The 50967-nt window shown below is 55.1% G+C and carries 41 protein-coding genes and 1 tRNA gene (1 of these 42 cut by a window edge); 16 read left to right on the top strand and 26 right to left on the bottom strand.

Annotation, left to right across the window (positions count from 1 at the left end):
• Positions 1–700 carry the 5' end (the start) of a CoA-acylating methylmalonate-semialdehyde dehydrogenase gene (locus EHO01S_RS00250; RefSeq protein WP_024522067.1) on the bottom strand. Its footprint begins 806 nt before the window's first position, so the window shows 700 of its 1506 coding nt (coding positions 1–700); it begins with the start codon at positions 698–700; the stop codon falls past the left edge of the window.
• Between the two features lie 285 nt (positions 701–985).
• Here EHO01S_RS00250 and EHO01S_RS00255 point away from each other — a divergent pair, with 285 nt between their 5' ends.
• Entirely contained in the window at positions 986–1828 is an 843-nt protein-coding gene (locus tag EHO01S_RS00255) for a MurR/RpiR family transcriptional regulator (protein WP_024522068.1), read from the top strand.
• Positions 1829–2046: 218 nt separating this feature from the next.
• Here EHO01S_RS00255 and prc read toward each other — a convergent pair whose 3' ends face one another.
• The 3 genes from prc to EHO01S_RS00275 all read right to left on the bottom strand — a co-directional run bounded on the left by prc (position 2047) and on the right by EHO01S_RS00275 (position 5406).
• Positions 2047–4089, bottom strand: a complete 2043-nt coding sequence (gene prc, locus EHO01S_RS00265; RefSeq protein ID WP_024522069.1) for a carboxy terminal-processing peptidase — start codon at positions 4087–4089, stop codon at positions 2047–2049.
• Between the two features lie 19 nt (positions 4090–4108).
• A complete protein-coding gene (gene proQ, locus EHO01S_RS00270) occupies positions 4109–4813 on the bottom strand; it encodes an RNA chaperone ProQ (RefSeq protein WP_024522070.1) in 705 nt (234 codons plus the stop codon).
• Between the two features lie 101 nt (positions 4814–4914).
• Complete coding sequence (locus EHO01S_RS00275; protein WP_024522071.1) at positions 4915–5406, bottom strand: free L-methionine (R)-S-oxide reductase MsrC; 492 nt, start codon at positions 5404–5406, stop codon at positions 4915–4917.
• Between the two features lie 237 nt (positions 5407–5643).
• Between EHO01S_RS00275 and yebS the strand changes: the two genes are divergently transcribed.
• Complete coding sequence (gene yebS / locus EHO01S_RS00280) at positions 5644–6900, top strand: membrane integrity lipid transport subunit YebS (RefSeq protein ID WP_024522072.1); 1257 nt, start codon at positions 5644–5646, stop codon at positions 6898–6900.
• Positions 6860–9499 (top strand): PqiB family protein, encoded by a 2640-nt coding sequence (locus EHO01S_RS00285; RefSeq protein WP_024522073.1) that lies wholly within the window; start codon positions 6860–6862, stop codon positions 9497–9499. Before yebS ends, EHO01S_RS00285 begins: the two co-directional genes overlap by 41 nt.
• 32 nt (positions 9500–9531) lie before the next feature.
• On the opposite strand, the gene EHO01S_RS00290 is transcribed toward EHO01S_RS00285, so the two are convergent.
• From EHO01S_RS00290 to dsrO, 3 genes are read right to left on the bottom strand one after another with little or no spacing between them, the layout of a single operon-like run.
• Positions 9532–12618, bottom strand: a complete 3087-nt coding sequence (locus tag EHO01S_RS00290) for a tetrathionate reductase subunit A (RefSeq protein ID WP_024522074.1) — start codon at positions 12616–12618, stop codon at positions 9532–9534.
• Position 12619: 1 nt separating this feature from the next.
• Complete coding sequence (nrfD, locus tag EHO01S_RS00295) at positions 12620–13663, bottom strand: NrfD/PsrC family molybdoenzyme membrane anchor subunit (protein ID WP_024522075.1); 1044 nt, start codon at positions 13661–13663, stop codon at positions 12620–12622.
• Positions 13660–14427: a sulfate reduction electron transfer complex DsrMKJOP subunit DsrO gene (gene dsrO, locus EHO01S_RS00300; RefSeq protein ID WP_024522076.1), complete on the bottom strand. Its 768-nt coding sequence runs from the start codon at positions 14425–14427 to the stop codon at positions 13660–13662. Before dsrO ends, nrfD begins: the two co-directional genes overlap by 4 nt.
• Before the next feature lie 191 nt (positions 14428–14618).
• Between dsrO and EHO01S_RS00305 the strand changes: the two genes are divergently transcribed.
• The 5 genes from EHO01S_RS00305 to EHO01S_RS00325 all read left to right on the top strand — a co-directional run bounded on the left by EHO01S_RS00305 (position 14619) and on the right by EHO01S_RS00325 (position 18739).
• Positions 14619–16385 (top strand): sensor histidine kinase, encoded by a 1767-nt coding sequence (locus EHO01S_RS00305; protein ID WP_024522077.1) that lies wholly within the window; start codon positions 14619–14621, stop codon positions 16383–16385.
• Positions 16382–17008, top strand: a complete 627-nt coding sequence (locus tag EHO01S_RS00310) for a response regulator transcription factor (protein ID WP_024522078.1) — start codon at positions 16382–16384, stop codon at positions 17006–17008. The genes EHO01S_RS00305 and EHO01S_RS00310 overlap by 4 nt, the downstream gene beginning before the upstream one ends.
• A 68-nt stretch (positions 17009–17076) precedes the next feature.
• Entirely contained in the window at positions 17077–17355 is a 279-nt protein-coding gene (locus tag EHO01S_RS00315) for a DUF134 domain-containing protein (protein WP_024522079.1), read from the top strand.
• Between the two features lie 12 nt (positions 17356–17367).
• Positions 17368–17832, top strand: a complete 465-nt coding sequence (locus tag EHO01S_RS00320; RefSeq protein WP_024522080.1) for a NifB/NifX family molybdenum-iron cluster-binding protein — start codon at positions 17368–17370, stop codon at positions 17830–17832.
• 181 nt (positions 17833–18013) lie between these two features.
• Positions 18014–18739: a hypothetical protein gene (locus EHO01S_RS00325; protein WP_024522081.1), complete on the top strand. Its 726-nt coding sequence runs from the start codon at positions 18014–18016 to the stop codon at positions 18737–18739.
• 86 nt (positions 18740–18825) lie between these two features.
• Here the strand turns inward: EHO01S_RS00325 and EHO01S_RS17285 are convergent, their stop codons facing one another.
• From EHO01S_RS17285 to EHO01S_RS19445, 3 genes are all read right to left on the bottom strand, one after another.
• A complete protein-coding gene (locus EHO01S_RS17285; protein WP_369400379.1) occupies positions 18826–19272 on the bottom strand; it encodes a YcgJ family protein in 447 nt (148 codons plus the stop codon).
• 44 nt (positions 19273–19316) lie between these two features.
• The gene (locus tag EHO01S_RS00335; RefSeq protein WP_024522083.1) at positions 19317–20831 is read right to left on the bottom strand and encodes an EAL domain-containing protein; all 1515 of its coding nucleotides are present in this window, start codon (positions 20829–20831) and stop codon (positions 19317–19319) included.
• A 1427-nt stretch (positions 20832–22258) separates the two neighbouring features.
• Positions 22259–22489 (bottom strand): Abi family protein, encoded by a 231-nt coding sequence (locus EHO01S_RS19445; protein WP_115314490.1) that lies wholly within the window; start codon positions 22487–22489, stop codon positions 22259–22261.
• Between the two features lie 73 nt (positions 22490–22562).
• On the opposite strand from EHO01S_RS19445, the gene EHO01S_RS00345 reads away from it, so the two are divergent.
• Both EHO01S_RS00345 and EHO01S_RS17910 read left to right on the top strand, forming a co-directional pair.
• Positions 22563–23306: an HNH endonuclease gene (locus EHO01S_RS00345; RefSeq protein ID WP_024522085.1), complete on the top strand. Its 744-nt coding sequence runs from the start codon at positions 22563–22565 to the stop codon at positions 23304–23306.
• A gap of 902 nt (positions 23307–24208) precedes the next feature.
• Positions 24209–25471 carry a YadA C-terminal domain-containing protein gene (locus EHO01S_RS17910; protein WP_024522086.1) on the top strand — a complete coding sequence of 421 codons (1263 nt, stop codon included), beginning with the start codon at positions 24209–24211 and terminating at the stop codon, positions 25469–25471.
• A gap of 78 nt (positions 25472–25549) precedes the next feature.
• Here EHO01S_RS17910 and EHO01S_RS00355 read toward each other — a convergent pair whose 3' ends face one another.
• The 4 genes from EHO01S_RS00355 to EHO01S_RS00380 all read right to left on the bottom strand — a co-directional run bounded on the left by EHO01S_RS00355 (position 25550) and on the right by EHO01S_RS00380 (position 35279).
• Complete coding sequence (locus EHO01S_RS00355) at positions 25550–28894, bottom strand: autotransporter outer membrane beta-barrel domain-containing protein (RefSeq protein ID WP_024522087.1); 3345 nt, start codon at positions 28892–28894, stop codon at positions 25550–25552.
• Between the two features lie 1486 nt (positions 28895–30380).
• Entirely contained in the window at positions 30381–32642 is a 2262-nt protein-coding gene (locus EHO01S_RS00370; RefSeq protein WP_024522089.1) for a hydratase, read from the bottom strand.
• Positions 32643–32715: 73 nt separating this feature from the next.
• A complete protein-coding gene (locus EHO01S_RS00375; RefSeq protein ID WP_024522090.1) occupies positions 32716–34149 on the bottom strand; it encodes an anion permease in 1434 nt (477 codons plus the stop codon).
• A gap of 77 nt (positions 34150–34226) precedes the next feature.
• Positions 34227–35279 (bottom strand): 4-oxalomesaconate tautomerase, encoded by a 1053-nt coding sequence (locus EHO01S_RS00380; protein ID WP_024522091.1) that lies wholly within the window; start codon positions 35277–35279, stop codon positions 34227–34229.
• A gap of 186 nt (positions 35280–35465) precedes the next feature.
• On the opposite strand from EHO01S_RS00380, the gene EHO01S_RS00385 reads away from it, so the two are divergent.
• Positions 35466–36392, top strand: a complete 927-nt coding sequence (locus EHO01S_RS00385) for a LysR family transcriptional regulator (protein WP_024522092.1) — start codon at positions 35466–35468, stop codon at positions 36390–36392.
• Between the two features lie 97 nt (positions 36393–36489).
• On the opposite strand, the gene EHO01S_RS00390 is transcribed toward EHO01S_RS00385, so the two are convergent.
• Complete coding sequence (locus EHO01S_RS00390; protein WP_232238226.1) at positions 36490–36972, bottom strand: anti-virulence regulator CigR family protein; 483 nt, start codon at positions 36970–36972, stop codon at positions 36490–36492.
• A gap of 207 nt (positions 36973–37179) precedes the next feature.
• Here EHO01S_RS00390 and EHO01S_RS17295 point away from each other — a divergent pair, with 207 nt between their 5' ends.
• The 3 genes from EHO01S_RS17295 (at position 37180) to EHO01S_RS00400 (ending at position 38420) form a co-directional block, all read left to right on the top strand.
• On the top strand, positions 37180–37461 hold the full coding sequence (locus EHO01S_RS17295) for a ribbon-helix-helix domain-containing protein (protein ID WP_035370128.1): 282 nt from the start codon (positions 37180–37182) through the stop codon (positions 37459–37461).
• 219 nt (positions 37462–37680) lie between these two features.
• Positions 37681–38076 carry a VOC family protein gene (locus EHO01S_RS00395; RefSeq protein WP_024522094.1) on the top strand — a complete coding sequence of 132 codons (396 nt, stop codon included), beginning with the start codon at positions 37681–37683 and terminating at the stop codon, positions 38074–38076.
• 41 nt (positions 38077–38117) lie between these two features.
• Positions 38118–38420: a putative quinol monooxygenase gene (locus EHO01S_RS00400; protein ID WP_024522095.1), complete on the top strand. Its 303-nt coding sequence runs from the start codon at positions 38118–38120 to the stop codon at positions 38418–38420.
• A 608-nt stretch (positions 38421–39028) separates the two neighbouring features.
• On the opposite strand, the gene EHO01S_RS00405 is transcribed toward EHO01S_RS00400, so the two are convergent.
• The 10 genes from EHO01S_RS00405 to yfiR all read right to left on the bottom strand — a co-directional run bounded on the left by EHO01S_RS00405 (position 39029) and on the right by yfiR (position 48573).
• The gene (locus tag EHO01S_RS00405; protein ID WP_035370129.1) at positions 39029–40039 is read right to left on the bottom strand and encodes a LacI family DNA-binding transcriptional regulator; all 1011 of its coding nucleotides are present in this window, start codon (positions 40037–40039) and stop codon (positions 39029–39031) included.
• Positions 40040–40068: 29 nt separating this feature from the next.
• Complete coding sequence (locus tag EHO01S_RS00410) at positions 40069–41478, bottom strand: sucrose-6-phosphate hydrolase (protein WP_024522097.1); 1410 nt, start codon at positions 41476–41478, stop codon at positions 40069–40071.
• Positions 41478–42848 carry a sucrose-specific PTS transporter subunit IIBC gene (locus tag EHO01S_RS00415; protein ID WP_024522098.1) on the bottom strand — a complete coding sequence of 457 codons (1371 nt, stop codon included), beginning with the start codon at positions 42846–42848 and terminating at the stop codon, positions 41478–41480. Before EHO01S_RS00415 ends, EHO01S_RS00410 begins: the two co-directional genes overlap by 1 nt.
• A gap of 57 nt (positions 42849–42905) precedes the next feature.
• Positions 42906–44429: a carbohydrate porin gene (locus EHO01S_RS00420; protein ID WP_024522099.1), complete on the bottom strand. Its 1524-nt coding sequence runs from the start codon at positions 44427–44429 to the stop codon at positions 42906–42908.
• Between the two features lie 164 nt (positions 44430–44593).
• On the bottom strand, positions 44594–45520 hold the full coding sequence (gene cscK / locus EHO01S_RS00425; protein ID WP_024522100.1) for a fructokinase: 927 nt from the start codon (positions 45518–45520) through the stop codon (positions 44594–44596).
• Positions 45521–45788: 268 nt separating this feature from the next.
• Positions 45789–45876, bottom strand: a tRNA-Ser gene (locus tag EHO01S_RS00430).
• A gap of 108 nt (positions 45877–45984) precedes the next feature.
• On the bottom strand, positions 45985–46122 hold the full coding sequence (locus tag EHO01S_RS19125; RefSeq protein ID WP_167352256.1) for a hypothetical protein: 138 nt from the start codon (positions 46120–46122) through the stop codon (positions 45985–45987).
• Between the two features lie 154 nt (positions 46123–46276).
• A complete protein-coding gene (yfiB, locus tag EHO01S_RS00440) occupies positions 46277–46765 on the bottom strand; it encodes an outer membrane lipoprotein YfiB (protein WP_024522102.1) in 489 nt (162 codons plus the stop codon).
• A 25-nt stretch (positions 46766–46790) separates the two neighbouring features.
• The gene (gene dgcN / locus EHO01S_RS00445; protein ID WP_500778239.1) at positions 46791–48053 is read right to left on the bottom strand and encodes a diguanylate cyclase DgcN/YfiN; all 1263 of its coding nucleotides are present in this window, start codon (positions 48051–48053) and stop codon (positions 46791–46793) included.
• The gene (yfiR, locus tag EHO01S_RS00450) at positions 48022–48573 is read right to left on the bottom strand and encodes a regulatory sequestration protein YfiR (protein ID WP_071990980.1); all 552 of its coding nucleotides are present in this window, start codon (positions 48571–48573) and stop codon (positions 48022–48024) included. Before yfiR ends, dgcN begins: the two co-directional genes overlap by 32 nt.
• 474 nt (positions 48574–49047) lie before the next feature.
• On the opposite strand from yfiR, the gene EHO01S_RS00455 reads away from it, so the two are divergent.
• A complete protein-coding gene (locus tag EHO01S_RS00455) occupies positions 49048–49392 on the top strand; it encodes a nitrous oxide-stimulated promoter family protein (protein WP_162147373.1) in 345 nt (114 codons plus the stop codon).
• A 32-nt stretch (positions 49393–49424) separates the two neighbouring features.
• Here the strand turns inward: EHO01S_RS00455 and EHO01S_RS00460 are convergent, their stop codons facing one another.
• A complete protein-coding gene (locus tag EHO01S_RS00460) occupies positions 49425–49856 on the bottom strand; it encodes a universal stress protein (protein ID WP_024522106.1) in 432 nt (143 codons plus the stop codon).
• Between the two features lie 413 nt (positions 49857–50269).
• Here EHO01S_RS00460 and EHO01S_RS19220 point away from each other — a divergent pair, with 413 nt between their 5' ends.
• On the top strand, positions 50270–50482 hold the full coding sequence (locus EHO01S_RS19220; protein ID WP_071990981.1) for a hypothetical protein: 213 nt from the start codon (positions 50270–50272) through the stop codon (positions 50480–50482).
• The last annotated feature ends 485 nt before the right edge of the window (positions 50483–50967 follow it).

The raw sequence follows: 50967 nt of genomic DNA on the forward strand, positions 1-50967 counted from the left end.
AAACGTATTGCGCCACGGGCGTCGAGCCGACAAAGCTCACCGCCTGAATGCGTGGATCTGACAGTAGAACGTCCACGGCTTCTTTATCGCCCTGCACAACATTAAACACGCCGTCCGGTAACCCGGCCTCTTGCAGCAGTTTCGCCAGCGCCAACGCGAGCGAAGGATCTTTTTCTGACGGCTTCAGCACAAAGGTGTTACCGGTCGCCAACGCGACAGGGAACATCCACATCGGCACCATTGCCGGAAAGTTAAACGGCGTGATCCCCGCGCACACCCCCAACGGCTGCATCAGCGAATAACTGTCAACGCCGCTGCCCACATTGGCAGAGTGTTCTCCCTTTTGCAGATGTGCGATCCCACAAGCGAATTCGACCACCTCTAAACCTCGGGTCAGCTCCCCCAGGGCATCAGAATACACCTTGCCATGCTCTTCACTGATCAGCCGCGCCAGGGCCTGCCTGTGCTGTTCAAGCAGCGCGCAAAAACGGAACATCACCCGCGCGCGTTTTAGCGGTGACTGCTGGGCCCAGGCGGGAAATGCGCGAGCGGCGGCGGCAATGGCCTGCTCCGTTTCCTGCGCCGTACTCATCACCACCTGGCGGATGGGTTCGCCGCTGGCCGGGTTAACGATGGTCTGTATGCGCTGGCCTGCTCCGGTGATACATTCGCCGTGAATAAAATTCGCTACCGTCTCCATCCTGCACCTCTCGCTGTTGGTCTGTGACTGTGACCCGGACACTGTACATGAAACAAATATTCCACTTTAAGACAAAATAAAATAAATGGCGATTATTGTGATCGAAGGTGTGTTTTTATGTTAATAACGCGTATCGCCATAGCCAGTTGCGCTAGGCCGCGAGTGCCGCGAGTGCCGCGGAATCACGTATGAAGTCGCGCTTTCATTTTGAGGCGTACGGAATGAGCGAGGTTTTAAAAAGGCGGTGTAGCGTTTAGAATCAGAGAACTATGTTATGGGGGGACTATGACGACAGCATCCAGCCTGAATGAGTTACAGCAACAAATCCGTAGCCGCTACGATAGCCTAAGCAAAAGGTTGCAACAGGTATCCCGCTACGTGCTGGATAATACCAACAGCGTGGCCTTCGATACGGTGGCCGTGATCGCTGAACGCGCCGGGGTGCCACCATCAACGCTGATCCGCTTTGCTAATGCCTTTGATTTCACTGGTTTTAACGAAATGAAACAGCTGTTTCGTATGAACCTGATGGAGGAAACCGCCAGCTACAGCGAGCGTGCACGCATGTTCCGCGAAATGGAAGGCCAAACCATACCGGAAACCCCGCTGGATATCCTGCAAGAATTCGCCCGCTCCAATGCGCAAGCGCTACAGCAATTAGCCGCCCGCGCCGAGCCGGAGAAGCTGCAACGCGCGGTAGAACTGTTGGCGGAGGCCGACACCATTTACATCGCCGGGTTGCGTCGTTCATTTAGTGTAGCCGCCTATCTAACCTACGCATTGAGCCATCTCGACTGCCGCCCGCTTCTCCTTGACGGCATGGGTGGGATGCTATGCGAGCAGATAAACCGCATCGGCACGCGCGATATCGTGGTATCCATCAGCTTCTCCCCCTACGCGGAGGAAACCGTGCTGATCAGCGAAACCGCCGCGAACGTCGGCGCACGGCAGATCGTCATTACGGACAGCCAGGTTAGCCCGCTCGCCACCTTTAGCGATCTCTGCTTTGTGGTGAAAGAGGCACAAGTGGATGCGTTTCGCTCCCAGTCCGCCACGTTGTGCCTGGTGCAGTCGCTGGTGGTGGCGCTGGCGTACCAGTTGGGTAACTCAATCCCCTCAGCGCCATGAGGTAGCCTGACGTTGTACTGCACACCAGGCTTGCGGCAGGCATTCCGGCTCCGCTTGGCCGCACGCCAAGCTATCGGCCGGGGCGGTAATGGGTAAGGGAGGCGCGGCGGCGGGTGCCTTGATCAACGCTGACGCCGCTCAAGGCGCGCATCACGCGCAAGAAAGCAACAAAAAAGCGCGGCTCATGCCGCGCTCTATGTAGTCACTGATACCGTCGCTTAATTCTGGGCCGGTTTCGCGTGCTGCTGCTCCAACTGGGCCAAGTCTTCGGCGATTTTCACCGTCTCATTCAGGTAAGGATCCGGCTCCTGATAATCCTTCGGAATATCATCCAGCGAACTGATCGGCTTCTTACCCGCCAACTTCAGGCGCGCGTTGATGCGCTGGAGGCGGATGGCATCGTCTTCTTTGTTCTCCTTCTCACGCTGCGCGTAGTTGAGAGAGACAATGTTGCGCCGTGCCTTCAGTGCCTTGTAGTGCGCGATATCCTGCGCGATATACTGGAACTCGGGATCCTTGGCGATACGTGCATCGTGCGACACCAACAGTTGCGGATCGAAACGCTGCACATCCCCAGCCTTGGTATACTCGGCCGCGCGAATGCTATCCCACGGCAGGGCGTTGTCTTCGAAGCTCTCGCCAGTATCCGCCGGGTCGACGCCAGTCGGCATCACTATATCCGGGGTGACCCCCTTACGCTGGGTGCTGCCGCCGTTGATACGGTAGAATTTCTGGATGGTGTACTGCACCGAGCCCAGATCCGGCCACTCTGGACGCAGCATCTGATCGTAGATGCGGTTCAGCGAGCGATACTGCTGCACCGTCCCCTTACCGAAGGTCGGTTCGCCGACGATCAAGGCGCGATCGTAATCCTGCATCGCGGCGGCGAAGATCTCCGAGGCGGAAGCACTGAAACGGTCAACCAATACCACCAGCGGTCCCTTGTAATACACTACCCCGTCGTTGTCGGCATCTTCACGTACCTTGCCGATGTTATCGCGCACTTGCACCACCGGCCCGCTCGGAATGAATAGCCCGGAGAGCGAGACTGCCTCGGTCAGCGCCCCACCGCCGTTACCCCGCAGATCGATGACGATGGCGCTAACATGCTGTTTCTCCAGTTTCTGCAACTGTACCTTCACGTCGTCCGTCAGACCGACGTAGAAACCGGGAATATCCAACACGCCGATCTTATGGCCGTCGACCGTCTTCACACTCATCTTCACCGCGCGATCTTCCAGGCGGATACGCTCGCGCGTCAGGGTGACGATGCGCGTCTTGGTACCTTTACCGGCCGGCAGGATCTCCAGACGAACCTTACTGCCCTTCGGCCCTTTGATCAGGGCGACCACATCATCCAGACGCCAGCCGATCACGTCGACCAGCGGTTTACCGGGTTGACCGACCGCCACGATGCGATCGCCGACCTTCAAGATCTTACTCTTGGCCGCCGGCCCACCGGCGACCATGGAGTTAATCTGGGTATAGTCGTCTTCCGTCTGCTGCAATACCGCGCCGATACCCTCCAGCGACAGACTCATGTCGGTGTTGAACTGTTCGGTATTGCGCGGCGACAGATAGCTGGTGTGCGGATCGATCTCGCGAGCGAAGGCATTCATAAACAGCTGGAAGACATCTTCGCTGTTGCTCTGCGTCAGGCGCTTGATGGCGAATTGGTAGCGTTTGGTCAGGATCTTTTGGATCTCCGGCCAATCTTTCCCCGCCAATTTCAGGTTTAGCGCATCATACTTCACCTTGGCGTACCAGAGCTTATCCAGCTCGGCCACACTGGTCGGCCAGGGGGCCTTACTGCGATCGATATCGATGGTGTCGTTACCGTCGAAACTCATCGGCTTCTTCAACAGACTCAGAGCGTATTCATAACGCTCCAAGCGACGCTGCTGCGACAAGTTAAACAAGGCATAGGCCGTATCCAGTTGACCGCTGCGCAGTTGATCGCCCAGCTTGCCTTCCTCATCGCGAAAACGTGCGATATCCGAGGCTAAAAACACGTTGTGATTGTAATCCAACATGTTGAGGTAGCGATTAAAGATCTTCTTCGAGAAGTCTGCGTTGAGATCAAACTGGCGGTAATGAGAGCGAGTAAAGCGAGCGGTAACCCGCTCGCTGACCGTTGCATGCTGAGGCTCTTGATGCAACTGAGGCAGCTGGACGGCGTCGTTGACCGCCTCGTCCGCTGCAAAAACGGTACCCGCAACCAGGGTTAGTGCAATTGCCGATACCCGGAAAAAATTGTTCATGCCAGGGTTGGCCTCCGTATCAGAACTGCAAGTGTTCTGTGCGTACAATCATTGCCAGACCGTTGGACAGCTGGACGCGGACACCGTCTTTGGTGATTTCGAGTACGGATGCCTCCATGGCATTTTTCCCAGCGCTTACCTTCACGGTTTGCCCCAGATGCAGCTGCTCCAGCGAGGTCACGGGCGTGGCACGCTGTTCCACGGCCTCATGCGCCACGCGCGGCTTGCGCTCTTGCGCACTCTTGGCGTTACGCGGCTTACGCGGCGTGTTGTTGCCCTGCTCGGCATCGCGACGCGCGGCTGGCTTCTTACCGGCCGGACGGGGACGACGCGCTTCGCGCTTTTCGCCCTGCTCAGCGGCCTCGCGCTTACGCGCTTCACGCTGCGCCTGGACGCGCGCTTTCGCTTCTTCCAGTTGCTGACGCGCATGTTCGACATGCTGTTCGTCCAGCACGCCACAGGCGTTGCCATCCAGATCGACACGCTCTGCACCCAGTTTTACCCCGTGCAGATAGCGCCAGCTGGATGTGTAAAGACGGAGTGCTGAACGTAGCTGAGTCTTGCTCAGGCCGTTTTCTTCCCCCTGCATACGCGCGACCAGATCCTGAAAGATGCCGATCTTCAGCGGGCGGGCTTCACCCTCGGCACTAAAGCACTGAGGGAAACGTTGAGCCAAAAAGGCGATGACTTCTTTACTACTGTTCAACTTTGGTTGATTTTCCATGAAATTTCCTGATTACAACGGGTTTGCCAACCAGCGATGGCATGAACAGGCGTCATTATAATGAGGCTACCGCCAAATGCCATGCCATCCGCACTACAACCTTACGCAAAAGTCACAAATTTTGCCCAGTCGCAATGCGCCAAGTGCTGGCAGAGCGCCGCCACCACGGCTTTCAGTCCCATTTCATCCTCGTCATCGAAACGCGCAAACTGTGTACTGTCGAGATCGAGCACCCCAATCGTGCGCCCCGCGACCACTAACGGCAACACGATCTCCGCGTTGCTCGCCGCGTCGCAGGCGATATGCCCGTCGAAAGCATGCACATCATCGACGCGCAGCACTTGACCGCTGGCACAGGCGCTGCCACAGACTCCACGCCCGAGAGGGATGCGGACACAGGCCAGCTTGCCTTGAAACGGCCCCAATACCAAGGTGTTTCCATCCACAAAATAGAAACCGGCCCAATTCACCGCCGGCAGACGCTCGAACAACAATGCACTGACATTGGCCAAGGTCGCGATAGTATTAAATTCGCCGCTGCACAGCGCGCTGAGATCGCGGGTCAGCTCGGCATAAAACGTGTGTTTACTCATGATCCTCTCTATCACAACGGGGGATGATTAAATGACGCAGCGAACCTTGCATAAAGTAAGCATTAAATGCGACAACACACAAGTGAAAAGCCGAATGGCTTCGTGTTAAGCGGTAACACAATGTATATTGATTCACGGTTCGCGTCACCGTTATATACCCGCTTCGCAGTCAACCAAGGGACGATAGATGCGCAGCTCGTTTCTCCGCCACCTCCATCTCGCGTCGGTATCCGGGCAATGAGTGCCCTCAAGCCACGCCCCGCTCCGGCGACGCCGCGGCGGCTACGCTGCCCGCAATGCGATGCGTTGTGCCATCTGCCGCCCATCGCCGCCGACCAGACGGCTTACTGCCCACGCTGTCAAGCGCGACTGTATGAGGGGCGGGACTGGTCATTGATCCGCCTCAGCGTCCTGGCACTCACCCTGTTGCTCTTACTGCCTTTAGCGCTGTTCGAACCGCTGCTACAGATCCGCCTGTTCGGTGTCAGTATCTCGACTAGCCTATGGCAAGGCATCGTGCAGATGGTCCGCCAGGGCGATTGGTTGACGGCCGCCATGGTGGCCTGGTGCGTCGTCGTCACCCCGCTGCTGCTCCCCGTGACAGTGCTGGCTCTGTACCTCGGCCAGCGCTGGCGCTGCAACCTGCGCCCCCTACTGCGCATGCTCAGCCGGGTGCGCGCGTGGATCATGCTGGACATCTATCTGGTGGGGCTGGCCGTCGCCTGCATTAAAGTACGCGAATACGCCACTATCGACGCCGGCCCGGCACTACTGGCCTACATCGCCGCCACTTTGCTGCTGTTACTGATGCTGATCCACCTCAACATGGAGCAACTGTGGCGACGCTGTTACCCCCAACCGCTCAGCCACGCGCCCGATGAGGCCCTACAACTGTGCGAGATCTGCCTGCACAGCGCACCGCCAGATGCCCAAGGCCGTTGCCAGCGTTGCCGCCACCCGCTGCACGCGCGCCAGCCCCATAGCCTGCAAAAAAGTTGGGCCGCTCTGCTGGCCGCCATGGTGATGCTACTGCCCGCCAACCTGTTGCCGATCTCTATCCTCTACGTCAATGGCACACGCATCGAGGACACCATCCTCTCCGGCATCGCCAGCCTGGCCCAGGGCGGTAACCTGCCGATCGCCGCCATCGTGTTTATCGCCAGCATCGTCGTTCCCTTGGTCAAGGTGGCGGTATTGCTATTCCTATTATTAGGGATTCAGTTTCGTCAGGTTCACAACCTGGTGGTTCGCATGCGCCTACTGCGGCTGGTCACCTGGATCGGCCGCTGGTCGATGCTGGATCTGTTTGTCATCGCGCTGATGATGTCGCTGATCGATCGCGATCAGCTACTCTCGTTTACCATGGGACCGGCGGCGCTCTACTTTGGCGCCGCGGTCTTGCTCACCATTCTGGCCGTGGAGTGGCTGGACAGTCGACTAATATGGGACACCTATGCAACCAACGACGCCAACGCGCGCGAATACGCAGAATAATGCCCTGATCCGCCATAAGCGCCGCCTCTCGCCTTTCTGGCTGCTGCCTTTTGTCGCGCTGCTGATCGCCGGCTGGATGGGCTATCACGCCCTCCAAACGCGCGGCGAGACGGTGGTTGTCCGCTTCCATTCCGCGCCCGGTTTGGTCGCCGGACGCACACCGGTGCGCTTGCAAGGTGTCGAGATCGGTACGGTAAGCAACGTCGCCGTGACCCCCGATCTACGCCACATCGAGGTCACACTCAACATCCAGCGTAGCATGCGACAGACCCTACGCCAGGGCAGCCAGTTCTGGCTGGTCACCCCGCAGCTCTCGCTAGCTGGCACCTCCGGGCTGGATGCATTAGTCGGCGGCAACTACATCGCCATGCTGCCGGGTGAGGGGCCGCCGCAGACACGCTTCACCGCCTTGACGGAGCCCCCGACGCTACGACCGAACGGCGACGAATTGTTACTGCAACTGTACGCCGCGGATCTCGGCTCCCTGAGCATCGGTTCTCCGCTCTATTACCGCAAGATCCCGGTGGGCCGGGTTTACAACTATGCCATCGCCGAGACGCAACAGGGAGTACGCCTCGATGTGCTTATTGAACCGCGCTTCGCCGCTCTGGTTAAGGAGAACAGTCGCTTCTGGAATGTCTCCGGTATCCGCGGCGATGTCAGCCTGTCGGGTATTTCGCTCCAGGTCGATGGGCTAACGGCCCTGGTCAACGGCGCCATCGCCTTCGACTCGCCCCCCCAGACGCCCACGGCGCGTGCCGGCAGCCGTTTTACCCTTTATCCCGATCTTGCCAGTAGCCAGCGCGGCGTCACGGTTCACCTGACGTTGCCGAGCGGCGACGGCCTGCAAGCCAATCGCACACCATTGCTCTACCAGGGGATCCAGGTCGGGCTACTTACGGCGCTCAACCTGACGGCGGATGGCCAGGTGGACGGGACGCTGGCCGTCGATCCCAGCATCGTCGATCTGCTACGCGAGCAGAGTCGCATCAGCCTCAGCGCGACACGTCTCAACCTCAGCCAGCTCAATCTGAGCCAATTGGTGAGCGGCAGTGTACTGGAACTGCACCCGGGCGCGGGAGCCGCACGCCGCGACTTCCGTGTGTTGCCCGCCGCTCAGGCTTTGAGTCAGGAGGCGGGAGCCCTGCACCTGACCCTCGACGCCGAGCAAAGCTATGGCATCGACGTCGGCCAACCGGTGCGCCTGAAAGGTATCCGCATCGGTCAGATCAGCGCACGCGAATTGCACGGCGACGGCGTACGCTTCACGGCGATCATCGCCGCGCCCTACCGTCACACCATCCACGGCGATAGCCGCTTCGTGGTCAACAGCCGTCTCGCCGTGCGCGTCGGTCTCGATGGGGTCGCCCTGACAGGCGCCGCGCCCCAAGAATGGCTGGACGGGGGAGTGACCCTATTGCCCGGCCGTCAAGGTGACGCGCGTAGCCACTACCCGCTGTACCGCGACGCCGAGGCGGCCGAAGACGGTATCCTCGGCGAGAAGCCGCCGACCACCCTCACCCTGCGCGCCGCCACCCTGCCCGACATTCAGCCCGGTTCGCCGTTGCTATACCGCAAGTTCCGCATCGGCGAGATCAGCGCGATCGAACCACGGCGCGACGGTTTTGATGTGGCTCTGTATATCCAGCCCGCCTATCGCCATCTGCTGGGAGCCGAGAGCGTCTTCTGGGCCGAGGGCGGGGCCAAGGTACAGCTCAACGGCGCGGGGCTGACAGTTCAAGCTGCGCCCTTGGCTCGCGCCCTCAAGGGCGCCGTCAGTCTCGATAACCTTAGCGGCGTACAGGTGCCGCGCGGGGCACCGCGGCCGCTCTACCCGAACGAAAGCGCCGCCCGCGCCGTTGGCGGACACATCACCCTCTCCACTTACGACGGCGCCCGTCTGGCACCCGGCATGCCGATCCGCTACCTCGGCCTCGACATCGGCCAACTGGCCTCCCTCGGCTTGAGCCGCGATCGGCGTCAGGTCTTGGCGCAGGCGGTACTCTACCCCGAATATGTCGACGCCTTCGCTCGCAGCGGCACCCGCTTCTCGTTGGTCACCCCCCGCATCTCGGCGGCTGGGGTCAATAATCTGGAAGCGCTGCTCCAACCCTATATCAACCTAGAGCCGGGCGGCGGCAAGGCGTCGCGTCACTTCGCGCTGCAAGACGCCACCCTGAGCGACGCACGCTATCTCGACGGGATCAACATGGTGGTGGATACACCGGATGCCGGCACGTTGCAGATCGGCACACCGGTCTTGTACCGCGGAATCGAGGTGGGCACCGTCACCGCACTAACACTCGGCAATCTGGGGGATCGGGTACAGGTGGCGCTGCGCATCGGGCGTGAATACCAACGCCTAGTGCGCAGCAATAGCGTCTTCTGGCAAGCGTCCGGCTACAGCCTGGCCTTTGGCCTGACGGGCGGCGTGGTGAAAAGCGGCACCTTCCAGCAATTTATCCGCGGCGGCATCGCCTTCGCCACCCCGCCGAGCACGCCGTTGGCGCCCTCGGCGGCGGCGGGAACGCACTTCTTGCTCCACGATACCCCACCGAGCGGGTGGCAAAATTGGGGAACCGCCATCCCGCTCCGCTGATGGCGTCGCCCCGCCGAATCGGCGGGGCGCGCTTAGGCCGGTAACCGGCGAATACGGGCGGGTAATCCCTGGCGCGCGGCAGCACCGACCACCCAGTCGAGTAACACCCCCGGACTCTGGCGCGTCGGATCGACTAAGCCCAGCTGGTTCAGGCTAACCCCAGCCAGCGAGATGGCTGGCTCCGGCTGCGATACCCCGTCGATAATGTGCGCCCGGGCGCCCAACTCCCAATGGCCATAGCCATGTTCGATGGCGATCACGCCCGGCATCGCGCTCTCCAACAGCATGGCACGCGCGCGCAACTGACCGCCAGGCGTGGTCACCTCGACCCAATCGCCGTTAGCGATCCCCCAGCGCGCGCCATCCTGCGGATGCAAGTAAAGCGGGTTATCGCGTTTCACGCTACACAGACGCGGCGACAACGCTGATAGTGCGCTGTGAATGTTGGACTTATAGCTGGTCAGCTCAAACGGCCACTGATCCTGCGGCCACCGCTCGCGCAGCGGCGTACCGTCGGCCAGGCGCGGAGCCATCCAGGTCGGGCAACCGCAATAGCGCTCACCCGTCATGCTGTTCCGTGCCGCCGCCAACTGCGCATTCCACACTGCGAATGGCCGACGATAGCGATGGGCCATCCACGCGCCCTGATAGCGGCGATCGGCGTCTTCAAAGCGGCCTCCGCGCGCCAGGACGCTGGCGACCGGCCCGATCTCCTGCGCCGGCAGCGTCGCCTGCAACGTCGGTAAGAGACGATCGACGCCACTCAGCGCCATGTCCTGCGCCGTCGCCGGTGCCACGGGGGTGTCCACAAAGGCCAGGTTGGCGACAGCGCGCAGGTAATACTGCTCACCGCTGTCGATCGCCAGCCACTCGCCTTGAGCATTCTGTTGCGCGCGCGGCCCGAAACCCGGCAACGATAACCGCTTAGCCAGATCGATCAGGAAATTCTCCAGACACAGCGGGCGGCCATCCGCCGTCTTGGCGGTCAGCGGCGTCACCGCCGGCCAGCGCGCCGTGGCGGCGCGCGTCGGCACCCCATGCCAGATCCCGGCGATCCCCCAGCTCTCATAGGTCACCGTATCCGGCACCAGGTAGTCGGCCAAGGCGGTCGTCTCGTTAAGGAAGGCATCCACCGCCACGATCAGCGGCAACTGCGCCGGATCACGCAACCGCGGCTCTAGCAGGGCGCGCAATCCTGGTACCCCATACAGCGGGTTCGCCAGATGATTGATCCACGCCTTCAGACGGTAGGGATAGCCATCCAGCGCCGCACTCAACTGCTCGGTCAACAACGGCGAGGAGAGCGGATACCAAGGTGCACGCGCCGGATAGGGCGACTGCCCCGCCGCTTTCTTCTCTCGGTACTCGCTGCTTTGTTCATAATGCGCCTTGCTGCGCGATAACATCAGGCCACGCGGTTTGACCTTACCGGGGAAGGCATCGAAGTTATAGCATGGCCCCTTGCCGAAGGCGGGATAGGCGGGCGGTTTCGCCATCATCCCGCCTTTCAGGTTGATATTCCCGATCATCACATTCAACATCAAGATGGCGTAAGCGGTGTAGAAACCGTTGGCATGCATGGTGCCGCCATGCGTGTCGACTGCCGCCCGGGTGCCGTGGGAGGTCAGTTGTCGTGCCAACGCGACGATCTCCGCCTCGGGGATACCACAAATCGCGCTGTATTGCGCCAGCGTCAGTTTCTGCGCCTCATCGCGCAGGCAGGTCAAGGCACTCTTGACCCGCAGCGGCCCTTGCGCCCCCGCCAGCTCGCAGTCGACCCACAGACGCGCTGGGGCGGCGGTGTCGGCATCGGCCAACGCCCCATCGGCGGCAGCCAACACCAACGCCCCAGTGGCTAACGCATCGGGCGACGCGCCGGCCAGATCCGCCCGCGTGAGAAACTGCCCGACACGCGGATGATCCGGCTGACAGATCACCAGATGCGTGGCGTTGCACCAGTGTGCCTGGCCGGCCTGCTGCATCGCCGCCTCGCTCGGTTGGCTGAGATAATCGGCGTTGTAACGTTGATGTTCGATGATCCAGCGGATCATCGCCAGTGCCAGCGCCGCATCGGTGCCCGGACGGATAGGTATCCAGCGGTTGTTGGCCCCCGCCGCCAGGCTGGTGCTCAATGGCTGCGACGGAGCGACCACCACATAACTGAAGCCGGGTTGGCTGCGGGCCGCCGCGAGCTGGCGCGCCTGACGTTTGAACGGATTACCGGATTGCGCCGGCGAGGTACCGATATACAGCACGAACTCGACCGCCTCCAGATCCGGTTTCATGTGGGCGTTTTTGTCCAGATCCTGCATCAACGCACCGGAACCGGCACGGAACGCGTAGCCGCAATACGAACCATGGTGACCGAAGTTGCGCGAACCGAAGCTGTTCAGCGCGAAACGCTTGGTGATGTGATCGCGCCCCTCGTCGCCGGCATTGGTCACCAACAGTTGATTGGCGCGCGGGCCAAACTCTGGATGCGCCGGATCCAGCGGCGTTTGCAGATCGCGCAGCGCACGCAGCCCCTCGACCGGCCCTTCGCCGAACAGATCGCCACCCTCACAGATCTCGTGCAGCAATTGTTCATAGCTAATGGTCTGCCACCGCCCCTCACCCCGCTTGCCGACCCGCTTCATCGGTTGTGTGATGCGATAGGGACTTTCTCGGATCTCCAGCAGGGCGTTGCCGCGCGCGCAGGCGGTTGAGCGTCCGGCCAGCCCCGCCTCGCCAGCCAACGAACGCCAGGCCTCCGCCAAGGGCGTCGCATAGGGCAATTGTTGCTGTTGAGACAACGGATGATACGGATTACCGGCGATACGCAAGATCCGTTCACTGTGATTATCGATACGCATGCGTATGCCGCACAGGGTCCAGCAGCCGAAACACATCCCGTTGGCAAGACGCTGTCGAGGATTGACCTGCAAGCGCCCATCGGCATCGATACGCATCTCCGGCTGCAAGGCATTGCCAAACTGGGCGCTCCGGGTCGCTTCACCCGCCGTCCCCTGACTGATCCCACGTACCATATGGCGCACCGTCGGGGCGTAGCCCGCCGCGAATACCGCGCCGCCACCAGCGGCCAAGCCGAGTTTCAATAGCTGTCGTCTACGTTTGTCCATGTTATCGCTCCGCCGCGTCGTCGCGCGTCTCTATCAATTCAGTCAATATCGCTGCCAAGCAGATCCACAGTCCCGCCATCGCCGCAATGCCGAGCCAGCCTTCACTGCCCGCCACTAAGGTGTAGGGGTAAATGCCGGCGTCATAACGCGCTACTCGCTGCACATCGATCAGCGTCAACCAACGCACGGCGGCGGCCGCGGCCAAAGACAAGATGACCAGCAACCAACGCCAACGTAACAGCCAGATCGCGGTCAGCAAGGTCAGGAGCAACAAGGCTAAGGCGGGCCAGGCCTGTAGGCGCATGAAGTGAAGACCGACCTGAGGCAACGGCCCCTGCGGCCAGTACAGCCAAAGAACTAACAGCAGCAGACTGCTTGCGGCGCTTAGCCACAGCGTCAGACGCAGCAACCGTCCATCCTCCGCCGCTAAGCGTTGCCCCAGCAACCCGACGATCAGCAGGCCGAGCCCTACGCTAGCCAACGGGGCGCTCGCCACCCACAGCCATGGCAGCATCCACTGATGCCACAGGGGACGCGCACTCACGACCCATACCTCGCTGCCGGTATACAGGGCGATGCTGGCACCCGAGAGCAGCGTCAGCAGAGTGCAGAAGCGCAATTGGGCCGCTGAACTCTGCCAACTCCCCAAGGCCAAGCGCCGCCAGAAGGCCGCGCCGCGCGCCGAGGTGGTCAACAACGCCGGACGCAGGCAGAGCCAGGCGGTCAGCACTGCCAATACTGAAAAGAGCGGCAGCAGCAACGCCCCGCGCGACATCCAAGAGCCGGGAGTCAGGTGAGCGAAGAAGTGCCAGGCACGCCCCGGTTGATGTAGGTCGGCGGTGAGCGCCAGCGGCCCGACGATGGCCGAGATCAACAGAACCAGCGCCAAAGCGCGCACAAGCGTGACACTGTAACGATCGCCAGCGCGCAGGGCGAGCCAGAGCAACAACGCCGCGCCATAGGCGCTGCCGATGTAGAAGAAGTACTGCACGGCCCAGGGCAACCAGGCAACCGCCTGGGGCGCAACCAAGATCTCGTTAATCATGGGTGTATCTCCTCATCGCCATACAGCGCAGGCTGGCCGCTGACCTGGCTGACGAACGCCTGATCCAGTCCCAGATAGAACACGCGCGGTTCGGTGTGTTGCTCCGGCTTCAATTGGTAAATCTCTCCCGCATGCGCGGCCAGCAGACGGCTGAGGGTACTCTGCGGATCGTGCAGATCGCCGATAATACGCGCCCCACCGACGCAAGAGTCGACGCAGGCTGGCAGCAACCCGGCCTCCAGACGATGGGCACAGAAGGTGCACTTATCCGCAGTTAAGGTTTCCTGATTGATAAATCGGGCATCGTAGGGACACGCTTGCACGCAATAGGCGCAACCGACACAACGCGTGTTATCGACCATCACGATGCCGTCTGCGCGTTGATAGGTGGCCTGTACCGGACAGACCGGCACACAAGGCGGCTCCTCGCAGTGATTGCACAGGCGCGGCAGGGTAAACATCTGGCTTACCCCATGGGCGGCGACGCCGCTCACCTCATACTGCTTGACCGTGGTACGAAACTGGCCGATGGGCGGCAGATTCTCCATGCAACAGGCCACGGTACAGGCCTGGCAGCCGACACACTTACGTAAGTCGATCAGCATCGCCCAGCGTTTACCCCGTGTACCGTGCGGCGCCGTGCTCTCCTGGTTCGATGTCGCACTCTGCGCCTGCCAGGGCAATAGCGCTAGACCGGCAGTCAGGCTGCCGATCCCCAGCAACAGTCGGCGCCGTTGCTGCTGTTCGTTATCCTGCTCACACATCACTCTCCTCCCGCGTCGATGACGTTGTCTGTAACCTCACAGATCCGCCTTTCTTGATTCGCTTATTGATTGGCGTGATTTATTATGTGCAGGAGAGAAAAGCCCTTCCTATTGTGGAAAACCACAATAGCGTGCGATTGCTGACTTATATCAAAATTAACCCTCTGGCAAAAAGACGACTCCGGCCTCCGATGACTGTGCTGTTACGCCTCTACTGGCTATTATTGTTCTTGGTTTGTCTGCCGCCCGCTCAGGCGACATCGCCGCAACCGGTCACGATCGGCGTACTGGCGACGCGTGGCACCCAGATGGCCAACAGCCAATGGCAACCGCTAATCGCCTGGCTCAATCAGCGCTTGCCTGCCTATCACTTCCAGCTTCAACCCTACGATATCAGCGCGTTGGATAGCGCCGTGCGCCAACGACGCCTCGACTTCGTCATCACCAATCCCGGTCAGGCGGTTACTCTGGGGCGTCATGCGCCGCTCTCTTGGCTCGCGACGCTCAGGAGCCCGCTGCGCGCCGGAAACAACAACGTCATCGGCTCCGCATTAATCGTGCGGCGTGATAGCCGCCTGCGTCACCTGGCTGATCTGCACGGCAAGCGCATCAGCGCCGTCTCCCCCCAGGCTTTTGGCGGGTATCAGACCCTACTGTATCGTCTGGCGCGCGACGGCTACGACTACCGCCACTTCTTTGGCCAGATCCGCTTTGCCGGCTTCCCGCTGGATGCCTTGATCTACCGTCTGCGCGACGCAGAAACCGATGCAATCATCGTCCCGGTCTGCCAGTTGGAAACCATGGCCAGCGAGGGCTTGATCGATGCCAAGGACTTTCGGGTGATCGACAATATCGCCCCAGCCGATTTCCAGTGTCAGAGCACGACCCTGCTCTACCCTAACTGGTCCTTCGCTCGCACCGAGCGCGCCAGCGCGACGCTGGCCAAGCAAGTGGCCGCCGCCCTACTGGCGCTGCCGGAGCATCACCCGGCGGCGCGCGCCGCCAACTCGCTGGGCTGGAGTGCGCCGGAGAGTAGCTACAGTATCGAGCAGTTTTACCGCCAGTTGGAGGAGACCCTCCCGGCCAGCCTCACGCTACACGCCTTACGCTGGCTGCAAGCGAACCAAGCCTGGCTATGGGGGGCCTTAAGCCTGCTGTTGCTGTTGACGCTGTATCATCTGTGGCTGGAGTGGCGCTTTCAGCGAACCCAGCGCCGCCTGCTCGATGCCGAAGCCGATCTGAACCGCAAACGCCTAGCGCTGGAGCATGCCCAGCGCGTCGCCATTGTCGGTGAGCTGGGCACCAGCCTGGCGCATGAGCTCAACCAGCCGCTGGAGGCAATCAAAAACTATGCCGACGGCTGCCTGCATCGCGCCCATCGCCAAGCGGAGATCAGCACGCTGATCCCTGCGCTGGGACAAATCAGCCAGCAGGTCACCCGCGCCGACGCCATCGTCAAGCGCCTGCGCCGCCTGATCCGCCGCGCCCCGCAGCCTAACGTCGTACTGGCGCCGCACAGCGTGATGGACGATACGCTGACGCTGCTGGCGCATGAGTTACGCCGTCACGCCATCGTCTTAACCTGTCACGTAGAGGGCGTCGCACGCAGCGACCGCTACGACGCCATCGGTCTGCAACAGTTGCTGCTTAACTTATTGAAAAATGCCATCGAGGCAGTAGCGAGCCAACCCGAACCACGCCATATCACGCTGGTTCAGCGCTACCTGGCACAGGCCTACCAAGTCACCATCGCCGACAATGGCCCCGGCCTGCCTCAAGACGGCCAGAGCGTGCAGCAGGCTTTCTTTACCACCAAACCCGATGGTCTCGGGCTTGGCCTCTCCATCTGCCAACAGGTCACCGAGGCACTCGCCGGCACCTTGACGCTCGCGAACCGCCCCGAGGGCGGTTGCCTGGTGACGCTGACGCTACCCTATCCCAATCAGGAGGTGACATGACTATTCCACCGCTGATCTATATCGTCGATGACGATGCCTCGGTGCGCGACTCGCTCGGTTTTATCCTGGAAGGATATGGCATGGCGGTCAACGCCTTCGCCGACGGCGAGCGCTTCCTGGCCGCAGTGGATACCAGCCAACCCGGCTGCGTCATTTTGGATCTGCGTATGCCGGGTCTCTCTGGGATGCAGGTGCAGCAAGCCCTGTTAGCCCGCGAGAGTGTGCTCGGCGTCATCTTTCTTAGCGGACACGGCGATGTTCCCCAGGCTGTCGAAGCGTTGCAGCGTGGCGCCTGCCATTTCCTGGAGAAACCGATAGACAGTGGCAGCTTACTGGCCGCCATCGAAGCCGCCTGGCAGGTGTCGCGCCAACGCCTACGCGAGCGCCGCCATCGTCAACGTTTAGCCCGACTGACAGCGCGCGAACGGCAGACCTTTGATCTGCTCTGCCAAGGACTCAAGAATCAGGCCGTCGCCGAACGGCTACATATTTCGCTGCGCACGGTGGAGGTGCACCGCGCCAACATCAGCCGCAAGCTGGAAAGCGCCTCTCTGCTCGCCTTCCTCAGTCAATGCGATGCGACGCAGACAGCGCGGGACGAGGATGAACCGCACGTAGAGTAAATCGACAATCAATGTTGCATATGCCATTTACAGGGTGTATATATTGCATATGCCATTTAGGAGCCCACATGCCCAGACCCAAGATCCCACGTCGCATCTGTAGTCATCCGCAACACCGTTGCTTCAAGCCCAACGGCATCCCCTTGCCGCAGCTCGAACAGGTACTGCTGGCGCGCGACGAATTTGAGGCCCTGCGCCTGGTCGATCGTGAGGGATTGCAACAGCAGCAGGCCGCCGCCGAAATGGGCGTGTCGCGCCAGACGCTGGCCAACATTCTCAAACGGGCACGATTTAAATTGTTGGACTGCCTCAGCAATGGCAAGGCACTGATGATTGATGAGTCATAAGGAAGGTTCACCATGTTAACCGCAATACCGATGCACGGCGCGCGCATCGCCGGTCACCTGGCCCGTGCGCCACAATTGGCATTTTTCAACACCAATGGCGAGGAGGTCGCTCGCTACGCGAATCCCGCCGCCAGCGAACAATGCTCAGGCAAGAAACAGCTGTTGGCGCTGCTGCGCCAAGGGCAAATCCGCCGCCTAGTAGTGCGTAATGTCGGCCAGCACATGGCCCAACGCCTGCTCGCGCTGGGGATAGAAATCCGTCTGGCGCACGGCGGTGAATGGCAGGCGGCGTATTGCCAGGAGGAATGCGATCTGGCCCGGCTCAGCGACGCGAGCCAGGCGCGGCCACCGCGCAAACCGCACCACACCGCGCACAGCTGTGGGTGTGGTGGCACCGCACAAGTCACCACGGCGGCGACGCGCTTATCACCGCGTCAAGGTGGTGTACCGCACATTATCCGCTGTCGCCAAGGGTAAGCTCCCCCTGACGCGCGGGCCCCGCGCTCAGGCGGCCCGATACGTGCCGCCAATTCCTCGGCGCCTTATGCACACCTGGTAACACTACTTCTCCGTTACTAGGCAACGACGCGGCGAAGGCCATACGCTATCCTTAAATCAGTGCGGCCTGACGCCGCTCTTTCGCCATCCGAGGTTCACTATGCAACGCTACTCATTTATCGCACTGGCACTCCTGAGCTGCGCCTCCCTTAGCCCCGTCTATGCCACGGCAGACAACAGCATCACACGTCACGCACTGCAATTCGCCAAGGGACAATCGGCGACCAGCGTTCACGGTAGTATCAAGGGGAATGAGGTCATCGACTACACCTTGATCGCCGCGCAGGGACAACAGATGGATGTCACTCTCAAGGGGGGAAACGCCACCTATTTCAATCTGTTAGCCCCAGGTAGCCACGCCGAGGCCTTGTTTAATGGCGCTATCGCGGGTGATCGCTTCCAAGGGGCCTTGCCGGCCAAGGGGCAATATACGGTGCGCCTCTATCAGATGGGGGCCGCTAAAGACACCACCACAGCCCATCCCTTCACCTTGGTGATCAGCATTAAGGGCGACGCGGCCCGCGATGCCACACCGCCTCACAGCGCCAGCGGTACCCTGCCCTGCGCCCAACATAGCGGCCAACCGATGGGACAATGCCCGTTTCGCGTCATGCGTCAGGCTAACGGTGATGCGACCCTCACCCTCACCTTGCCGGATCAACGTCAGCGCACGCTGTTTTTCTCTCACGGCAAGCCATTGAGCGCCGACCTCAGTCAGGCCGATGGTGATATGCGCTTTACCTGGCAGCAACAAGACGATCTGTTACTCATCCGTTGCGGTCAGGAGCGCTATGAGATCCCCAGCGCCGCCATCACCGGCGACTAAATGGGTGCATGGCGGCCCGCCGCCTACCGCCGCTGCCTCATCGGCGGCGGCTTCCTCGTAATGCCGGACGCAAACCGATCTCGGCGTCAGTGGCCTGATTTCTCTGGACTCACTTCGCCCGTGGCCACCTTGGCCCGCGACGGCGTAGGTGGGAACAACAGCGCCGTATAGCGCGCCGATATCGCGGCGCTATGCTTGCCATCGCTGCCGTAATAGCGATCCTCCCAGCACAGACGCGCGCGCGTATCGCAAAAAATACCGTTCGCAAAGGTGAACGCCGTATGATCGAACGCCCCCGGTGAGAATACCCGCTGTGCCGCACGCAACCCCAAATAACGCACCGTCAAGGAGCGCGAAACGCCCTTGGCATCGGCGCAGAAGTAACGATCGCACAGGACCCCCGCTTGCGGCGAGCGTAACGCCGCGTTAGCGTCCCCCTGGGCCTGCGTCAGCGCCGCTAGGCTCCAGCTAACGCCGAGCAATAACATGCGTCTCAGCGGAAAGGCAATATCATTCACCTTAATCTTCATCATCATGACTCCGCTTATAGGGGTAACATGCGCACGCCGGCGCACGTTTAAAGATAGCGTTGGATAAAGGTTTCTAAGGGGATGGGGCGACTATAACGATAACCCTGCAAATACAACACATCATGCGCCTTCAGATAGGCTTCTTGCTGCGCCGTCTCGACCCCTTCGGCGATGATCTTCAGGTGTAGGCTCCCCGCCAGCTCGATAACGTTGTTCACAATATGGCTGGAGATTTCATCCAGGCCGATCATCTGAATAAAACTCTTATCGATCTTAATATAATCGACGTGAAACTTTTGCAGATAGGAATAGGTCGAATAGCCGGTACCAAAATCATCGAGGGCGAACGTTACCCCCAGTCCTTTCAATCGCTCAAAGTTCGCTTTCACCTCGCGCTTCGCGGCAATCTCATCACGCTCAACCAACTCCAGCGTTAATTCTAGCTGGTGTCCAGCGAAGGCCTCTAAGAACTGTTCACAGTCTGCCACGATACTCCGATGTTGAAGATACTTTTGGCTAATATTAAAACCGATATGCACCGGCTGTGACAATCTGCCACGTAATGCCTCCCGGGTATCCAGGATCAATTGTCGGGTCATCGGTACGATCAGGCCGGAGTCCTCCGCTGACGGGATAAATTGATTCGGCGGAATAATACCGATCCCTGGTCGGTTCCAACGAATTAAAATCTCGCCACCGGTGACACTATTGGTTTGCAGGTCGATGATCGGCTGAATATAGGGAACAAACTCGTTATTCCTGAGGCCATTGCGGATCAACTCGGTAATCGATAACGGTCGATTCAAACGCAAAAAGACCCCCAGCATCGCCACTACCGCCAGCAACAGACTTAAATAGATCCCCAGCATATAGTTTTCAGTCAGATTGGCGAGAATGGTGTGCTTAGTAAGAATATAAATGATCGTATAACCGTAGTCAGAGGTGATCGCATGGTATCCCTCCGGAATCCGTTGAAATCTGGGTGTCACACGCCCATCTGCCGATAAAATCTCACCGCCAACCGCAAAGTAAACGCTCGGGAAGGTATTAATAACGCGCAGAGTATTGGCGATAAAATATCCATCAACCCCGACCAACACAGCCCCTTGCGCGAGCTTATCGTTATAAAATAACACGGGGAGCGAGGGGGTCGCCTCATCCCCTGCCAAGAGATACAAACCACTCACTTTCTCTATTTTTTCACGATCGATCCCCGATACCTCTTTATATAATGAGGTGCAATACCCACCATTCTTCGAAAATAACTCGATAGAGCGAACATTCGGCGTCAAAGTCACTTGATGGATCAAGGCATTGATTGCCCGCTCAGAACATGCATGCCCCAGTAAATGGCTAGTGGATTGCGCAGCGTTCTTCGCATGGTCGAGAATGCCATCGATATGTTGCCGGGCAAAATTAACCTTAAGAGTCGTATCCTTATATAAGGATTTAATCGAAAAAATAAGCAAGCAAAGGGTTAAGATAACCAATACACTGACGCCGGAGGCAAACGCAACGAGTAATTTTTTAGTGATAATCTTCTTTATCCCTTCCTGACTCATATCGCCCTCGACCTGATCCACTCATTGCCTGTGTATGATGAAACCGTGGCGAACATTCCGCACCGCGTTACCCTAGACGATTATAGCAAACACACATTAATCGCCCTGCTCAGGTCACCTTAGCGCTCTTTCTGTACAAACCATCTCATTCATTGCACGATGACTCATCCCTGCACATGGCAATCACGCCGACCGATAGCCCCCATCCCACCCACGGGGATCGGTACACCCGCTGCGCATGCTCGCCGCCACGCCACTGGCAAAACGCCACACATGCACTACGATTAATAGGCAAGGCGATCCACGCCTGCATAATGCCAACTTTTAGCGCACGGCTCTCCACAAGAGCCATTCCCCTAGACCTGATACAGGAATGGTGTCAGGTCTTTTTTTATCCATTAAAAATCAATAGATTAAATATGACTCATCCGCCTGAACCCTCCTCGTTGGCACCTTATCCTACACCAGCCCTGACTTCGCTAACATCTTGATCACAGAAGAATATTCCGAAAAAATCCCCTTAAGTGGTCATCGTTGATTTGGCCAGGTATCGCCCCTCAGCAACACCGCCCGCTAACGCCCTCTTGAGCATGATGAGCAGAAGAAGACGCGGCGTAGCCCTCCTTTCTCCCTCCTGAGTAGCGGTTTATTTGTCACCCGATGAAACTACCTCTCTACTCGATCTGGGCTACTCCAACGCGTTGTCGTGTGTTGTCGTGTGTTGTCGTGTGTTGTCGTGTGTTGTCGTGTGTTGTCGAGCATTACCCCACTGTTGTCGGTTGTGACAGGGGCGTGGTCTAGGGTGATTTATTGCTGGCAGAGGGCGCCATCCGTCAGCCTGAGTTAGAAGGCTGAAACAACACGATAGCGAATGGGTTCAACAAACAATCAAACAGATAGCCTTAGAGCCTATCCCAGTAGGCGTGTATTGTTGCAACTGGTTGGAACACGGACAGCGCAGCACAACCGGAGCGTACACACCGTACGTGAGGCGGGTGAGCACTACCCAGGGCCAACATGGCAAATAAAATAGCTTAATGGGATAGGCTGTTAGTGAAATCAGACCTACTCAAACCACCGATTCATCCGCTTCACCGCCTGCTGGACAATGTGGTTGCGGCGCGCCAGTAGCTTGTCGATGCGCTGGCGTTTCTCCTCGGCGCTGAGGCGGCCACTAGCTTGTCGATGCGCTGGCGTTTCATCTCGGCGCAGAGGCGGCCAGCAGCGACCTCCTCTCCATGTGGTTAAACTCAGCAACGCTGCAATGACAGACTCATCAAACCCGACTATCCACGAACCCCGCAACCGAAAAGACATTACAGTATGCTGATCCATTGATAATTTTAACCTTTTGCTTGGACATGGGTTGCCGATGCTGAAACGGTTGTAGCGCACAGAGGCACCAATCATCTAAAAATTCAATTTATTCAATAAGGTCTAGGGTAAGCATAGATCTCAATTCGTTGCAAAACGCTCATCATCAACAAGCGCATTCTTTCATCGCACCAAGCGGGAGCGTATACCACCGGAAAATCTGCATCAGGACGGACATTATCTACTCTCGTTCTGATATCATCAGCCATTGTATGCGGAGTACCCAATGGGTACCCAAAACCTGACAGACGGTAGTAACCTACCAGAGAGGTTTTCTTAATCACAGACGCTCAAGCAGGCACTGGCGTCCCATGCGCGATTAGTTACTCTCCTAGCAAAGCGATATCGAGGCATATTTTGAATCGAAAACAGTTCATTCAGAGTCACGGAGCCACTTGCCGCAACTGGACGTGGAGTTGGTCATTCATCAACCATGAACAGCGGATGGTGATTTTCGGCAGCTGGGATTCTGAACGCGAAAAAGAGCGCTCAGTGATCTTGCGCGAAGAATGGGAGTACAACAGCGACAATAAAAAACAACCCGGCTACACTCAGGCCATCGAGCATATCAAGTATATTCTTCAAGGGTATGATCTGTTCACCTTTAACATGATCTATGCGCCACACCCTGATAACCCAGAGATCGCGGTTATTAAAGACTTCGAACGGCGGCTTGAACACCGTTTCCTGAGAAAAGAGGGAACGGTGTGGTACGCCGATTTCGCGGCAAACGCATTCCCAGACGAGCTTCCAGTATCCGAAAGCTATGTTGAAGGGGCGAAAAAGAACATCACAGTTAACGCCTATGAGCGAGAGCCTGAAGCTCGCCGAGCTTGTATCAACCACCACGGTACCGTATGTCAGTGCTGTGGTTTTGATTTTGAGCAACACTATGGCACACATGGAAAAGGGTTTATCCATGTGCACCATATTTGGCCACTGAGTACACTGGGTGATGGATACCAAATCGATCCCATCAATGACCTGGTTCCGCTGTGTCCTAACTGCCATGCGATGGTTCACCGCGGTAATGTAGATAAGCCGTTATCTGTCGAACAGCTTCGCGACATCATGCAAAACCAGAAGCAAAGCGCACAATGAGTAACATGCGTTGCAGATAGAGCGGCGACCTTAACTGGGCTGCTCAGGCGAGCGCTATCGCGACCATGAGTGCTTTTATATCTCTTTTTACGCTTAGCATCACAAGCGTATGGCATGAGGTATGGTGCAGTAAAACGTCGTGATGACGAACGGATCTGTACGCCATCAATATTACCGAGGTGGCCATTCACGCCGCCAATCGCTGACGTTAGTGACGACATAGACTTAGCAGAGTTCACCATTCCCGCCAAGGCTGTCTCAAACCGGGCATTCGCTACCGTTTTTCTATCTGCCGCCAGGCGAACCGCACTCAATATCGCCAGCAGCCCACCGCTAGGAAAACGCGCCGCGCTTCCCCCACTTAATAGCCAGGCGTATCACGCCAGGCCCAACTATCGCGTGGCAGCCGCCAGTGAGGAATACGACGCCCCATCCGGCGCCCCTAGCGGCCGCTCGATCGGTAAGGTCGAGCCCTGTAGGCCGACACTACGCGTACGCCCGGTGGCCTGCGATCTCTCCCTCCCCCTTCCTGCCAGTCCCCTCAATGGGAGTCGCTCAGCTAATAACCTCAGTATTGATAAAGATATGAGGTATCATAATTCTAAATATAATTAATCCGAGGTAAAGACACCAATTTCACGCTTGCAGAAACAGGCATTGATTCATATAAAATATTAAATAGCCGCCATAGCATCTATTATGATATTTATCATGCCGTGTCTTTTAGCGAATAAGCATTATAAATATTAATCAAATAGACAAACAAAATACATCAACAAGCAGATGTATTAATATTAAATTTTTAAATAAAAATAGTTTTTGTTATTTTCAACACGAGAAACAACGTGGCTTTAGATTAAATAACACCAACGGATGACATTACACACACAGAGGCATAAGAGATGGAACGTAAAAAACTAACCGCTATAGCATCAGCACTGTTAATTGCAAGCATTAGTAATGTCCAAACAGCTATGGCTGCTGATGACGATAGCGCTAGCACCACCCCCAAGGCCCCCACCCTTAGCGCTGCCAAACTCGCACAACAGGCTGAATGGGTTAAAGAAATACAAAAATTAGCCAGCGCCCAAAAAACAAAGGCCGAACAGGCACTGGTTAGCTCATTGGCTATCGTCGATCACTTAAAGACGGAGATCGAACAGGACGAAGCTAAAATAACGCAAATAGATAGTATAAAACAAGCAATTGCCGCCCCGGCTATCACTCAATCCGTGGACTATTCTCGACAAATACGCCAAGTTAAAGATTTTGATACTAGCTATTTGACGACCACTATCCCCCAACTTAAAGCTATCGCGGATATTGCCGCCGCGTCCACATTGGCTGTTGTCGCCAATCCCGGCACCGATACCAATGCTGCCGGGAGAAATTTCATGGAATCCTATTTATGGTATTGGAAATTTAATGACGCTTATACTAAAAGCACTACACTCCAACAACAAATTAATACCTATTTAACCAATAACGCGCAAGCAATCGCGGGGGCCGATGCGATCGCCGCCTTCCAGCCAACCTTAGCGTTAGCGGATAAAGCGGCCACTGAGGCCAAAAAAACGTTAACTGAAAAGGTAAAGCAAAATAAAGCTAGCGCTACAGCACTTTTAACTGAAGTGCAGAAAGCCAGCGACTATAATACTAAGATGGATAAATTAATTACCGAATTAGATGCAGATAAAAAAGTTAAAGACCTCAACGCCAAAGCCCTAACCGCCGCCATCGACGAAAATCGCCAGGGTACCCTAGCGGCAAACCTGATGGCGCTGGGCGCACTGGATGGGGTACAGGAGGTCAAGCGTAGCAGTGAGGCAAGCAGTAGCGCCTTTGCTTCCGCTCTCAATGACAGCAAGCATGAATTAAGCGCGGCCATTCAAGCGAGTAGCCATTCCCTGAGCCGCCGCATTGATGATAACCGTAAGAAAGCCGCTGCCGGTATCGCTGGCGTGGCGGCGATGACCAACATCCCCATTCCCTATGCTGACGGCGCCTTTACCATCGGCGTCGGCGTCGGCTACTACGATAGCCAAAGCGCGGGGGCCATTGGTTTTGGTAAGGGGTTCGATAACGGTCTCGCCATCAAAGCCTCGGCGTCTTTCGCCACCGACAGCAATGTCGCCATTGGTGGCGGTGCCTCCTGGAGTTTCTAACCCCCCCTCAATCCCCTGGCGGGTCAGCCAGGGAAAACCTTACTCTCTCCCTGCCCACCGTGGGCAGGGAGAGCACAGTTAAAAGCGCAGGGTACCGTTTAGATAGCCAATATGATCGGTGGTGTGTGCGCCATATTCACCTCGATAGTTGATCCCGAGAGCGAAATGCGCATTCACCGCGCTACTGATACCACTATCAATGACAGCACGGAGCGGATCGCGGGTGACTTTCGCCGCAAAACGCTGCTCATTGAAGGTCATTACCGTGTTGATATCTACATCCCCCAAGGCCTGTTTCACCCCCGCCAGCAAGGTGGGATGGTAGGTGATCCCCTTGAGTTCGGCCTGCCCACGCCAGCGCACGCTGGCGCTCGCATACCACGCTTGGTAATGTTGCGATTGATAACGATGGTCCAGCTCTGGGCTACGATCATAGTGCACGCTAAGCGCTGGCATATGCGACCACAAGGTGCTTACCCCGACCTCTGGCGTGATGATATTCGCGCGATCCAAGGGGTAGTCATAACCCATATAGAACGCGCCATACATGCCGCTAGTGGTCAGCGAGGCCGCCGCTCGGCTGCCGTCAAACGCCGAAAAACGATGATGGTCACGAGAGACGATGGCACTCACCTGGCCGCGTAGATAGGCGCCATCACTAAGCTGATAACGTCCCTGGCTGCCGAAGATAGCCGATACGGATTGGGTTTTCAGGGTATGACTCTTCGCCTTTAGCCAGGCCGATTCGATACCGCCATGCCAGCCCAGGGTGGCGCGAGGGGAGAGTGCATAGTCAGTATAGGCTACCGTTCCGACACTATCGGTATCGGCGGCTCCCACGCCTCTACGTTGCAGGTGGCCATAATAGATCTTCATTTGCACTTCATCGTGACCTTGCCCTAACGGGGAAGAACCATCCACAATGAGTTGACCAATGCGCTCTACCTGGTTTTGCATGCTGTCAACGCTACCGGCGCTCAGGGTCGGGCCATCGCCGCGCTCGGCCTCGACATCCAGCGACACCCACTGATTATCCCATAGGGTGCTGCCCGCCGGATCGAGGTAGCCGGTGTTCGCCACCAGCATCGGTAACGGTGTCGTGACACGACCTATCCGGCCAGTCACTTGGGCGCCATTGCCGTAGTTATACACCATATCGCTCACGCGAAAACGCTTGTTGTCCGCATACCCTAAGGCGCTGTCGCCCGGCCGAAGGATCAGCAGGCTGCCCTGCCCCTCCCCGTCACCAAAGTTTAGCGTCGCCCCATCCGCAACGGCAAACAGGCTGTGCCGACCGGATACGCGATCTTGCAAGGTGATATCCCAGGTCGCGAGATGTGCCGTGCCACCACTCGCATCACTCACGCGACCTCCGCGCCCCTGCTCACCGCTCACATAGAGCGCATGCGCCGTCGCGCCCGAGACATCGATGACGCCACTATTGTGGATCACCGCCTGCTGGGCGGCATCCTGCAAACGAACATACAGGCCGTAGGCGGCGCCGCTATCGGCGCGGTTATGCAAAGCGATCTGCCCCGTATTACGCAGCGTTACCGCCTGGTTATCTACCCCATTCTGTACTCGCAAGTTGGCATATAATGCCGCCAGTGCGCTATCCTCGCCCACGAGATCTAGTGTGCCTTGGTTAAGCAACGAGACGCCTTGCGTACTGCTGTACAGCGCACAACGGATGGTCGCGCAGCGCACGGCCTCTTTGCTCTCACCCAGTGGGTTATATTGCCAGGCGCGATCGAGATACAGATGCTGATTGGCATAGCTGGCATAGCCTTCCAGCGTCGCCTGATAGTTTGCTGCATACTGCCCCGTATAATTACCGCCCGAGGTCACGCGCCCGACGCTGCCGCTGACATGGCCCCCCTGCACCGCAATCAGCTCACTGACAGCCAACTCACTATGCTCTGTGTCGCCGTTATCCGCCGCGCGTAAGATAAAGTGAGCGCCTTTCCCCGCTGCCTCCCCCAAATTCAACGTAGTCCCTGTCGTAACCGCAAACACTCGCTGCTCTTGGCTGGCGGCGGCGTTCAGTGCCAGGTTCCACGCCGTCACATAGGCGGTCCCCAAGCTCCCCACGCCTTGTCGAGCCAGATACAGTTGATGCGCGACACTGCCGCTGACATCGATGATCCCCAGGTTACTGACATTCAGGGTGCTGGCTACCCCGTTGCGCGTGGTGTCTAGCAAGGCGTAGATACCGTAGGCGGTGCCGTTACTCCCGGCATTCACCGTCATATGCCCAGACGCGCCATTTTGCACCTGAGCCTCGACCGGTAAATCACCGCCGTATACCGTTCCAACCGTCATCCCCGCAGCATACCCCTGGTTGCCGAGGCTACGGACGTCGAGCAAACCGTGGTTTTGTAGCTCAAACTGCACCACACTGCCTTGTGTCGGGTCGACGCTGCTATGCATCCCATGGGCGATCCCGCCGTCCGCCGTCGCCGCGACAAAAATAGAACCATAGTTATAACTGCGTAAGTGGCTCAGCGCAGAGGTTGCCGTGTCGCTCCGTATGCCGATGGCCGCGTTACTTCCCCAGGGAAAGGTAAGTGCGCTTCCCCCGGCAGCCGACGCACGTACCACCATCGTTCCCGTATTGATCACGCGGCCATCGAGCGGCTCCCCCAGACTGAACTGGCGTATCCCCCAGGCAACACCGCCACCGGCGTGATCCACCACCAGCGTACCGGCGTTATACAGGGTGCTGCTATCGTTCCCGGCGGCGTTCCCCACGCTGGTCGCTTGGATCTGCATGCCGATGGCGGCAATCTCTTTAGCGCGCGTATTGTCGATACGGACGTCGATCTGCCCGGTGTTATTCATCCAGATCTGATGCCCACCGCCATCACTGGTTATCAGGGACATTCCTGCATCATGTTCCCCCAAGGCCACTTGTCTCGCCGCGCTATCGTACACCTGGATCACGCCGTCATTTTGCATGACGACGTTATTACTGGCCCCCATTCCCGTATCCACATACATGCCATAGGCCCGGATACGTGGCGATGAGGCCCCCCCATCAGTCGTTAGCGAAATCTCACCATCCGCCTTATTCCACAGGTAAAAGCTCTCTCCGCTGGCGGCGTTTTCTAGCCCCAGCCCGGTCAAGATATGGCGATAAGACACATAATTGCCGCTAACGATATCTTTTTGTATCCCCATTATCCGGCTACTATCTGCCGTGGTGTAATTGACGGCGTTGTCGTTGGTCACACACGCTTGCGCGCTGCTACAGCTAATATCCGGTGCAGATATCAGATAAAGCATGGCGTTGACACGCCCTAGCGGCCAACTCCCCAACGCGAGCGTGACGGCGACAGCCAATGTACTACGCGCACAATGCCGCTTCACGGCAACCGGAAGCGGTAGCACGCCAATGCCAATCCTCGCCGGAGTGTTCATCATAGCAACCTCTTATCGCAAATAAGTTGTAAAAACATAGCCTCCCCAGTGAAAATAAAATAAAGGGGGATGCTGTTTTATTTTTAATAACGCGCCTGGTTACGCCTATGCGGGCATAGCGTTAACGTTCCTGCGCTTAGGATTAAGCAAAACGAGTAAAGTTAAGCCAATGCGTTTTATGGATTTAACAGCCGCATCAGACGAATTAAATATAAATAATTTTTCCGTTACTTTCCCCACTCCGTGAATAGAACAGTAGACACTGTCACAACACGAGAAAAGGCTGCATGTTTTGCTATTTCTTGCGTCATTTGCACTAGCGGCCAGATTGACCAGATTAAAATAAATAGGGATGTGCCATGTTGCGAAGTTACCAGCAGCAGGCAACGCGTTCTGTCTGGGCAAGAGAGGGCGACAACATTTTTACGTATCCAAGGAAAGAGCCCAGGTCAGACAACGCTCAATGCAGCGTGGTTACCAGGCGAGGCCATGGCCTCATACCGGATGACGCAACCATGTCGCATCCCAGCAATATTTCTGCGCCCTGGCTTAGCGCAAACTTAGATGAACCGCTTATGGATGACAAAAGCGCGGCCCTCATTCCCCCTTAATGATGGAAGTACATTGCCTAAGGCTTATATGCCTACGCGGCTAAATCGGATTGTGATTATCAGGCAAGATAGCGGGAGGATACGCACAAGTAGCCGTAGCAGATTGATGGTAATGGGCTATTAGCTTACTCTACCATCACCATCAAAATCATTTAACACTCCAGGGCTGACCTAGGCTATTAGCCTTATGCCACGTGCTCGGCTAAGGAAAAGGCTTGAAGAAGTTCGCAGTTGGCATGATTTTAATTTCGCCACTGATATGTTTAGCATAGTCGTTGCCGCAGCCGTGTATAAACATAGCAAGCGCTGGTTGATGAAAGTAAACCACGGTCTTCATGACACTTTCAATTTTCTGTGCCAGGATTGTGCCGGACACACCACCTGCGTTACGCGTAATCAGGTATCAAGAGAAGTATATGGCATGGTTGGATTTCAGGCAGTTTCCGCTTTCAGCGCTTGCCCCCCTCTCTGCGCCTCAATAAAGCTCAGGTAAGCCTCACATGGGAGGAGACTTTTGACGCCGAGGGGGCACTTTGCCCGGTTAAACTTTGCCTGCCCTAATCCCCTCCCTTGAAACGAGGGCTAAAAAGTATCGCCACCGTTTCCCCAACCTATTATGCCATCGTTGCCGATGATGGGCGCAGAGGAGAACATCAGGGGAAGCCGTTTGTTATCATAACCAGCAAGCATTGGTGTCTGCCGTTAGCCTCAGTGCAGGCTTGCCGCGCCTATGACGCCGCAAGCCGCTCATCGCCTTCAACAGCCAGGTGGGGGGACACGCTTACTGGCGCCATCCGGCTCATCATGGAGCGTGTACCCTAGCACGGCAAGCGCAAACGGCCCATCTCTCGGCTCCGCAACTCTGGCTGAGACGGAGGTTATATCTGACGATGTCGATTGAAATTAATCAGACTACCGGCCTTGATGATTGCCCGCTCCTCCTCGGTCAAGTTCCCCATCGTAAGGGTGATTTCCGTGATCGCTCCCGCTTGATGCAAAACATAACCGATCATGGGCTCGCTGGGATTATCCAGCGCCGCTTTAATACCCGGAATATAGATATAATCTCCGACCTCAAAGGTCGCCGTCTCCACCATAAGCAGTGGCAGCATCCCCCAGTTGATCACATTGGAGCGGTAGCGCTTGGTTGCATATTCCTGGGCGATATTGGCTAACCCCCCAATCACACGCTGACAGCTTGCCGCCTGTTCGCGCGCGGAGCCATCCCCCGGCTTAATCGCATAGATCATGCTGCCAATCTCGGTATGCTGCGCATCGACCTGCTCCTGCCCAGCAATCTGGTGAATACGCTCAAATAATGCGCCTAGCTCGCGGAAGTTACCCTCCCGTCGCTGGGCCTCCAGCGCGGCGGTGGCTTTACTGCGCGCCACATATCCCGCGTCGCGTCGGGAAAGAGTAAACTCGGCCAGCCCCAGCGGATTAGAGCGATAAGAAGCGGTCTCTCCGGATGGTATTAATTCATCCGTCGTGGTCACCTCGTCAAGAATTTTTGCACACACCTGCAACACAATCTGTTCAGTTAGTTCCCCTAATTCCGGCCAATCTTTAATGTTTGGGCCATAAATCAGCGCTTGCTGTGTAGCCCCTTTCACAAACCCCTGATACACACGATTCTTATACGGAGCTTGATCAAAGGAATACGCTGGCTGCTGCTCCCAACAGTCTAATTCACTCGCGGCGGTTAGGTAACCACCATTCGCAGCGGTGGCAGCAATGGAGCGCGCGTCCATCAGCGCTACCGCCGACATCTGTCCATTAGCGGGTTTTGAACCTTCACGATTGGGAAAATTTCGCGTCGTATGGCGAATACTCAACGCATTGTTGCATGGCGTATCACCTGCGCCGAAACATGGGCCGCAAAATGCCGTACGGACGATCGCACCGGCTTGCATCAAATCTGTTATCACCCCGTGCTTCGCTAACGCGAGCAGCACCGGTTGTGAGGAAGGATAAACAGAGAGCGCAAATGCCTCATTCGTGCAAGGGTGCCCACGTAATGCACTGGCGGCAGCGATAAGGTTTTCGTAGCTGCCACCGGCACAACCGGCAATAATCCCCTGCTGTACTTTTAAACGGCCATTTTCCACCTTATCCACCAGTGAGAGTTTCGCTTTACCTTGCGCAACACGCTCGGCGTCGATTTCAATTTCGCGTAGAATATCGCATAAATTGTGCTTCAAGGTGTCAATTTCGTAGACATTACTGGGATGAAATGGCAAGGCGATCATCGACTTGATGGTGTTTAGATCGACGTGGATCGCGCCATCGTAATAGGCCTGTGGCTGTGGATACAGCGGACGATAATCCTGCTGACGGCCATGTAATGCCAACCAGCGCTCAACCGTTTCATCTGTTTGCCAGACCGAGCTTAAACAGGTGGTTTCGGTCGTCATCACATCGATGCTGTTACGGAAATCCATCGATAGCGCACTAATCCCAGGGCCGATAAATTCCATGACTTTATTTTTAACATAACCATTTTTGAATACCGCGCCAATAATCGCCAGTGCCACATCCTGCGGCCCAATCCCCGGCGCAGGCCTGCCCGTCAGATACACGGCCACCACATCTGGATAATCGATATTCCAAGTATCATTCAATAACTGTTTTACCAATTCACCGCCACCCTCACCGACAGCCAGAGTTCCCAAGGCACCATAGCGAGTGTGGCTGTCTGAGCCGAGGATCATTTTCCCACCGGCAGCCATCATTTCTCGCATATATTGATGGATCACGGCAAGATGGGGCGGAACGAAAATCCCACCATAGCGCTGCGCCGCCGATAACCCAAATTGGTGATCATCGCCGTTAATCGTCCCACCGACAGCACAAAGTGAATTATGGCAATTGGTCAAGACATATGGCAACGGGAAACGCGTCATGCCAGAAGCTTTGGCCGTCTGAATAATACCGACATAGGTAATATCATGTGAGGCTAAGGCATCGAACTTAATATTAAGTTTGTCCATATTACCGCCAGTATTATGTGCGGCCAAGATGGACCAGGTAATCGTTCTTTTTTTTGCTAATTCTTTTTCATTTTCCGTAACGTAGCACTCTTCCGCAAGGAGCTCTCCCGCATTCGTGAGAAAAGCACCCTTTTCATATAACTTGATCATCAGTGGCTCCAAATATCCGTAGCGCAGCACGCCTTACACAGACATAAATAATAAGTTAATTACTCGCAAATAATTACAGCAGGTTCCAGCTAATCAACTGACTCCACCACCAAACTCCGAGAGTCATATGCACCAAAAAGGTTAATAATGTCAGTAGGGCTCCGACAGTCCACCATGATCTAATGTCGTTATAACCCACACCGAAAATGACTGGCCCCGCCGCACCACCATAGTGAGTAACCATTCCACCATAGGAGCTGGAGAAGAGTAATGCCAAAGCAGTTAACATCACAGGGGCGCCAGAAACATTCGCTAGCATGGCAAAAACCGGTAGCATCGCAACAATATATGCACTACCAGAAGCAAAGAAATAACGGGAGGCAAGACTCATGAAGACAATAGCGAAAAATGCAATATGGCCATGTCCGGAGAAAGCCAGATGATTTCTAAAGAGATCTGCCAACCAATCAAAGAAGTGTACCTTTGTTAACATCGAACTTAGGCCGATAATGCCGCCATACCAAATCAATGTATTCCAGCCTCCTTTGTTTTTTACTACATCGTCCCAAGTGACTATCCCTAACAACAGCATAATTGCCATAGCGAGCAAGGCGACGGTGGCAGGAGCGATCCCCAACGGCTTACTAAAAATCCAACCTAACAATGCCAGGATGAATACACCGAGTAGCATTTTTTCACTGTTTTTCATCGCGCCAAGTTCTGTCAGACCGGCTTTAGCGATTGTCTTATTATCTACTTTTTTAATTTCGGGAGGATACAGGATATAAATAATCAATGGCACCAGCAGCAACATCACTAGCCCTGGTACACAGGCTGCTAGTGCCCACCCTCCCCAGCTAATTTGTAGATGGAGAATGTCGCTGATCATTTTCAGCGCCAGAATATTCCCCGCCATTGCGGTAAAAAACATATAACTGGTTGTTTTGGTGACCATATACACCGACATCATCAGATAATGGCCGATACGGCGTGGACTTTTTTCCGGTTCGGATCCCAGGGCCAGCGCCACACTGTTGATGATCGGTAGCACGATGCCGCCTGCTCGGGCAGTATTGGAGGGGGTCGCCGGTGCCAGCACCAAGTCGAGAAATACCGTGACGTAGCCCAAACCCAAGGTGGTATGGCCGATTTTACCAATCAAATGATAGGCAATGCGTTTACCTAAACCGGTGGTAACAAACGCAGCACTTAAGGTAAATGCTGAGAATACCAGCCAAGTTGTCCCAGATGTATAACCACTCAATACCGCGGTAGTTTTAAACTCTCCAGCAGATAGATGCCCCACAACCAGCATTGAGGCGGCCAAGGCGAGTAATAATACTACAGGCTCAGGAAAGGGCTTAAGCACTAAGCCAACGATTGCCGCCAAATAAATACCAAACAATAGCCAAGCCAGCATAGTTAACCCTGCCGGGACTGGCATCATCCCAATAACACATGGAACCGCTAACATTACCATTAGCTGCCATAAATGTTTTTTATTCACGGTGAATCCTTAGATATCAATATAGATTTAACCGTCCTTGTTCTGCTCTCCTACTCACAGCACCAGCCAAGCGCTCATCAAGGAAGATAAACCTCACCGGCAAAGATTTTTCTGGCAGTACGGATCACTGAGGCACGAAGTGTGGTGAGATCCTGCCCATCATTAGTCAGATAGACATCCAGGGCTCCGGTTGGATGCTCAATACTGATTGCGCCATAGCCGATCGTTGAGGTAACTTGCCGAGTGACACAGTCAGGCACAAGACAACTCGTGGCAAGCCCAATCGCCCCAGTAATCGCCAAGGCCCGGTGACAGTTGTGCGGCATAAAATAACGCGCATTGATCGTACCACCTCTTAGCGCTGATGAAATCAATACGGGTTTGGGAATTACTTTATTACTGACATCCCCCAGCCCCATCGCCCTCCCCGCCTGTAGGCGGATAGATTCGATTCGCGCTAATAAATCTTTATCCTCATCCAAATCGGCAGGCAATTCATATCCAGTTTTACCCAGATACGCCGAAGGAATAATCACCAACGGCATCGCCATATCGATACAGGTCACTGGAATATTATCGAAATAATCGATTGAATTACCGCTAGGGAACATTTTCCCGGTTTTGGACCCGGCAGCATTCATAAAAGTTAACGCCACCGGAGCTGCACTTCCCGGCACACCATCGATGCTCACATTCCCCTCATACTGGACAACACCCTGTGGCGTCTGCACATCGGCTTCGATATAGGTGGCAGTATTAACATTGCGAATACGTACCCGGGTAGTCGGTATCGTGGGTGTCACTAGCCCCTGTTCAATAGCAAACGCGCCCACCGCAGATAACATATTGCCGCAATTCGGTGTGGTATCAACACGCCGCTCGCGGACTAATACCTGAGCAAATAGATAATCAACATCAGCACTAGGATCGGCGGAATGACTAATAATGGCGACTTTGCTAGTAAGTGGATTTCCGCCACCGATACCATCTATCTCCAATTCATTACCCGAGCCCATAATTGTTATCAACATGTCATCACGCTGTTTTTGATCTGTAGGCAAATGCTCCGCTAACAGAAATGCCCCACGTGAAGTTCCTCCCCGCATCATAACGCAAGGTATGCTTTTCATCACTACGCCCTCTACTTAGGATATCTCCCGTTATGGTTACATTAAGAGTAACAACACACTAATGACTTTAATTGAAAGATTGATGTCTTTATTTTATTAATTTACTCTCAATAAAAAGCATTAAACTATTTTCAGCCTCGTGTATCAGGTGCGGCAAAAACAACGGGGTCGTTTCCAGGAGTGATAATGAAGCATGATTTATCGAGCATGAAGGCATTTGTGATGCTGGCCGAGTCTGCATCGTTTAACAATACAGCCAAAGCACTTAACATTACCCAACCCGCATTAACGCGACGCATACAGAAGATGGAGGACGATTTACATGTCCAACTGTTCGAGAGAACCACGCGTCATGTCACCTTAACCACTGTGGGGAAAATGCTACTGCCGGAGGCCAAAGAGATAATAAAAAAATTTGATGAAACGTTATTTAACATTAGTAACATGAACGCCTATCACCGTGGTACGGTGACCTTATCCTGCGTACCAACCGCTGTCTTCTATTTTTTACCTTTGGCGATCGGTAAATTTAATGAGTTGTATCCTAATATTAAAGTACGAATTCTGGAGCAAGGAACACATGATTGCATGGAATCGGTCCTATGCAACGAAGTCGACTTTGGAATAAACATGAACAATGTCACAAATTCATCCATTGATTTTACCCCACTCGTCAATGAACCCTTTGTGCTCGCCTGCCGGCGAGATCATCCATTGGCCCAAAAGCAGTTAGTTGAATGGCAGGCACTGATGGACTATAAGTTGATCGGGGTGCGCGCCTCCAGCGGTAATCGGCTATTGATAGAACAAAAGCTGGCTGATAAACCCTGGAAACTGGAGTGGTTTTACGAGGTTCGCCATTTATCGACCTCCCTTGGCCTCGTCGAGGCCGGTCTGGGGATCTCAGCGCTGCCCGGGCTGGCGATGCCACAGACACCGCATGCCACGCTCATCGGCATTCCACTCGTCGAGCCAGTTATCCGCCGTACCCTGGGCATTATTCGCCGCAAAGCGTCAGTACTCTCGCCGGCAGCAGAGCAGTTCTTTGCATTACTGCTTACGCTATGGACCGATGATCAAGAGAGTCTATGGACCAATATTGTCGAGCATTAGCCCGCTCAACGTGTACGAACGCACCCCGTGACCTGCACAACTGTCTAGGCGATTGCGCTGCTGGCCGCATCTCTGACGATGAGCGGCGCATCGGGACTCAATCGAACGCATGGCGAATAATCTCGGCGATGATGGCGCTCCCGCTGATCACCGAGACCAAGTCCTTGCCGACGATGATCCACTCGCGCCCCGGATAGTGCGGTAACAGACGAGCAAGGCGTGCAGGTAGCACCTGCTTGGCGATCCCCGGAGGGAGAGGTTTTCCCTTGGCCAGTTGCTTGGCGATCCCTGGAGGTAAAGGCTTATAGCTCGCGCTCCCCAATAACCGACTCTGACGGCGAAAGTCATGCCAATCGACGCTGCCAGCCTGATTTCGGGCAGAACCTTTCTCTGAGTTACCTGGTTGCCGCCCCCCGCCAAGATCGCGCCATGTATCATACCGCTCGATATTGCCGCGACCATGTCCATGACCATTGCCATGACTCTTGTCGCTACCCTGTCCGGCGCTGACCGACAGTGGCAAACTGACCCCACTGCCTAGCAATACCACCAGTGCCATCGCCATGCTCACTTTACTCATCGTTTACGCTCCCATTGCACAGAGGTTACCTGTCTAAATTCATTTTATCAGTGAATAACTCACTGACCTGCCCTCTGCGTCGTTACGCGTCAGACAAATCGGAAACATCTGAGCTAGTGCGGTGGCCTGATCTGCGTAGTACTGGAGTACTACGGGATAAGCGACGGCTATGCTATAGTTAGCAGAGTTAACCTTAGAGGCTATTTTATGTGTACGGTTTTTTCTGGACAGAATCCTTTTAATTATACCAGTAGTGCCCGTTCGCTACGGATCTGTGGCCATGTCACCAGTATACGTCTAGAAAATAAGTTCTGGGAAATATTGGAAAATCTCGCTAGCACGCAGGAGAAAACGTTAGGGCAGTTTATCTCCAAGCTCTATATGGAGGCCTTAGATCACCAGATTGATATGAAAAACTTTTCCTCACTGCTCCGCTGTTCATGCCTTATACATCTCGAAAATACCCTCGGTCAAGTTAGCGCGGCATAAGGCTGGCAACGCTCAAGCGGCAACCTCACGCCCCATCCACGACATCATCATCTGCACTAAGATCCTGCCACCGTTTAACGACGGGGGGAATACACACGCCGTTGTCGTTTCTTCCCGTCCTCGTCATTCACAAAAAAACGCGGGTAGTAAATAGCTACTACCCTTAGTCAACGGCGTGCCTTTATCTTATAGACATAACGAACAGCTGGAGCACGCATCATGGCGAAAATGATACATACAATGATTCGAGTTTTTGACTTGTCCCAGTCAATTAAATTCTATGGTCAAGCACTACAACTCTCGGTGCAACAACAGTGTGATTTTGACGATTTTTCTCTTGTCTATCTCGCCAATGCCGAGAATAACTTTGAACTGGAGCTAACCTATAACACAGCGCGGTCAACGCCTTATTCTCATGGTTCAGGCTATGGGCATCTCGCCGTCAGCGTTGAGGATATCAACGCTAGCCATGCTGCATTATTGGCTATGGGATTAATGCCGGGAGAGATTAAGGTATTTCATCACCAAGGAGAAATCTTGGCAAAGTTTTTCTTTATCAGTGACCCCGATGGCTACCAAATCGAATTTATCGAAACAGGCGGTAGATATCACTAATCGTAAGCCCGTCCTAACGGCAATTTAACAAAGGAGTAAAGATGATTAATTTAACGGCGACCTTCACGGCCAAGCAAGGCAAACAGGCTATTCTGCGTGATATCTTATTGAAGATGGTCAAAGTCAGTAGACAAGAAGCTGGCTGCGTACGCTACTGTTTATATGAAGATGCCAAGCAATCCCATATATTGGTATTCCAAGAGCAATTTATCGATCAGGACGCGTTCGACCATCATTGCAAAATGCCTTATTTTATCTCACTACTCAATGAGATACAGGGGATCGTGGAGAAGGATCCTGATATTCAATTTTTCAAACAAGTCGAGCCCGCGGCATCAGTATAAAGCATAAGTTTTACCGGCGACACTAGCCCATATCGCGCTATCTTGTGCTTACTGGCAACCACCGCTCGGTGACATGACTTAGCGGTCATTTAGGGTGGTGAGACACCGCATTTTTCCCCAGGGATGGCCCCATTTCCCTGGGGTATTACACCGCCACCGACTAGGACACGACGGACAACGCGCCTCAAGGCGATGACTAACCTCATGTACCGCGCTTCAGTCAATGCGTCCCCCGTGGCCGCTATTCTGGCTCCCGATTGGCGTATTTCACGATTATCCGTCAGGAACGTGCGCAATTCAGAACAGAAGATAGTTGGCGATCAGCATGGCCCCCATCCCGGCCAACGCAGGCAATAACGTTCTTTTGACGATCATAAAAGGCGAACACTCCCCGGCTTTACTTAACCGCGCAGAAACGGAAAGGAAATGGCTGGTTCATACGCTGGAATGCCGCGTATTCGGGCATCGTGACCGTCAGCCGGCTCCCTAGGCTAGCGATAGAGGTTACCGAGGCGAGCGCCATCGCTATGTTGCACCTGCCGCCTCGCCTGGCATGGCGCGGCCTCCTCCTCGCGCCGTGACCCTGTTACGCGGCGCGCCAGTAGCGGTTATTGATGACGCTTCTGTATTGTCCCTGGGAGATAGCGTTGCAATGACGGGGGAGCAACCCCATCGATTAACTGGCTGATCAAGTCGAAACAGTGGTAAGCCAATTGGCGGTTATCCTGCTGGATAGTGTCAATGCGAACTGACAGTGAATCGTAGAGGTAGTGATCGTCGAAACTGGCCAGATGGATGTTACTGTCCAACAAATTATACTGGCTCATGTAACGCAGCACTCCCCCCAGCAGACCGCACGCAGCGGTAAATAAGGCCTTCGGAGGACGTCCCAGACGGGCACATAAGGCGGCAAACATCTCATAGCCGGAGCTCGGATGGTAGCTGCCGTGAATAATCCACTCGGGACGTAGCTCTACGCCCGCCTGCTGTAGCCCTTGGCGGAATCCCGCGAGGCGATCGCAGGTCGGTGATAAGCGCGATTGACCGCCAAGAAAATAGAATTCGTCGCTATGTTGCGCGGCGATATCGGCCACCAAGGCGGCCGTGGAAGTGATCGAATCCGTGATCACCAGGGGAAGTTGGCTGCCGTTAATATGGCGATCAAAGAGTACCACAGGTAACTGATTCGTGATCCGCTGATAATCGGTATCGTTCAACATACTGGAGGCGACGATCAGCCCATCGACCTGACGCGCGATCAAGTTATTGACCACCATCGTCTCCTGCGCCGGATTCTCATCAGTGCACGATATCAACAATTGCACCCCAGCCTCACGACACAACATTTCCAGTTCGTGAGAGAATACGGCGAAACCATAGTTGGTAATATCCGGCACCACCAGCCCAATGGTGTGACTACGATTATCCCGTAGCGAGCGGGCATGGATGCTCGGCTGGTAGTGCTCCTGCTGCGCGATGCGCAGCACGCGCTCTCGGGTTTCCGCGGCAACGCGCAGCTCTTTCCCTCGGCCATTGAGAACCAAACTCGCCGTCGCTTTTGATACGCCAGCCAGCTCCGCGATGTCTTTAATCGTAACGCGTTTCGTTCTTCCCACAATACTGTTCCTGATATCCCTGACCCAAGCGGCTATTTTACCATGCAGGATCGCAGAGACCAGTAACGTAATGCGATGTCAGCGCTACCGGTTATCGTTAACCTGGCCGAGCTGGGGGGAAAATAACGACTACTCATCACGCCCTCACCATCATTGATGAAGATCTCTACGCTCGAATGGTCACAAAGGATATGCAAAGCATGAACCGCGCCATGCCAATAGCGGATCTGCTCAGTATTATCGGCCAGACTACGGCGGATCAACCGAATCACGTTGTCCTCCAGCTCCAACCACATCACTCCGGCGAAATCGATGCCGATAGGCCCGGTTGTGCTCAGCATCAATTCGATACGCTGCGCCGCCAGCTGCGGCGCTTGTTGTGCACACCCGTGCCATTGCTGCGCCTCCTGACGTAAGCGTTGCAATTCTCGGGCAGGTTGTTGGTAGAGATGCCCATTACGCAGGCGGAGTTCGCGCGGACAGGTCATCTGATGCAGCCATCCCTGCTGAACCGTCGGCTGTTGCTGCTCTTCACCATCCGGCACCCCCATCCAGCCCACCAGTAAACGTCGACCATCTGGACTCAGCGTAGTCTGCGGAGCATAAAACTCAAATCCGGCATCGACCTCATGATATGCGCCGCTGGTATAACGCCCCGTCGCATAATCTAAGTCACCGGCCAGCCAAACGCAGGCATGGGGATTCAGATAGCGTGTCGCCTCCGGTTTTATCCCTTGAGGGCAGCCCAACAAAACATGCTGCCCATCCAAGGCGAACAGATCGGGACACTCCCACATATAACTTGAGTCCGGTAAACCGTTAATCCCATTCCCGGCAATCTCACCCAGCAATTGCCAGTGTTGCAGGTCAGGCGAGGTAAAAAGTAAGACCTTACCGCGTAACGCCACGTCTTGGGCGCCCAGTACCATGTACCAAGACGCGCCATGCCGCCACACTTTAGGGTCACGGACATGGCCGGTATACCCTTCTGGCTGAGCTAACACCGGGCCCAATTTCTTAAACTCGCCCGTCGCTTCCGCGACCGCCAGACATTGCCAAGCGGTTCGACCGCCGTCTGGAAACTTCACATTACCGGTATAGCACAGCGTCAAGGTTCCGTGATTATCCAGCGCACTGCCCGAGTAACATCCGTTACGGTCATAGGTCTCGTCGGGCAATAGTGCGATAGGTTCATGTTGCCATTCGACCAAGTCCAACGATGACCAGTGTCCCCAGCATTTATATTTGTGGTTACAATCTAATGGATTCCATTGATAAAAAAGATGATAGCGCCCGGCAAACCAGATAAAGCCATTGGGATCATTCATCAGTCCACACACCGGAGCAAGATGCCAGCGCGGATAATAGCGATCGTGCAGAGCCGACGATTGTCGTCGCATCACCGCCTGTAGTATCGCTGGAAGAGGTGAATAGCGTGACATTATTCGCTCTCCGTTTTGTATTTAAGCAGCAGTGAAATAATGAAAGCGGCACTAAAGGCAAGCACCATTCCGATCAGATAGTTCAACACTGAGCTGGCCTGAACAATCGCAATCCCGGGGATCCCCGTTAGGCCAACGGCGGTCATATAAACATGTAGCGAAACGACCCACGCCCCACCGAGTGCCCCGCCGATCAACGCTGCAATAAAGGGCTTAACAAACCGCAGGTTAATACCAAAGATAGCCGCCTCCGTAATCCCTAACATGGCAGAAAACGCCGAAGGCACCACGATCGCTCTGACTTTAGCATCTTTCGTTTTAAACCAAACCGCCATACATGCCCCCGCCTGGGCAACGTTTGCCATGGACCAAATCGGCAGTAAAAAGTTAACCCCAATGGCCGGATTGCCTAACAATCCCGCCTCGATAGCATGAAAACTGTGATGAATACCGGTAATGACGATGACCGAGTAAAGTCCACCGAATAATAATCCAGCAAGCCAGCCGGCATGGCTTATCAAGGTCGTCAGTGCGAAGGAGATGCCATCGCCCAACATACGACCGACAGGCCCGATGAGCAATAATGCCATAAATCCAGAAATCACCACCGTAAGGAATGGAGTAATGATCAGATCCAAGGCATCGGGAACCATTTTATGCAGCCTTTTCTCTACCACACTCATGAACCAAACGGCCAGCAATACCGGGAACACGGTTCCTTGATAACCGATCATGGCGATCTCTAAGCCAAAAAAATTCATGGTATGGTAGCCGGCGGCGATCCCCCAAGCATTGGTGAGCGCGGGGTGAGTCAAAATTCCCCCCAAGGTCGCCCCCAGATAGGGATTGCTGCCAAACTCGCGAGCGGCGGTAAAACCGATCAAGATCGGCAAAATGATAAAAGCTGCCGAACTGCACATATCCAGAATAATATAGGTCGCATTGTTCGGGTTGACCAGATGATAGGTTTTAACCAGCCCTAATACCCCCATCAGCAGCCCCGAGGCAACAATCGCCGGGATGATCGGAACGAAAATATTCGATAATAAGCGGGCAATTCGCTGGAATAGATTGAGTTTTTGCGCGGCAATCGTCGCAGCTTCCGACTTGCTCGCCTCACTGATCCCCGCCGCCTGAATAAAAGCAGCATAAACTTTATTAACGACACCCGTGCCAAATATAATTTGTATCTGCCCCGCATTGTGAAAGCACCCTTTCACCCCCTCGACATGGGTAATCTCTTTTTGCTTCGCTAAACTGTCATCGACCAACACCAGTCTTAGCCGAGTAGCGCAGTGTGCGGCACTGGCTATATTTTCTTTCCCGCCCAACAAGGGAATTAATTCCCTGGCGACATTATCAAAATTCATAACACCCTCACAATTTTTTATGCATGTTCTGATTCGAACACGGCGGATTATTACAAATTAAAACCAAGTTTCCATTTGCACACCGAAATTCCATTCTCCTCCGGCGCTAAAACCATTGCTGCCGAAGGCATCATCAGACGCATAACGATCTAGCTTGTGGTTCCAGTCCATCCAGGTGGCAAACACGCGTAATTCGGGTCGGCTAAAGAAGTCGCCGACACTTCCCGCCTTCAATGTCGGCGCAAACGTCAGTTTATAGAAACTGCCATTGACCGCCTCTCGTGCCTTATACCCTTGTGGCTTAAGATCCATGTATTGATAGGTGCCTTCAAAGGCTAACGCAAAATTCTGGCTCACTTCTTTAATCAAACGCGCATTTATGGTAGCCCAAGTATAGTTATCGCCTTTGACATAGCGATTTTTACTGTTTTGCGCAATGATCGCCGGGGCGATATGCCAACCATGGCCCAAGGCCGTCACGCCATAAGTCGCCAAACGCCAGGTATTGGCCTCGGATAGCAAGGCACCATCCGAGCCGATCCCTTTCACCTCGGCCCCTAAGCCATGTCCATACAACAATGCACTTTTTGCTAAACCTTCCCGGAAACCATAAAAACTGTCTTGATGCAGACCGAGTAGCATATGCACCCCATGGTTAGCCGCTCCAGGCTGGATTAAATCGCCATTGGCATCTTTGCGTCCATTATTGTCTTTCGCCCGCAACCCACTCAACATAAACTGGAACGGCCCGATGAAGTGATTCATCGTCAGAATATAATCTTGGGCGTTATTATTCACATCCTCGACTTCGCCAAAATTACGCCCATAGATGGAAAAGTTACTACGCATAGACTGCGTCAGATGGACATCGTAAATACCGCCGCCGGTTCCCGCCAGAAAAACGACATCGCTGTCCAACCAGTGAATATCATAATTATCGCGGTCAAACCGTTTCCCCGCCCAGATGACACTATGTTTAAATGGGCCGCTGAGATCCGGTAAATCTTTCAACTCGGCAAAGGCCTGGCGCACATTCAGATCACTCGAATCCGCCGTCCAATCATTATAGTTTTTCTGTCCGTCGGCGAGCATGACTTTAAAACGGGTACGCGCGCCATTGGCCAAGCGCTGCTTATGTTCCAGACTGGCTTCGACATAGGTATCACCTTCGTTGCCCAACCGCCCCACCGCCCCACCGGTTTCACCGGCGGGAGTCAGATAAGGACCGCTCTTACTGCTGGAGCCGGCGTCATTCATCAACAGCCCAGAGCGGGCGTAACCGTGAAACTCAAAACCATTTGTCTCATCGGCCTTTTTCTCCAATTGTGACGTCCTGCGTTCAACACGCTGTGTCGTCACCTGAGTCAATTGCTGTTTCGCTGCCAGTTGGTGAACCTGTTGTTCGGCGACATTAGCCCGCTTCTCGGCCACTTGCGCACGCGTCTCAGCCACTTGCAGACGCTGCTCTAGCTGCGCTAAGCGCGCCTCGATGCTACTAAAATTGGTTTGCGCCTTTACGGGTAGCGCACCAGTTGCGGAAAGCAAACCGACCATCACACCAATCGTATACTTTTTATGCATTATTATCACACCCCATCATTATCGTTGCACTTTATTATCTGCTAAACCGGTTTAACAGCGATATTAAATGATATTTAGTAGCGTGCAATTTATTTTGCTAAACCGGTTTAGGTATTGTGATCAGTGCAGCAAATTTAACCGATGTGCATAAAACGCCTACATACCTACGCCTGTGCCAGAATATCTGTCAGATAGGGCAACGCCGTCATCGCGCCCTTCGCCGTCGTCGCCATCGCGCCACAGGTTTGGGCACGGTCGATGATCGGTGTCAGTTGCTGGAGCGTTTGAGGGATACCCTGTAACGCGAGTCCAGAGAGGATGCCGGCGACAAACGCATCACCGGCACCAGTGGTATCAATACTGATAACCGGGCGCGTCGTAAAGTGGATGATTTCACCGTGAAAATAGACCTGGACTCCCGCCTTACCCTGGGTCACGAGCAGGAGATCGAACGGATACATCTCGGCCAGTTGCGCCATTCCCAGTGCTAACTCTGGGGTGCCGCTGATAAAGATCAACTCCTCCTCCGAGAGCTTGACGACGTTAGACAAACACAATGCCCGCTGTAAGCAGGTGCGTAACATCGCCTCACTCTGCCAGAGATCGTGGCGAATATTCGGGTCAAAACTGACGCGCCCCCCCGCCTGGCGAATACGCTCCATCGCCAGGAAGGTGGTACTGCGACTGGGTTCGGCGCTCAGTGCAATCGAGCAAACATGCAGCCACTCATCGGCCTGGAAGTTAGGCAGATCACAGGGTTGCAAAAATAGATCGGCGCTAGGCTGCACCATAAAGGTAAAGGTTCTCTCCCCCTCATCATCCAAGGAGACCACCACCGTGGAGGTGCGTCGTTCAGGGTCACTCTGCATATGTTGTACGTCGACATGCTCCGCCGCCAAGGTAGTGCGCAGGAAGCGACCAAAAGGATCGTCCCCGACTCGGCCAATAAACGCACTGTTTCCGCCTAAACGGGCCACACCGACAGCGACATTCGCCGGAGCGCCGCCCGGACACTGAATCAAACGGCCCTCCGCCGCATCCGGTAGGAGATCCACCACGGCATCGCCCAACACCCACACTTTATTATTCATCATCGGCCTCATGCTAAACAAAACTAAATCGGTTTAGCTATTAAATCATAAAAGAGATGGCAAGCGATATATCTTTACAATCGCGATCGACTGCACTGATTGCCACTCTCGCGGGCCTAGACAAAAGGGCTGATGCGTGCGCCAGGCCGCTCCCCCCACAGGTAATAAAATGAGCGCACAGGCCGCTATGGTAGCGGACATCGCGGCTAAGTCAGCTGGAAACGGCATAGCAAAAAGGCCACGCTGTTACCAGCGTGGCCTTTGAATTTGGCGGAAGGACAGAGATTCGAACTCTGGGAGCTGTTACACTCGACGGTTTTCAAGACCGTTGCCTTAAACCACTCGGCCATCCTTCCAATGGCTGAGGATATTAATCGGCTCTGAGTTCCTTGTCCAGCCCTAAAATCATCTTTTTACTCAATCGGCTAGCAAATGAGCGATGCGTTCTCTTCGTGTACGCCCTTTCAACGTCGTGGCCCTGTCTGGAGACCGATGAGGGAGGCCTTAAGCATCTTCATCGCGATATTCCAGCGGCTGGCACTATGGCTAGCCAAGGCATATTTCGCTACACAGCGGGCTACCTGTACTCTTCTGCTATTCATCCGCGCCTCCTCAGCAACATATTTCAGATAAAGCCTATACCCGTCGGCTTCAACATATGTATGAGTAATGTAAAGTTGCCGGAGGATTTGCCGTTCGCTGTAAAGCGGAAGAATAAGACCGTAAATCGCCCATTCCTACCTCAGTTGGCCGCGCTCAAGGTGCCTGGATGACGATGGCGACCCGCCGGTTTTCCGCGCGGCCCTGACGAGTCGCATTATCGGCAATCGGGTCACTTTTTCCTCTGCCGCGCGTGATGAGATTCGCCCGCGGCATGCCGCCGCTAGCTAGGGCATCCGCCACCTTATTGGCTCGCTTCAGCGACAACTGTTGATTGTAGGCATCCGTCCCGTAGTTATCGGTGTAGCCGTCTAGGCGGGCATGCAAGATAGCAACCTGGGATAACGCCCGGCCAATCTCCGCTACATGCGCCTGACTCTCTGGTCGCAAAACAAACTGGTTATTGCCGAACAACACCTTTTCTGATATGCCGAAACTCCACCCGTCCGCCCCTTGGATAAAGCCTTGTTGCTGTAAAACCGCCACCTGCTGCGCTGAAAAAGTTTCCTTACGTTGACAACCACTCAGCATCAAGCCGGCGAGCAGCAAGCCGACAACCCACACCACACGCTTTGTTGTTACCATATCTATTCCTTATTATTTTTCGTGACTAACCGATACTCCAGCCACCACCCCGCTGTTTGCTCTGGTACATGGCACTATCCGCCCGCTCCAGCAGTTCATTGAGCTGACTCGCGGGCGAAGAGAAGGTAAAACCGATGCTAAAAGTCATACTAACCTGCACTCCATTGGCCAGGGTGATCGGCTGCGGGACCGCCCGGAGTATCCCGTTGGCGACCCGCTCCGCCTCACGGCTATGTTCGATATTACGCAATAGAATGGCAAACTCATCGCCACCCAAACGCGCCACCATATCCGTTTTCCGAATCTGTTGGCTTAGACGATGAGCCACCTCGATTAAGACCCGATCGCCCGCGGCATGCCCCCAACTGTCGTTGATACTCTTAAACCCATCGCCATCCAAAAACATCACACAGACCTGCTCCTGCTGTAGGTCAAAGCTCTCCAGCATATTCATGAAACAGGTTCGATTCGGCAAACCGGTCAATGGGTCATGCAGTGCCTTATAGCTCAATACCCCATTTTCATTCACTAGCGAGTCATGCTGTGACTCCACCTCCATCAGTAGGCTGTTAAATCCTCGGCTTAACTCTTCAATCTCAGCTATCTGCGAATGGGGAACACGCAGCGAATAGGTCCGCCGCTCGCGAACCTGGCGCGCTACCTTGGCGATGGCATATAACTCATCCACGATACCGGTATGCATGCGCTGCACCAGACAGAGCGAGAGCAAGGCAATCAAAATCAGACAACACAGCATACCCAAGAGAACATACCCCAAGAAATGCACCAGCATCGCGCCGTCGGCCTTCAGGGAAACATAACCGATCAGTTGGCCTTTGTGTTCGATGGGCCCCGTGACCGCACTCGGCAACAGCCAACCACGCAGCAGACGATTCACCCGCTCATTGGACGGCGCCGGCGACTGCCAGCGTACCCAGACTTGATGTTGCGCATTACTAATCGTCGCCTCGGCGATCTGTTCATGCTTGGCGATCATGTTTAGCGCATCCAGTGCAGCACTCTTATCATTAAATACCACCGCCGCCTCGCTGGTATAACTGATGGTCATCGCCACCAAATGCAGATTATGTTCTGCATAACTACGCAGTGTGAATAGTGATAATAACGATAGTGGAATCCCGGCCAATAATAACGTAACGGCGATAATCATCAAATGAATACGCTGAAACATACGCCGTAATGTCGGGCGAGTCCGATGCGAGCTGACTCTCTTGGAAAATAAGCGTTTCACCCTGTTACCCTTTTTTCTCTGCCAAGAGCAGCACATTGGGGTTTACCTGTATGTTGCTGCGCGCCAGCGTATCCAAATTCAACTTAAAGTTGATGCTCTGCTTCCCCAATTGCAGGCAAAACGCACTGCCTTTACTGCATTCACGGTTATTTTCCGCGATGGTTAACAAACTTTTTCCCTGTAGCAAACCAACCACAGACTGTTGCTGATCAGGGGTGACATCACCGTAATAAACGGCATCGCACTGCTGCAAAATAGCCTGCGGCGTAAAGTCCACCTCGCGCACGCTAAGCTGTGGTGTCGCCGGCATAGACAATAACTGACGGGCAAAGCGTGTCGGTGGAATGATGCATAAACGGATCGGCGGCGACGCGGTACGCCAGCGCGTAAAGCTGATCATCCCGGTCACGATGCGGGCCACATCCCGCTCTCGTTGCTGCTGTAGGTTGTCATCCCATTGCACGCCGCTCACTGCATGCGCCGGCGCACAAAAGAGCTCAAAACCGAGACAACAGCCCAACATAGCCGCGATCACGTATTTAAGCGGATGATACATTGTGAAATTCATGCAACAGGCTCAATCAATCCCCATTTTATCTCTATGAAACCAGGGCTATTCTCCCTGCCACTAGGCCATCCGCCCGAGGATGAAACCATTAAGTTTAAAAAAAGTACACAAGTAAAAAGTAGGATTTTTCTTTATCATGGGAAACGACAATACCATAAAACCGAATATCCCCGACACACATCAGCGCCGGATAGGCGGCACACGAGCAAGCGACTCTCCTCCGCCGATTAGGAAAAATGAAATCGCTACGCTATTCTTTCACCACGCCGTGCGTATACGGGAAAATAGATACTAGGGATGATCGTTTACTGTCGCAAGCCAATCTAGGCGTAATCCGCTTAACAAGATCGCGCTACAACCGTTATTATAGATATGTCTCACTAAGCGGCACGCAGCGCCCGTACGCCAAGGGGCAGCAAGTTATCGGCAGCGGGTGCCACACGCGTCCAGAAGGGGTGAATAATGGGAAAACGGCTACAACGTGAGAAACTCACAATCCAACGCATGATCGCGCTGTATCAATCGTCCGCCCCGGCGGCGCTGGCCGAACCGTCACACTATCAGCAGCTCTATCAATATGCTTGCGCGCGTCTGGATCGGTGCCCTTTTGGCGAGCAAAAGCCCGCCTGTAAACAATGCCCCATCCATTGCTACCAGCCGGCGAAACGGGAAGAGATGAAGGCGATCATGCGTTGGGCCGGGCCGCGCATGCTATGGCGTCACCCTATCCTGACCCTCCGCCATCTGCACGATGATCGGCGCCCGGTGCCTGCGCTCCCCGAACGCAAACGGCGCGAGCCGCGCTAACGGCGTGCGCGCGCTGTTCGGCGCATGGCGACTTAGCGCACCACCAAGACGCTGGTCGTCGCATGACGCACGATCTTGGTCGCGTTAGAGCCGAGCAAATAGGTAGACATACTCGGCCGCCGTGAACCGATGACGATCAGATCGGCGCCGATCTTCTGCGCCTCTTTCAGCACCTCATCGTAGATAGATCCCTTGCGGATCTGGCAACTGATACGGCTTGGCTCCGTCAACGGAATCGACTCGGCGAGCGTCTGCATCTTCGCCAGGCACTCATCCGCCAAAATATCTTCGAAACGCTGCGTCTCTTTATTTAAACGACTCAAGGAGCAGTCCGGCACCTGCATGACATAGAGCAAACTGATCTGCACGACGTCCTGTGCCGCTAAGGCCTTCACCTCGGCCAGCGCAGCCTCGGTCAATACCATCTCATCCAGATCGACAGGAACCAAAATCGTCTTATACATCATTAACCTCCTGTTAGATTCGCCTGTGATCGATGTTAGCACTCCACGCAGCAAAAAGGGCAGCACATCATTGTTTTATCGAGCCGGTTAACATTTTTCTACCACGCAAACGTTTTAACCGGATAGACCAACGAATCATGGTCGGAACGCCTAGCCTTCTCCCGACCATACCTTAAAAAGCGCACTGATCATCGCCCGCACGCTGTAATCGAGGGTTTTACTATGGCGATGCTGCTAGCCAGGCCACATATTTGCCCCTTACCAGCAATAATGGATTGAATTTCTACATAATAAGCACCATATACATAACAGCAGATCGAGCGATGCCGTTATGCTAGCCATCCCTGTTCTGGGAATAGACTCGATAACGCGCCAAGCAATTACGCGGGTAGCATGAGGAATGGGATAGATAGATGGTCGATGTTTTAGTCGGATTTGTTCTGCTGGTCAGCCCATGTGGCCATGATGCCTGTGATGCTCTCCCTGTCACAGAAGATATATACCCTACGCACCGCGAGTGCCAACAGATGATCGACAAACTGCACCAACGTCGTCCCAACGCGGTTCTCTTCTGCGGTGAAGTCTATCGCAACGAAGACGAGCAGGAAAAACCGCCACAGCCCTAGCGCGACACAAAGCCATGGGCGGTGCGTCATCACACCGCCCATCGTTAGCATATATTATCGCGCCGGGGATTGGCGCGCCTTGACGTCGTCACCCGCGCCGGGTCGCATTTACGCCCAAGCGCTTACGGCTTCTCCGGCGTAATCGGTGACGCCGCTTCGTTGGGGCCAAAGGCAACCAACGCCAGAAGACTCAGCAGATAACTGACATGGCAGCTACGCAGGATTTGCCTGAACAGCTTCATGAGAAACTCCTTCGTAAGGATATCCTGTCCTACTCTACCCTTTCGTCCGTAAAGCGCCAGCCCGCCACATGATGGCGCTCACACTCCCATCATCTTTTGTCCACTCCCTCTGAACGTATTTCCTCGCCTTCACCGCCGGGGAAATGCACGGGCGTTAGCGCTTACGCGGCAAGGAGCACCCCGCCACGGGCCGGAGTATGGGGTATGGGGTATGGGGTATGGGGTATGGGGTATGGGGTATGG

The organism is Edwardsiella hoshinae NBRC 105699 = ATCC 33379 (assembly GCF_000474215.1).
In the GTDB taxonomy this organism is placed as follows: domain Bacteria; phylum Pseudomonadota; class Gammaproteobacteria; order Enterobacterales; family Enterobacteriaceae; genus Edwardsiella; species Edwardsiella hoshinae.

What these genes read in the sequence shown, in the direction of transcription:
- EHO01S_RS19220 (WP_071990981.1), top strand. Translation starts at nt 50,270, where the DNA reads ATGGTCGATGTTTTAGTCGGATTTGTTCTGCTGGTCAGCCCATGTGGC.
- dsrO (WP_024522076.1), bottom strand. Translation starts at nt 14,427, where the DNA reads ATGTGTGAGCAGGATAACGAACAGCAGCAACGGCGCCGACTGTTGCTG.
- EHO01S_RS00400 (WP_024522095.1), top strand. Translation starts at nt 38,118, where the DNA reads ATGATTAATTTAACGGCGACCTTCACGGCCAAGCAAGGCAAACAGGCT.
- EHO01S_RS00335 (WP_024522083.1), bottom strand. Translation starts at nt 20,831, where the DNA reads ATGAGTCAGGAAGGGATAAAGAAGATTATCACTAAAAAATTACTCGTT.
- EHO01S_RS00395 (WP_024522094.1), top strand. Translation starts at nt 37,681, where the DNA reads ATGGCGAAAATGATACATACAATGATTCGAGTTTTTGACTTGTCCCAG.
- EHO01S_RS00275 (WP_024522071.1), bottom strand. Translation starts at nt 5,406, where the DNA reads ATGAGTAAACACACGTTTTATGCCGAGCTGACCCGCGATCTCAGCGCG.
- EHO01S_RS00385 (WP_024522092.1), top strand. Translation starts at nt 35,466, where the DNA reads ATGAAGCATGATTTATCGAGCATGAAGGCATTTGTGATGCTGGCCGAG.
- yfiR (WP_071990980.1), bottom strand. Translation starts at nt 48,573, where the DNA reads ATGTATCATCCGCTTAAATACGTGATCGCGGCTATGTTGGGCTGTTGT.
- yfiB (WP_024522102.1), bottom strand. Translation starts at nt 46,765, where the DNA reads ATGGTAACAACAAAGCGTGTGGTGTGGGTTGTCGGCTTGCTGCTCGCC.
- EHO01S_RS00285 (WP_024522073.1), top strand. Translation starts at nt 6,860, where the DNA reads ATGCAACCAACGACGCCAACGCGCGCGAATACGCAGAATAATGCCCTG.
- EHO01S_RS17910 (WP_024522086.1), top strand. Translation starts at nt 24,209, where the DNA reads ATGGAACGTAAAAAACTAACCGCTATAGCATCAGCACTGTTAATTGCA.
- EHO01S_RS19125 (WP_167352256.1), bottom strand. Translation starts at nt 46,122, where the DNA reads ATGAATAGCAGAAGAGTACAGGTAGCCCGCTGTGTAGCGAAATATGCC.
- EHO01S_RS00310 (WP_024522078.1), top strand. Translation starts at nt 16,382, where the DNA reads ATGACTATTCCACCGCTGATCTATATCGTCGATGACGATGCCTCGGTG.
- EHO01S_RS00255 (WP_024522068.1), top strand. Translation starts at nt 986, where the DNA reads ATGACGACAGCATCCAGCCTGAATGAGTTACAGCAACAAATCCGTAGC.
- EHO01S_RS00455 (WP_162147373.1), top strand. Translation starts at nt 49,048, where the DNA reads ATGGGAAAACGGCTACAACGTGAGAAACTCACAATCCAACGCATGATC.
- EHO01S_RS00290 (WP_024522074.1), bottom strand. Translation starts at nt 12,618, where the DNA reads ATGGACAAACGTAGACGACAGCTATTGAAACTCGGCTTGGCCGCTGGT.
- EHO01S_RS17295 (WP_035370128.1), top strand. Translation starts at nt 37,180, where the DNA reads ATGTGTACGGTTTTTTCTGGACAGAATCCTTTTAATTATACCAGTAGT.
- EHO01S_RS00370 (WP_024522089.1), bottom strand. Translation starts at nt 32,642, where the DNA reads ATGATCAAGTTATATGAAAAGGGTGCTTTTCTCACGAATGCGGGAGAG.
- EHO01S_RS00325 (WP_024522081.1), top strand. Translation starts at nt 18,014, where the DNA reads ATGCAACGCTACTCATTTATCGCACTGGCACTCCTGAGCTGCGCCTCC.
- EHO01S_RS17285 (WP_369400379.1), bottom strand. Translation starts at nt 19,272, where the DNA reads ATGATGAAGATTAAGGTGAATGATATTGCCTTTCCGCTGAGACGCATG.
- yebS (WP_024522072.1), top strand. Translation starts at nt 5,644, where the DNA reads ATGAGTGCCCTCAAGCCACGCCCCGCTCCGGCGACGCCGCGGCGGCTA.
- nrfD (WP_024522075.1), bottom strand. Translation starts at nt 13,663, where the DNA reads ATGATTAACGAGATCTTGGTTGCGCCCCAGGCGGTTGCCTGGTTGCCC.
- cscK (WP_024522100.1), bottom strand. Translation starts at nt 45,520, where the DNA reads ATGAATAATAAAGTGTGGGTGTTGGGCGATGCCGTGGTGGATCTCCTA.
- EHO01S_RS00355 (WP_024522087.1), bottom strand. Translation starts at nt 28,894, where the DNA reads ATGATGAACACTCCGGCGAGGATTGGCATTGGCGTGCTACCGCTTCCG.
- prc (WP_024522069.1), bottom strand. Translation starts at nt 4,089, where the DNA reads ATGAACAATTTTTTCCGGGTATCGGCAATTGCACTAACCCTGGTTGCG.
- EHO01S_RS00460 (WP_024522106.1), bottom strand. Translation starts at nt 49,856, where the DNA reads ATGTATAAGACGATTTTGGTTCCTGTCGATCTGGATGAGATGGTATTG.
- EHO01S_RS00380 (WP_024522091.1), bottom strand. Translation starts at nt 35,279, where the DNA reads ATGAAAAGCATACCTTGCGTTATGATGCGGGGAGGAACTTCACGTGGG.
- EHO01S_RS00415 (WP_024522098.1), bottom strand. Translation starts at nt 42,848, where the DNA reads ATGAATTTTGATAATGTCGCCAGGGAATTAATTCCCTTGTTGGGCGGG.
- EHO01S_RS00320 (WP_024522080.1), top strand. Translation starts at nt 17,368, where the DNA reads ATGTTAACCGCAATACCGATGCACGGCGCGCGCATCGCCGGTCACCTG.
- EHO01S_RS00305 (WP_024522077.1), top strand. Translation starts at nt 14,619, where the DNA reads ATGACTGTGCTGTTACGCCTCTACTGGCTATTATTGTTCTTGGTTTGT.
- EHO01S_RS00410 (WP_024522097.1), bottom strand. Translation starts at nt 41,478, where the DNA reads ATGTCACGCTATTCACCTCTTCCAGCGATACTACAGGCGGTGATGCGA.
- EHO01S_RS00315 (WP_024522079.1), top strand. Translation starts at nt 17,077, where the DNA reads ATGCCCAGACCCAAGATCCCACGTCGCATCTGTAGTCATCCGCAACAC.
- proQ (WP_024522070.1), bottom strand. Translation starts at nt 4,813, where the DNA reads ATGGAAAATCAACCAAAGTTGAACAGTAGTAAAGAAGTCATCGCCTTT.
- EHO01S_RS00420 (WP_024522099.1), bottom strand. Translation starts at nt 44,429, where the DNA reads ATGCATAAAAAGTATACGATTGGTGTGATGGTCGGTTTGCTTTCCGCA.
- dgcN (WP_500778239.1), bottom strand. Translation starts at nt 48,053, where the DNA reads ATGTGCTGCTCTTGGCAGAGAAAAAAGGGTAACAGGGTGAAACGCTTA.
- EHO01S_RS00390 (WP_232238226.1), bottom strand. Translation starts at nt 36,972, where the DNA reads ATGAGTAAAGTGAGCATGGCGATGGCACTGGTGGTATTGCTAGGCAGT.